At 64.6% G+C, this 56,080-nt stretch carries 53 protein-coding genes and 1 pseudogene (1 of these 54 cut by a window edge); 29 read left to right on the top strand and 25 right to left on the bottom strand.

The window, feature by feature from the left end; genetic code table 11:
- A pseudogene (locus F561_RS0109545) lies at window positions 1-290 on the top strand (IS4 family transposase); the annotation flags it as partial.
- Between the two features lie 43 nt (window positions 291-333).
- Here the strand turns inward: F561_RS0109545 and F561_RS0109550 are convergent.
- The gene (locus tag F561_RS0109550; protein ID WP_019009734.1) at window positions 334-1,518 is read right to left on the bottom strand and encodes an MFS transporter; all 1,185 of its coding nucleotides are present in this window, start codon (window positions 1,516-1,518) and stop codon (window positions 334-336) included.
- Between the two features lie 229 nt (window positions 1,519-1,747).
- Between F561_RS0109550 and F561_RS0109555 the strand changes: the two genes are divergently transcribed.
- From F561_RS0109555 to F561_RS0109565, 3 genes are all read left to right on the top strand, one after another.
- Complete coding sequence (locus F561_RS0109555; RefSeq protein ID WP_019009735.1) at window positions 1,748-2,125, top strand: hypothetical protein; 378 nt, start codon at window positions 1,748-1,750, stop codon at window positions 2,123-2,125.
- A 134-nt stretch (window positions 2,126-2,259) separates the two neighbouring features.
- Window positions 2,260-3,681, top strand: coding sequence for a 3' terminal RNA ribose 2'-O-methyltransferase Hen1 (locus tag F561_RS25210; protein ID WP_019009736.1), 1,422 nt, complete (start codon window positions 2,260-2,262; stop codon window positions 3,679-3,681).
- 2 nt (window positions 3,682-3,683) lie between these two features.
- On the top strand, window positions 3,684-4,751 hold the full coding sequence (locus F561_RS0109565; protein WP_019009737.1) for a type 2 periplasmic-binding domain-containing protein: 1,068 nt from the start codon (window positions 3,684-3,686) through the stop codon (window positions 4,749-4,751).
- Here the strand turns inward: F561_RS0109565 and F561_RS27850 are convergent.
- Both F561_RS27850 and F561_RS0109570 read right to left on the bottom strand, forming a co-directional pair.
- The gene (locus tag F561_RS27850) at window positions 4,694-5,020 is read right to left on the bottom strand and encodes a CxxCxxCC domain-containing protein (protein ID WP_083922395.1); all 327 of its coding nucleotides are present in this window, start codon (window positions 5,018-5,020) and stop codon (window positions 4,694-4,696) included. The two genes, F561_RS0109565 and F561_RS27850, sit on opposite strands and share 58 nt — an antisense overlap.
- An 87-nt stretch (window positions 5,021-5,107) precedes the next feature.
- Window positions 5,108-6,214 carry a pyridoxal phosphate-dependent aminotransferase gene (locus tag F561_RS0109570; protein ID WP_019009738.1) on the bottom strand — a complete coding sequence of 369 codons (1,107 nt, stop codon included), beginning with the start codon at window positions 6,212-6,214 and terminating at the stop codon, window positions 5,108-5,110.
- A 124-nt stretch (window positions 6,215-6,338) separates the two neighbouring features.
- On the opposite strand from F561_RS0109570, the gene F561_RS0109575 reads away from it, so the two are divergent.
- Window positions 6,339-6,992 (top strand): TetR/AcrR family transcriptional regulator, encoded by a 654-nt coding sequence (locus F561_RS0109575; RefSeq protein ID WP_019009739.1) that lies wholly within the window; start codon window positions 6,339-6,341, stop codon window positions 6,990-6,992.
- Window positions 6,989-7,303 (top strand): hypothetical protein, encoded by a 315-nt coding sequence (locus F561_RS0109580; RefSeq protein ID WP_019009740.1) that lies wholly within the window; start codon window positions 6,989-6,991, stop codon window positions 7,301-7,303. The genes F561_RS0109575 and F561_RS0109580 overlap by 4 nt, the downstream gene beginning before the upstream one ends.
- 262 nt (window positions 7,304-7,565) lie before the next feature.
- On the opposite strand, the gene F561_RS0109585 is transcribed toward F561_RS0109580, so the two are convergent.
- The 7 genes from F561_RS0109585 to F561_RS0109615 form a co-directional block, all read right to left on the bottom strand.
- On the bottom strand, window positions 7,566-8,213 hold the full coding sequence (locus F561_RS0109585) for an SRPBCC family protein (protein ID WP_019009741.1): 648 nt from the start codon (window positions 8,211-8,213) through the stop codon (window positions 7,566-7,568).
- Between the two features lie 127 nt (window positions 8,214-8,340).
- Window positions 8,341-9,201 carry a KPN_02809 family neutral zinc metallopeptidase gene (gene ypfJ / locus F561_RS0109590; protein ID WP_026298764.1) on the bottom strand — a complete coding sequence of 287 codons (861 nt, stop codon included), beginning with the start codon at window positions 9,199-9,201 and terminating at the stop codon, window positions 8,341-8,343.
- Window positions 9,202-9,466: 265 nt separating this feature from the next.
- Window positions 9,467-12,937, bottom strand: coding sequence for an efflux RND transporter permease subunit (locus tag F561_RS0109595; RefSeq protein WP_019009743.1), 3,471 nt, complete (start codon window positions 12,935-12,937; stop codon window positions 9,467-9,469).
- Window positions 12,934-14,265: an efflux RND transporter periplasmic adaptor subunit gene (locus tag F561_RS0109600; protein WP_019009744.1), complete on the bottom strand. Its 1,332-nt coding sequence runs from the start codon at window positions 14,263-14,265 to the stop codon at window positions 12,934-12,936. Before F561_RS0109600 ends, F561_RS0109595 begins: the two co-directional genes overlap by 4 nt.
- 5 nt (window positions 14,266-14,270) lie before the next feature.
- Complete coding sequence (locus F561_RS0109605; protein ID WP_019009745.1) at window positions 14,271-15,353, bottom strand: TolC family protein; 1,083 nt, start codon at window positions 15,351-15,353, stop codon at window positions 14,271-14,273.
- Window positions 15,350-16,795 carry a TolC family protein gene (locus F561_RS0109610; RefSeq protein ID WP_019009746.1) on the bottom strand — a complete coding sequence of 482 codons (1,446 nt, stop codon included), beginning with the start codon at window positions 16,793-16,795 and terminating at the stop codon, window positions 15,350-15,352. Before F561_RS0109610 ends, F561_RS0109605 begins: the two co-directional genes overlap by 4 nt.
- A 175-nt stretch (window positions 16,796-16,970) precedes the next feature.
- The gene (locus F561_RS0109615) at window positions 16,971-17,555 is read right to left on the bottom strand and encodes a TetR/AcrR family transcriptional regulator (protein WP_019009747.1); all 585 of its coding nucleotides are present in this window, start codon (window positions 17,553-17,555) and stop codon (window positions 16,971-16,973) included.
- Window positions 17,556-17,670: 115 nt separating this feature from the next.
- Between F561_RS0109615 and F561_RS0109620 the strand changes: the two genes are divergently transcribed.
- The gene (locus F561_RS0109620; protein WP_019009748.1) at window positions 17,671-17,850 is read left to right on the top strand and encodes a hypothetical protein; all 180 of its coding nucleotides are present in this window, start codon (window positions 17,671-17,673) and stop codon (window positions 17,848-17,850) included.
- 88 nt (window positions 17,851-17,938) lie between these two features.
- Here F561_RS0109620 and F561_RS0109625 read toward each other — a convergent pair whose 3' ends face one another.
- The 6 genes from F561_RS0109625 to F561_RS0109650 all read right to left on the bottom strand — a co-directional run bounded on the left by F561_RS0109625 (window position 17,939) and on the right by F561_RS0109650 (window position 22,799).
- Window positions 17,939-18,421 (bottom strand): hypothetical protein, encoded by a 483-nt coding sequence (locus F561_RS0109625; protein WP_019009749.1) that lies wholly within the window; start codon window positions 18,419-18,421, stop codon window positions 17,939-17,941.
- A complete protein-coding gene (locus F561_RS0109630) occupies window positions 18,409-19,584 on the bottom strand; it encodes a DUF1501 domain-containing protein (RefSeq protein WP_019009750.1) in 1,176 nt (391 codons plus the stop codon). Before F561_RS0109630 ends, F561_RS0109625 begins: the two co-directional genes overlap by 13 nt.
- A 207-nt stretch (window positions 19,585-19,791) precedes the next feature.
- Window positions 19,792-21,057, bottom strand: a complete 1,266-nt coding sequence (locus F561_RS0109635) for a DUF1800 domain-containing protein (protein WP_019009751.1) — start codon at window positions 21,055-21,057, stop codon at window positions 19,792-19,794.
- Window positions 21,058-21,103: 46 nt separating this feature from the next.
- The gene (locus tag F561_RS0109640; protein ID WP_019009752.1) at window positions 21,104-21,904 is read right to left on the bottom strand and encodes a hypothetical protein; all 801 of its coding nucleotides are present in this window, start codon (window positions 21,902-21,904) and stop codon (window positions 21,104-21,106) included.
- A complete protein-coding gene (locus F561_RS0109645; protein WP_019009753.1) occupies window positions 21,898-22,221 on the bottom strand; it encodes a hypothetical protein in 324 nt (107 codons plus the stop codon). The genes F561_RS0109640 and F561_RS0109645 overlap by 7 nt, the downstream gene beginning before the upstream one ends.
- On the bottom strand, window positions 22,218-22,799 hold the full coding sequence (locus tag F561_RS0109650) for an RNA polymerase sigma factor (RefSeq protein WP_019009754.1): 582 nt from the start codon (window positions 22,797-22,799) through the stop codon (window positions 22,218-22,220). Before F561_RS0109650 ends, F561_RS0109645 begins: the two co-directional genes overlap by 4 nt.
- Before the next feature lie 239 nt (window positions 22,800-23,038).
- On the opposite strand from F561_RS0109650, the gene F561_RS0109655 reads away from it, so the two are divergent.
- From F561_RS0109655 to F561_RS0109685, 7 genes are read left to right on the top strand one after another with little or no spacing between them, the layout of a single operon-like run.
- Window positions 23,039-23,755, top strand: a complete 717-nt coding sequence (locus tag F561_RS0109655) for a metal-dependent transcriptional regulator (RefSeq protein ID WP_019009755.1) — start codon at window positions 23,039-23,041, stop codon at window positions 23,753-23,755.
- A gap of 39 nt (window positions 23,756-23,794) precedes the next feature.
- Window positions 23,795-24,526, top strand: a complete 732-nt coding sequence (locus F561_RS0109660) for an adenosylcobinamide-GDP ribazoletransferase (RefSeq protein ID WP_019009756.1) — start codon at window positions 23,795-23,797, stop codon at window positions 24,524-24,526.
- A complete protein-coding gene (locus F561_RS0109665; protein WP_040380373.1) occupies window positions 24,523-25,155 on the top strand; it encodes a histidine phosphatase family protein in 633 nt (210 codons plus the stop codon). Before F561_RS0109660 ends, F561_RS0109665 begins: the two co-directional genes overlap by 4 nt.
- Window positions 25,152-25,664, top strand: coding sequence for a bifunctional adenosylcobinamide kinase/adenosylcobinamide-phosphate guanylyltransferase (gene cobU, locus F561_RS0109670; RefSeq protein ID WP_019009758.1), 513 nt, complete (start codon window positions 25,152-25,154; stop codon window positions 25,662-25,664). Before F561_RS0109665 ends, cobU begins: the two co-directional genes overlap by 4 nt.
- Window positions 25,665-25,720: 56 nt before the next feature.
- The gene (gene cobT, locus F561_RS0109675) at window positions 25,721-26,836 is read left to right on the top strand and encodes a nicotinate-nucleotide--dimethylbenzimidazole phosphoribosyltransferase (RefSeq protein ID WP_019009759.1); all 1,116 of its coding nucleotides are present in this window, start codon (window positions 25,721-25,723) and stop codon (window positions 26,834-26,836) included.
- A gap of 44 nt (window positions 26,837-26,880) precedes the next feature.
- Complete coding sequence (locus F561_RS0109680) at window positions 26,881-27,135, top strand: hypothetical protein (RefSeq protein ID WP_019009760.1); 255 nt, start codon at window positions 26,881-26,883, stop codon at window positions 27,133-27,135.
- Window positions 27,132-27,791, top strand: a complete 660-nt coding sequence (locus F561_RS0109685) for a phosphoribosylanthranilate isomerase (RefSeq protein ID WP_019009761.1) — start codon at window positions 27,132-27,134, stop codon at window positions 27,789-27,791. Before F561_RS0109680 ends, F561_RS0109685 begins: the two co-directional genes overlap by 4 nt.
- 178 nt (window positions 27,792-27,969) lie before the next feature.
- On the opposite strand, the gene F561_RS0109690 is transcribed toward F561_RS0109685, so the two are convergent.
- Window positions 27,970-28,851, bottom strand: a complete 882-nt coding sequence (locus tag F561_RS0109690; RefSeq protein WP_019009762.1) for a hypothetical protein — start codon at window positions 28,849-28,851, stop codon at window positions 27,970-27,972.
- A gap of 146 nt (window positions 28,852-28,997) precedes the next feature.
- Between F561_RS0109690 and F561_RS0109695 the strand changes: the two genes are divergently transcribed.
- The 3 genes from F561_RS0109695 (at window position 28,998) to F561_RS0109705 (ending at window position 31,899) form a co-directional block, all read left to right on the top strand.
- Window positions 28,998-29,900 (top strand): carbon-nitrogen hydrolase family protein, encoded by a 903-nt coding sequence (locus tag F561_RS0109695; RefSeq protein WP_019009763.1) that lies wholly within the window; start codon window positions 28,998-29,000, stop codon window positions 29,898-29,900.
- Entirely contained in the window at window positions 29,897-30,412 is a 516-nt protein-coding gene (locus tag F561_RS0109700) for a GNAT family N-acetyltransferase (protein ID WP_019009764.1), read from the top strand. Before F561_RS0109695 ends, F561_RS0109700 begins: the two co-directional genes overlap by 4 nt.
- 434 nt (window positions 30,413-30,846) lie before the next feature.
- Window positions 30,847-31,899 carry a S66 family peptidase gene (locus F561_RS0109705; protein ID WP_019009765.1) on the top strand — a complete coding sequence of 351 codons (1,053 nt, stop codon included), beginning with the start codon at window positions 30,847-30,849 and terminating at the stop codon, window positions 31,897-31,899.
- Between the two features lie 531 nt (window positions 31,900-32,430).
- Here the strand turns inward: F561_RS0109705 and F561_RS0109710 are convergent.
- The 5 genes from F561_RS0109710 to F561_RS0109730 all read right to left on the bottom strand — a co-directional run bounded on the left by F561_RS0109710 (window position 32,431) and on the right by F561_RS0109730 (window position 37,547).
- Window positions 32,431-33,807 carry a sensor histidine kinase gene (locus tag F561_RS0109710; RefSeq protein WP_051096874.1) on the bottom strand — a complete coding sequence of 459 codons (1,377 nt, stop codon included), beginning with the start codon at window positions 33,805-33,807 and terminating at the stop codon, window positions 32,431-32,433.
- A gap of 87 nt (window positions 33,808-33,894) precedes the next feature.
- Window positions 33,895-34,554 (bottom strand): response regulator transcription factor, encoded by a 660-nt coding sequence (locus F561_RS0109715; protein WP_019009767.1) that lies wholly within the window; start codon window positions 34,552-34,554, stop codon window positions 33,895-33,897.
- 111 nt (window positions 34,555-34,665) lie between these two features.
- A complete protein-coding gene (locus F561_RS0109720; protein WP_019009768.1) occupies window positions 34,666-35,106 on the bottom strand; it encodes a hypothetical protein in 441 nt (146 codons plus the stop codon).
- Window positions 35,107-35,298: 192 nt separating this feature from the next.
- A complete protein-coding gene (locus F561_RS0109725; protein ID WP_245556484.1) occupies window positions 35,299-36,945 on the bottom strand; it encodes a class I SAM-dependent methyltransferase in 1,647 nt (548 codons plus the stop codon).
- Window positions 36,942-37,547, bottom strand: a complete 606-nt coding sequence (locus tag F561_RS0109730; protein ID WP_019009770.1) for a GGDEF domain-containing protein — start codon at window positions 37,545-37,547, stop codon at window positions 36,942-36,944. The genes F561_RS0109725 and F561_RS0109730 overlap by 4 nt, the downstream gene beginning before the upstream one ends.
- A gap of 288 nt (window positions 37,548-37,835) precedes the next feature.
- Between F561_RS0109730 and groES the strand changes: the two genes are divergently transcribed.
- From groES to F561_RS0109755, 5 genes are all read left to right on the top strand, one after another.
- Window positions 37,836-38,123 carry a co-chaperone GroES gene (gene groES, locus F561_RS0109735; protein WP_019009771.1) on the top strand — a complete coding sequence of 96 codons (288 nt, stop codon included), beginning with the start codon at window positions 37,836-37,838 and terminating at the stop codon, window positions 38,121-38,123.
- Window positions 38,124-38,202: 79 nt separating this feature from the next.
- On the top strand, window positions 38,203-39,843 hold the full coding sequence (groL, locus tag F561_RS0109740; protein ID WP_019009772.1) for a chaperonin GroEL: 1,641 nt from the start codon (window positions 38,203-38,205) through the stop codon (window positions 39,841-39,843).
- Window positions 39,844-40,027: 184 nt separating this feature from the next.
- On the top strand, window positions 40,028-40,738 hold the full coding sequence (locus tag F561_RS0109745; protein ID WP_157451721.1) for a hypothetical protein: 711 nt from the start codon (window positions 40,028-40,030) through the stop codon (window positions 40,736-40,738).
- A gap of 4 nt (window positions 40,739-40,742) precedes the next feature.
- Window positions 40,743-41,267, top strand: coding sequence for a P-loop nucleotide/nucleoside kinase family protein (locus F561_RS0109750; protein WP_019009774.1), 525 nt, complete (start codon window positions 40,743-40,745; stop codon window positions 41,265-41,267).
- Window positions 41,264-41,809 carry a P-loop nucleotide/nucleoside kinase family protein gene (locus tag F561_RS0109755; RefSeq protein WP_019009775.1) on the top strand — a complete coding sequence of 182 codons (546 nt, stop codon included), beginning with the start codon at window positions 41,264-41,266 and terminating at the stop codon, window positions 41,807-41,809. The genes F561_RS0109750 and F561_RS0109755 overlap by 4 nt, the downstream gene beginning before the upstream one ends.
- Here the strand turns inward: F561_RS0109755 and F561_RS0109760 are convergent.
- Entirely contained in the window at window positions 41,778-43,049 is a 1,272-nt protein-coding gene (locus tag F561_RS0109760) for a benzoate/H(+) symporter BenE family transporter (protein WP_245556485.1), read from the bottom strand. The genes F561_RS0109755 and F561_RS0109760 overlap by 32 nt on opposite strands.
- A 130-nt stretch (window positions 43,050-43,179) precedes the next feature.
- Between F561_RS0109760 and F561_RS0109765 the strand changes: the two genes are divergently transcribed.
- From F561_RS0109765 to F561_RS0109795, 7 genes are all read left to right on the top strand, one after another.
- Window positions 43,180-44,640, top strand: a complete 1,461-nt coding sequence (locus tag F561_RS0109765; protein ID WP_019009777.1) for an aminotransferase-like domain-containing protein — start codon at window positions 43,180-43,182, stop codon at window positions 44,638-44,640.
- A gap of 133 nt (window positions 44,641-44,773) precedes the next feature.
- Window positions 44,774-45,565, top strand: a complete 792-nt coding sequence (gene pgeF, locus F561_RS0109770; RefSeq protein ID WP_019009778.1) for a peptidoglycan editing factor PgeF — start codon at window positions 44,774-44,776, stop codon at window positions 45,563-45,565.
- A complete protein-coding gene (locus tag F561_RS0109775; RefSeq protein ID WP_019009779.1) occupies window positions 45,553-46,104 on the top strand; it encodes a YqeG family HAD IIIA-type phosphatase in 552 nt (183 codons plus the stop codon). Before pgeF ends, F561_RS0109775 begins: the two co-directional genes overlap by 13 nt.
- A gap of 141 nt (window positions 46,105-46,245) precedes the next feature.
- On the top strand, window positions 46,246-48,915 hold the full coding sequence (locus F561_RS0109780; RefSeq protein WP_026298771.1) for an ATPase, T2SS/T4P/T4SS family: 2,670 nt from the start codon (window positions 46,246-46,248) through the stop codon (window positions 48,913-48,915).
- 46 nt (window positions 48,916-48,961) lie between these two features.
- Entirely contained in the window at window positions 48,962-50,245 is a 1,284-nt protein-coding gene (locus F561_RS0109785) for a type IV pilus twitching motility protein PilT (RefSeq protein WP_019009781.1), read from the top strand.
- 201 nt (window positions 50,246-50,446) lie between these two features.
- Entirely contained in the window at window positions 50,447-51,097 is a 651-nt protein-coding gene (locus F561_RS27180; protein ID WP_019009782.1) for an ABC transporter ATP-binding protein, read from the top strand.
- Window positions 51,094-52,383 carry a hypothetical protein gene (locus F561_RS0109795; protein ID WP_019009783.1) on the top strand — a complete coding sequence of 430 codons (1,290 nt, stop codon included), beginning with the start codon at window positions 51,094-51,096 and terminating at the stop codon, window positions 52,381-52,383. Before F561_RS27180 ends, F561_RS0109795 begins: the two co-directional genes overlap by 4 nt.
- A gap of 85 nt (window positions 52,384-52,468) precedes the next feature.
- On the opposite strand, the gene lon is transcribed toward F561_RS0109795, so the two are convergent.
- Together lon and clpX are read right to left on the bottom strand one after the other, a co-directional pair.
- On the bottom strand, window positions 52,469-54,898 hold the full coding sequence (gene lon / locus F561_RS0109800; protein WP_019009784.1) for an endopeptidase La: 2,430 nt from the start codon (window positions 54,896-54,898) through the stop codon (window positions 52,469-52,471).
- A gap of 188 nt (window positions 54,899-55,086) precedes the next feature.
- On the bottom strand, window positions 55,087-56,080 hold the 3' portion of the coding sequence (gene clpX / locus F561_RS0109805; protein WP_019009785.1) for an ATP-dependent Clp protease ATP-binding subunit ClpX. 239 nt of this gene lie beyond the right edge of the window; 994 of the gene's 1,233 nt are visible here — the last part of the coding sequence; its start codon lies beyond the right edge, outside the window — the gene reads right to left on this strand; its stop codon occupies window positions 55,087-55,089.

The following is a 56,080-nucleotide window of genomic DNA, read 5'->3' on the forward strand; positions in this document are numbered from 1 at the left end:
AAAGCAAGGGATTTAAGCTGGAAAGCACCCACATGACGCTCCACGATCACGTGGAGCGCCTACTCTGCCTATTGACCCTGGCGTACGTCTGGTGCGTGCTGGTGGGGGTTCTCCAAACCTGCACTGTGAAGGCGCACGGTCGGCGAGCCTGGAGTGTGGTGACGCTGGGCCTCCGGACCCTCGTGCGGACGTTCGTCTGCATCCACGAGCGTGGGGAGGCGGAAGCCCTGCAACTCATTGGGCTTTTGAAATCCAGCCAGACGCTCAATTCAGAAAGTGTCGGGTACTGAGGCATTAGAGGTTCATTTCACATCTGCACGATCCATGATCCTTTTACCCTTCCCACTCACCACTCACAGGTTTGATCCCCAGCTTGCGCCCCGGCCACAGGTAATACAGCTCGGTCAGCACGAACACCGCCGCGCCGAGGCCGAAGACTCCGGCGGGACCTGCCAGTTGCCACGCCGCGCCGCCCAGAATGGGGCCGATGGCGTTGCCCAGACTTTCTGTAGCCATCACGGTGCCCCACGCGGCGGCGCGGTGGGCGGTGGGCAGGGTGCGGGCCACCAATCCATTCCAACCCGCAATAAACGCGCCGTAGCCCAGACCCAGAATCAGCGTGACCAGCGCCACCCGCTCACGCAGATCGGGCAGCGCGGCCAGCAAAAAGGCCAGTGCCAGTAGCAGCAGTCCGGGGGCAAGGGCGCGGCGCGGGTGGGTGCGGTCTGCGAGGCGGCCAGCCAACCACAGGCTGAGGCCGAGGCTGACCCCAAACAGGATTCCCGGTAGGATCAGGGCCGACAGGGGCAACCCGAGCCGCGCCAGCAACGGGTAAATCAGCGTGATGACCAGCCCCGGTGCCAGCGTCTGGGCAAAGGCGGCAGGCAGCAGCACCCCCACCCGCGACCAGCCCGCCCACGGATTCCGCCCCGTTTCAGCGTTGTCTTTGTCTTGCCGGGGCAGATGAAGTGTCCACAGCGTGAGGGCCAGGACCAGTGCCACCACCTGAACGCCCAGCAGCACCGCCCACGCCGTATCGGGGCGCGTTTGCATCAGCGGGCCGATCAGCAGAATGCCCGCCAGAATCGCTGGGGTCGCCACCAGATTGCTGACCGACAGGGCACGCGCCGTGCGTTCTGGCCGCGCAAAAGCCTGCGAGGCATTCATGACCCCCGGCCACAATGCGGCATACGCCAAGCCCCACAAAGCGCCGCCCAGCACCAACCACAACGGCGAGGGAGCCACACGGGTTCCCACGATGACGGCCAGCCCCAGCGCCGCGCCCAGCGTCAGCAGCCGCCCCAGCCCCCAGCGTTCTGTGACCAGCCCCAGCGGGCCTTTGGCAAGCGCATCGGCCAGATAGTGCAGGCCCACCATCAGGCCGATCAGGGCCGTAGAAAAGCCGAGGCTGGGGCCTGCGACGGGCAACACCGACACCACGAACCCCGTGCGGACCAGTTCGGACGCCAGCAGCAGCGCCAACAGTCTCAGTACGGTCAGGGGGCGCGTCCAAAGCATCAGGGGCGATTGTATCCGCCTGGCCTCCGGTTCCGGCAACGCACGCAGGCAGAGGTCAGGCCGACCTTCAGTCAGCACCGTGCCGTAAGGGAATAGTAATGACCATCCCGTTAGACTGAATACAAGAAAGCTGCCAGTGCACTGAGCAGCCCCTTTTCATGCCTTTTATGCCTGCTGTCTCCCGCGCCCTTTCCCCCGTTGCCATGTCACGTCAAGGAGTTGCCCACTTATGAGTCTGTTTGATCCCATCGATTCCGATTTTCAATCATTTCTGTTCGTGGAATCTGTGGTGTTTCCGCAGGTCTTGGCACTCCCCACGCATGAATACGTGCCGGAAGGCGAACTTTATACCTTCTGTTTCGCCAACGGCTACGGGGCGCTCGTGGTGCGCCTGAGCGGGCACACGATGGCCGACGCCTTCGAGCTGTGCATGCTGGACTGCACGGTGCAGCCGCCGCAGCCCACCTTTCAGACATTCATCGCTGCCAGCATCCTGCCGGGCTTATCCCATGAGGCTGTCACGCAGTTGTTGGTGAGGGCCGAACACCTGCCCCGCCACCCCGCGCTGATCCAGGCGCAAACGTCGCTGCTGGACGAACTGTTTTAGGCAGACACTCTGGACTCTGGGCTGTCACAGGCTCCAACTTCCAACGCCTCTTTCCGGGAAGACTCAGCCGCTTGGCAGAGGCACGGGCCGAGGCGGACTGTTAGGCTGACCTGCAGAGGAGAACCGACCCTGCCGTGCTGCTCACCCTGACCCTGACCCAACCCAACGCTGCCCAACCCGGCGCGACCTCACCTGACAGATTCCAGCCTGCTTCCGACCTCGGATTCCTGCTGCACAAGCATCCCGAACGCCTGCAAACGCAGACGCTGTCGTTTGGCACGGCATCAGTGTTTTATCCGCAGGTCAGCGCCCAGCAAACCACGGTGGCCCTGCTGCTGGAAGTAGACCCGGTGGGGCTGTCGCGTACCTCTCGCCCAGGCGAGGGTGGTGCGCCGCTGGAACCGTACGTGAATGACCGCCCCTACGCCTCGGGCAGCTTTCTGGCCGTCGCCCTGCGGGACGCATTCGGCACGGCCTTGACCGGGCGCAGCAAGGCGCGGCAGGCTCTGGCGGATCAGGCTCTGGCTTTCTCGGTGTATCTGCCCTGCATCACGGCACGCGGGCCGGAAGATTTACCGGAGCGCCTGTTTGGGCCGCTGGGCTACGCAGTGCAGGCCACGCCGATTGCGCTTGATCCACTGTACCCCGAATGGGGCGAGCGGCCCTACGTGGAGTTGAAGCTATCCGGGCAGATGCGCCTGCGTGATCTGCTGGCCCACCTGTATGTGCTGCTGCCCGTGCTGGACGGAGGAAAACGCCACTACTACCTCAACGATGCCGAGGTGGACAAGCTGGCCCGGCACAGCGCAGGCTGGCTGGATACCCACCCCGAACGCGACCTGATTACCCGCCGTTATCTGCGTTTTGCAGCGCTGGTGCGCCAGGCCGAGGAAGGATTCTCTCAGAGCAACTCCAGTGAGTTGGAACAGACCGCCCCGAGCGCCTCTCTGCGGCCCCGGCTGCACGACGAGCGCCTGCGCTGGGTGGCCGATCAGGTGGCGGCCAGCGGCGCGGCGCAGGTACTCGACCTCGGCTGCGGCGAGGGCAAACTCCTGCGCCTGCTGCTGGAACTGGGGCAGATTCGGCAACTGGTGGGCATGGATGTCAGCGCCCGCGCCCTGGAGATCGCCGCCCGCCGCCTGAATCTGCGCGAACGCCCCGAACTGGCCGCCCGCGTGCAACTGCTTCACGGCAGCCTGTCCTATCCCGATTCGCGCCTGAAGGGGTTCGGGGTCGCCACGCTGGTGGAAGTCATCGAGCATCTGGAACCGCACCAGATCGGGCCGCTGACCCAGCATGTGTTTGGCGATGCTCAGCCCCGCACGGTGATCGTGACCACGCCCAACCGCGAATACAACGCCGTATTTGCAGACGGCGGGCAGGACATGCGCCACCCCGACCACCGTTTTGAATGGACGCGGGCCGAATTCGCAGCCTGGGCCGAGGCCGCCGCACAGACCCACGGCTACGCGCTGACGCTGCACGGCCTGGGCGACACCCATCCCGATTACGGCCCGATCACGCAGGCGGCTGTGTTTGTGCGACACAACGGGTAAAAATGCTGCGCCGCCTGAGCCTGCCGCGACTGCTTTTGCCCGCCCTGTTCCTGCTGGGGTGGTTGACGGCTGGCTCAGCTTTGGCCCAGGCGCCCGTGCCCCCGAACGTACCCCTGAAACTGGCGGGCAGCACACCGCCCTGGGTCGCGGCCAACTTCAGCGCCCTGCCGCCTGACGCGGCCTTCCGCGAGTTGTATGCCGGACGGATAGACGGCGTGCTGGGCACCTTGCCCGGTCCCCGGCCCCCAGCAGGAGTGGGAGAGGTGCTGAGCATTCCGGTGGGCCTGTTTCCGGTGTCGGTGGCGTACAGCCTGCCGGGAATAGAGCTACGGCTGGATGTGCCGACCCTGTGCCTGATGCTGTCGGGGCGGGTGCGGGTCTGGAACCATGCACGCCTGCGGGCGCTGAATCCAGAAGCCACCCTGCCCGAGTTGCCCGTGCTGGTCAGTGCGCGGGTGGCCCGCAACGGAGTCAGTTTGGCCGCTGCCGGAGCCTGCGTGAAGGCGGGCCTGTGGCCTGCGCGGTGGCTCAAATCCAACTGGGTGGCGGGAGCCAGCCTGACGCGGGCGGCCCTGGGATCGCAGCGGGCCGACCTGAACATTCCCGGCGTGCTGATGCTGCTGGGGCCGCGTGACGTGCCGCAGGGCGCACAGGTGGCCCAGTTACGCTCGCCGGGGGGCGAGTTTGTGGGGCCGCAGCAAGCCGCCAGCTCCGGCGCTGCGGCGTCAAGCTCTGTGCCGCTGTATCCGGGGGCCGATTCTAGGTTGCCTTCTGCTCCTTTCCGGCCCCTGCCCCCCGTAAACGAGGTGGGCGCATACCCCCTGCGCGGCGTGGTGTGGCTGAGTACCTTGCGCGAACAGGCCTACCGGGGCCGGAAGGAAGCACAGGCCCAGGCTCTGATCCAGTTGGCCGAAAGCTTGCAGGCCGGAGCATCGGCTACAGCAGCCGACACAGGGCCGGGGGGCGGCTTTGTGGGTCTGCCGCTCAATGCCCGCCCGCCCCTGCGCCTCACCTACCGGGGTGCTGATGTGGTTGGCTTACCTGCTTCGGCCTCGGCCACCAGCCCATAGATTTCCAGAAAACGGCGGGTCCGGGCGGCCAGCGTCGGCAGCGGCGCGACCTCCCCACACACCCAATCGGGCGCGTAGCTGCGGCACACTGCGGGCCGGGTGCTGTAGATGCCGCACAGACAGTCCGGCCCCAGGTTCACGCACGGCACGCCCAGCGGCTTGCCCAGTGCGTGAATATCCGGCGCGGCGCAGCAGGCCCCACACGCGGTACAGTCCCGCACCAGCACGGAGCGGGCGGGGTAGGCGGGGGGAGCGGCGAAGGGGTCCATGAAAACCGTGAGTGGTCAGTAGGGAGTGGAAAAAGAGGAGCAGCCCAAGCTTGAGCCTGATTGTTTTCCCTACTCACCACTCACCACTTACTGAATTTCTCCCACTGCTGCAATCAGCGCGTCATTCTCTGCCGGGGTGCCCACCGCCACACGCAGGCAGCCGTGCAGTCCGGGCAGGCGGTCCTGGCGGCGAACCACGATGCCGTGCTCCAGCAGATGACGGTAGGCGGCGTCGGCATCGGGGGTGCGGAGCAGGAAGAAGTTGGCCTGACTGGGAATCGGCTTGCAGGTGGGATGTCCAGCCAGAGCTGCCAGCATCCGCTCCCGCTCGCCGACCACCTCGGCGGCGCGGTGCTGCACGTATTCGGGGTTTTCCAGTGCCACTTCCAGTGCGGCCTGTGTGAGGGCATTCACGTTGAAAGCGGAGACCAGTTTTTGCAACTGGGTCGCCATTTGGGGGGAAGTCAGCGCGTAACCCAGCCGCACTCCAGCCAAACCCCACGCTTTGCTGAAGGTGCGGAGGCTCAGGCGGTTGCCGCCTTCTTGCACCAGCGAGCGGTAATCGGTGCCGCTGTATTGGTGGTAAGCCTCGTCCAGCACCACGACCCAGCCCTCTGCGGCCTCCACCACGGCCCGCACATCGGCCTCATTGTCGGCGTACCCGGTGGGCGCGTGCGGCTGCGTGACGTACAGCACGCCGGGAGGATTGGCTTTCAGGGCGACCTTTAAACCCTCTACAGGCAGAGAAAAATCGGGGTTCAGCGGCACCTGTACCAGCGTGGCCCCCAGAAGCTGAGCTTCCAGGGTATACACGCTAAAGGTGGGGCTGACGGTCAGTACGGTCTGGCCGATGCCCGCGAGTTCGGTCAAGAGTTTAATCAGGACGTTGCTGCCCGGTGTGACCACCACACCCGACGCGTCCCAACCCTCGTAGGCGGCAATCGCGGCTTGCAGCGTTTCGGCGTGCAGATCGGGATAGCGGTTCCAGGGACGGGCCAGCATGCGCTCCACGGCCTGCGCCTTCAGGTCGGCGGGAAAATCGTAGGCGCTTTCGTTCTGATCCAGCTTGATGGGCGCGTCGATGGGCGTAAACGGATAGGCGGGTACGTCGCGCACTGCTGCCCGTACGCCGCTGGTGGGCGTGGGCAGGACGGCTGCGGCCTGATCCTGAGACGAGAGAGGTGTAGAGGTCATATATGGGTTCTAGCATTCCACTGGCCTCCCGTGCCGTGAAGTGTCCACCCACACCAAACGCCCGTTAGGTGACGCGGCGGCGTGCTACCCTGACCGGGATGCGCCCGGCGCGTTCTCAGATGCCATGACGGATTCTTCCAGCCCCCCACCAGCCCCCACCGTGCCGCCTGCCGCGCCCAGCAAACCGCGCCGCGAGCAGATTCACGAGGTCGCCAGCCGCCTGTTCTCGGAGCGCGGCTATCACGCAACTTCTATGCGCGATCTGGCAGGCCAACTGGGAATGCAGGGCGGGAGCCTCTATGCCCATATCGCCTCCAAAGATGAACTGTTGATCGGGATTGTGGACCGCGCTGCCCGTCAGTTCGACGGCGCACTGTTTACCCTGCGCGGCGATTCTCTGCCCGCACCCGAAAAAATCCGTGAGGCCATGCACCGCCATATTCGCGTGGTGGCCGACAACATGGAGAGCGCCACCGTGTTTTTTCATGAGTGGAAGCACCTGTCGCCCGAGGCCTATACCCGCGTGACCAACTGGCGCGACACCATCGACGCCTTTTACCGCGATCTGGTCATTCAGGGCATCCGCGAGGGCAGCCTGCGCCCCGACCTCGACCCCAAGATGACGGCCAACCTGATCCTGTCGGCGGTGAACTGGGCCTACACGTGGTACCGCCCCGGCGGCAGCATGACCCCGCGTGACGTGGCCGAGAAATACGCCGATATGCTGCTGGGCGGCTTGCAGGCGGCCCCGAAGCTGGCCGCACCGGAGCAACCATGAGCAATCCTACCGTCACCGTCAAAATCCGCGACGCCCTGAAATTTGCACAGGGCCGCGCCGAGAAGTTCAGCCGCACCCAGCAACTGGAAATCGGCACCGATCTGTTTATCCGCATTGCTCCGGGCGGAAGGCGCTTTTTGCTGTTTTGCCTCGACGGTGAACCCGATCAGGCCAACGCCCGCGCCATAGCTGCCACACTGGGCCTGAAAGATCCGCAGTACGGGTGGCATCAGGGGGCTACCCTGCGCTCATTGACGGTGGTAGAGGCGGGATCGGAAGTGGTGGCAGAAGCGCCGGAAACGGGGGAATAATTGATTGGTCCCTGTTGGGCTGAGCTACGTTCAGGGGAGACATAACCCCCCAGTCGGCTTCGCCGCCAGCCCCCCTGAGAAGGGTGGTCCTCCCCTTAAGGGGGGCGTTGCGTCAGCAACGGGGGGTTGAGCCACCCAGCCTTCAAGAGCTTGCCCAGCTCGGCCAGAATCAAGAGCAGCACGCCCAGGCAACACCACCAAACAGTACGGCCAAAAAAACGAAACAGGCACCGAAATGCCTGCCCCGTCTTCCTGTCAACTCTCAGTTTTTCGGGTTGCTGCCCTCAAACGACGCCTTGAACTTCTGCAAGTCTTCGGCAATCTGCTGGCTGGGTTCCTCGCCAAACAGCTTGGCGACAGCTGCACCCAGCGGGCCAGCGGGCGGGCGGTAGCTGAGGGCCACGTGAATCCGGGTGCCGCCCGTGGGCATGCTCTCAAACTGCACGCTGCCCGCGTTGTCTACGGTGGCTCCGGGAAGGCTGTGCCAGCCGATGCGCTCGCCGGGCTTGTCGTTCACGATTTCGGCTTCCCATTCCACATGCGTGCCCAGAGGAGCCTTGGCAACCCAGCGGCTGCGCTTGTCGTCCAGCACCGTGACCGTTTCCAGATGGCTCATGATGTGGGGCAGATTGTCCAGCTTGCGCCAGTAGTCGTAGACCTGCTGGGCGGGGCGGTCGATGACCACGCTGTGCTCCACGAAAATAGGCTTGGCAGCGCTGGCATTGCCGCTCAGGCCAGCCACGGCCATGACAGGATCGTTGCCGGTGGCGGCGCGGTAGGCGAGGTATCCACCAATGGCGGCCATGCCGAGGCCCAGCACGCCACGTTTTCTGAGGCCCATCAGCAGGAGTGCCCCGCCCGCTGCGCCGCTGATCATGCGGCCCTGATCCATGCCTTCTGTTTTCGTCATATGTGAATCCTCCGTGATTTGCAGTGTATGTGCGCCGCCCTCACAGGCGGGTGAAGTCTTGCCCAACACAGATTAAGGCCAAGTGCGATTAGATGCAGTGTGGTCAGGTGGTCAGGTGGTCAGAGGCTCAACTTGCCTTGAAGGTGTCGCACTGACTGGGGTCGCCGCTGGTGAAACCGCGCTTGAACCAGGTGACGCGCTGCTGGCTGCTGCCGTGCGTAAAGCTGTCGGGCACCACGTAGCCCTGGCCCTGGCGCTGCAATGCGTCGTCACCGATGGCGGCGGCGGTGTTCAGCGCCTGCGTGATGTCGGCGTCGGTCAGGTTGGCGGCTTCGGTGCCGCGCACCTTGTTGCCCCACACGCCCGCAAAGCAGTCGGCCTGCAACTCCAGCGCCACGCTGTAGCGGTTGGATTCAGCCTCGCTGCGGGCCTGGCGCTGGGCACGCTCTACCTGATCGGCAATGCCGAGTTCGTTCTGGACGTGGTGGCCCACCTCATGCGCGATCACGTAGGCAAAGGCAAAGTCTCCGCCGCCGCCCAGACGCTTCTGCATGGTGGCAAAAAAGCTGGTATCCAGATACACCTTGTTGTCCAGTGGGCAATAGAACGGCCCCACGCTGCTGTCGGCGTTTCCGCATCCACTGGTCGTGCCGCCCGTGAACAGCACCAGCGTGGGCTTGGTATAGGTGCGGCCCGACTGCTTGAAAATGCCGGTCCAGACCTGATTGGTGCTGCCCAGAATCCGGTCTACGAATTGGTAGCTTTCGTCGCTGGCAGGCGTCTGGGCCTGCGTCTGAGATTGCTGGGTGGGCGCAGTCTGCGAGCCGCCGCCCAGAATCACGCTGGGGTCTACACCAAAGAACATGGCGATCAGGGCAATAACCAGGCCCCCGATACCGCCCACGGCAATGCCGCCCCCCGGCAGGCCACCGCCGCCCCGCCGATCCTGCACTCCACCCCCACTGCTCGGAAGATTTTTCCAGTCCATAACGGCGCTCTCCTTGATGTGGCTGCCGCACACCCAAAACCCCTGCACGCACGCTGACGGCAAGGCCGGGACACTGCGCGGCTCTATGAGAGGCATTCTAGGCCGGGCCGGGGAGCAACGGCTGACCGCGCCTTTAGGTTGGATTGTGGAGGCCAAGGGGCGGTCAGAGAAAAAAGTGAACCCCCTCTCCATGCAGGAGGGGGATTCAGATCAGCACGGTGGCAACGTTCATTCACAGCCTACGGCTCAGAGCCGTCGCCTGAACTCAGTCTCCTGCGGGCAACGCGCCTGCGCCGGAATCCGGCTTCCCGAGGTCTACTTTGGCGAGGCCCCCCTGAGACGAATCCGCCCTGGGTTGCGGCGGCTTGATCCGCTTGCGCTCGAAGGTCCAGAACACGGTGGGCACGACAAAAAAGGTGAGCAGGGTGGACGTGATCACGCCGCCCAGAATCACGATGCCCAGGCCCCGGCGGAACTCTGCGCCGTCGCCTTTGCCCAGAATCAGGGGAATACTGATGACCAGCACGGTCAGGGTGGTCATCAGAATCGGGCGGAAACGCAGTTCGGCGGCTTCCACGAGGGCGGCCCGCAGCGACATGGTTCGCACACGCTCGGTCACGAATTCGAGGTACAGAATGGAGTTTTTGGTGGACAGGCCCAGCAAGATCACCATGCCCAGCACCGTGATCACGTCCAGATTGACCTTGAACAGGCTGAGGGTCCAGAGGGCGCCCACGATGGCAATCGGCACGGGCAGCAGCAGGTAGATGGGGTAGCGGAACGAGTTGAACTGGCTGCCCAACACGAGGTAGGTGAGCAAAATCGCCAGCACCAGCACGATGGGGCCGTAGAACACCAGGTCTCCGGTGAGGCCCGCGCTACCAAAGGCGCTGGCGTTGCCCAGCGTGACGCCGCCCGTCAGCAGGCCCGCCTTAGTCACCTTGTCCACGATGGTCTGCTGATAGCCGAAGGGGTTGGGGCCGTCTTTGATCAGATTGATATCCAGCGTGGCGGTGTAGGCCTTGTTCAGTCGGCTGAGGGTGGCCGGGGCCTGTGCCAGCTGGAACGATCCAAGTTGCGACAGGGGCAGGTTGGCATTCAGCGCCTGCGAATACACGGTCTGAGACAGGAGGCTCTGTTCATCTTTCACGAGGGCCGGATCGAGGCGCACCACGATGTCGATGGAGCGGTCTCCGTCGCGCAGGCTTCCGGCGGTGCTGCCGTCGTTGTAGGTTCGCAGGGCCTGTGCCACGTCGTTGGCGCTCAGGCCGCTGCCCGCCAACCGCACCGGGTCAGGCGTGAAGGTGCGCTCCTGCCGGGTGGCGCTCAGACTGCTTTTGAGGGTGGCGATGTTGGAGTCCTGGGAGAGCAGGCGCACCACATCGCGGTTACGCTCGATCAGGAGGGCCTGCGTGGGGGCGGTGAGGGCCAGGGTGATGTCGGCGCTTCCGCCGGGGCCACCCTGCTGGGCCGCCACCCGCAGTTCTGATCCGGGCAGGGCGCGGGCCACCGGTTGCAGCGCCTGCAAATAGCGGGCGCTCAGCACTTCGATGCTGTCGCGTTCGGCCTTGGGAATCAGGGTCACGGTCAGGCTGGAAGTATTGGCATTGCTGCCGCCCAGCGCACCACCACTGCCCACACTGGTCTGGACGAGGCGCACTTCGGGGCGGGCCAGCAGGTTTTCTTCGATGCGGCGGGTCAGGCCGTTGGTGGTCGTCAGATCAGTGCCCACCGGCAGGTCGAGGTCTACGGTCAGAATGCCGCTGTCGCTGGCGGGCGTGAAGGCAAAGCCGATATTCCGCATGGCAAGCGGCACGCTGAACAGGAAAACGGCGGCCACCAGCATCACGATCCAGGAGCGATCCAGCACGCGTTCCACACTACGGGCGTAGGCACGGGCCACAGCAGTCACGGCGCGGTTGGTGATGCCGTGCAGCGTGCCCGTGAGGGCTTCCAGCAGGGCATACAGCACGGTCAGGAGGTACCGCACCACGGCCAGGACCACCGGGGCCAGCAGCACCGACAGCACCAGCGCGGCAGGAACTGGCAGTACGCGGGCCAGACCAGCGCCCACCGCCGCCCCAGCCAGCAGCAGCCCAATCCAGCCGCCCACACTGCGAATCCCCATGAGGGCACGCCGGAACAGTTCGGGCAGACGGGCCAGCACACGCGGCAGGTCTCGCCACGACACGGCCTCCGATTCCTGGGTGTAGGCCATCCGAACGGTCAGGAACAGCAGGCTTTCCAGCCAACTGAGCACGATGGCGGCGGCGATGCCCAGCGCAAACTGGCTGAAGAACTGGCCGATGATGCCCGGCATGAAGCTGAGCGGAATCAGCACGGCCAGCAGCGAGAAACTGGCGGCAGTGACGGCGCTGAAGACTTCCGAGCCGCCCAGCAGCACCGATTTCACGCGGTCGTAGCCCATGTCGCGGTAGCGCTGCACGTTCTCGGCCACCACGATGGAATCATCGACGACGATGCCGATGGCGACGATGATCGCCAAGAGCGAGATGATGTTGAAGGTAAAGCCCAGCAAACTGAACAGCAGCGGCGCGGCGCTGATGGAGATGGGAATCGCCAGAATCACGGCGAACGCGGCGTTCAGGCGGCCCAGGAACAGCAGGCAGATGACACCCACAGCAGCCACAGCAATCAGAAATTCCTTGAAGGTGTCCTTGATGCTGCCGCGAGTTTCGATGGTGGTGTCGTTGGCGAGGCTGAGGCTGTAGCCCGCAGGCAACGGCTGGGCTTTCATGGCGGCCCGCACGTTGTCGGTCACGGCCACAGAGTTGGTGCCACTGGCTTTCCGCACGTTCAGCAGCACGGCGGGCTGACCGTTGACGCGGGCAAAGCTGCTGCTGGCGGCGGCTCCGTCACGGATACTGGCAACGTCGGCCACCCGCAGGCCCGTCGCAGGATCGACGATGATTCGGCTCACGTCTCCGACGCTGGTGGGGGTATTGCGGGTGGAAAACTGAGTGGTGTTGCCCCCCTGCGTGACCGTTCCGGCGGGCAGATCGAGGGCCGAGGCGCTGATGGCCCCGGTGACTCGGGCGGGCGTGAGGTTATAGCTTTGCAGGCGGGCCGGGTCCAGCAGCACCTGAATCTGGCGTTCCGGGCCGCCCGACAGCCCCACGTCGGCCACGCCTTCCACGCGCTCCAGCCGGGGCACCAGCGTATCTTCGGCAAAAGTGGTCACGTCGGCGGGGCGGGCGCTGCCGCCCAACAGGGCCAGCGTCAGAATCGGCGTGGCGTTGGGGTCGAATTTTTGTACCACAGGTGCTTCGGTGCCGTCGGGCAGGGTGCCGCGAATGGCCGCCACCGCCTGAGACACGCTGTTGGCGGCGCTATCGATGTTGGTGCTGTCGGCAAAGGTAATGACCACTGCCGACTGGTTGCTGACGCTGGTGGTGTTGATGTCCACCACGCCCGCGATGGTACTGATGGCATCTTCGACCCGGCGGCTGACCTCGCGGTCGACCTGATCGGGATTGGCCCCCGGATAGGACGTACTGACCGCCAGAATCGGCACCTCGAAATTGGGCAGCAACTCCACGCCCAGCCGGAAGGTCGCCACCAGTCCGAACAGCACCAGCATCACGAAAATGCCGATAGAAAAGACGTAATTGCGAACGCTGAAACGGATAAAGGGATTGATGGTCGGTTCGGGCGTGCCGTCGGGCAGGGTGCCGCGTGAGGCAAGGTCTACGCTGTCGGGGTCATGGGTACTCATGGGGCCTCCCCTGTCTGACTCTCGGCAGAGCCAGCGCCAGCAGCCGTCTCCACGCGGATTCCTGCGCCGTCTTGCAAGCTGGGCGGCACCGGAGAAATCACCTGTGCGCCTGCCTCCAGCCCACGCACCGCCACCTGACCACCGGATTCGGCCACCACGGTCACCGCCTGACGCCGTGCCACATTGCCCGCCGCGAGGTACACCGAGTTTTCTCCATTATCGACCTGCACGGCTCCGCTGGGCACCAGAATGCCCTGCCCCAGGGTGGCGCGGTAACGGGCCTGAGCACTGGCCCCCACCGGCAATTTGCCGCCGCCCTGCACCCGCGCCGTGATGGGCACAAGTCGGTCGGTTCCGGCAATGCTGGGACTGTCCTGCACGGTGGCGACGTAATTTACGCCTCCGTAGCCGAGGTTCAGGGTGGTTCCGGCGGTCAGGGCGGCAGCGTCGGCGGGCGTGGCATTGAACTTCACCTTGATGGAGCCGGGATCGACCAGCCTGAAGACCGTGCTGCCCTGCCCCGCGAACTCTCCGACCTGCACGTTCAGGCTGGCGACCGTGCCCGCAAAGGGAGCGCGAACCGCAGTGCGGGCCAGATTTTCTTCGGCCTGCCGCACGCCTGCCTGGGCGCTGGCAAGCTGCGCCTGCTGAAGCGGCACGCTGCCCTGAGCGTTCTGGCCGTTCTGGGCCAGGGAATTGCGGGCCTGTGCCAACTGGCTCTGGGCGGTGGCAAGCTGCGCCCGCGCACTTTGCAGGTCGGCCAGACTGATGCCGCCCAGCCCGTACAGGCTCTCGCTGCTCTGGGCGTTCTGCTGCGCCTGAGACAGGGTGGCCTGAGCGGCCTGCACCGCCGCATTCAGTGAGGTGGTGGCCTGCCCAGTGGTGGTGCGGGTCTGGTTCAGGTTGATCTGGGCCTGCTGCACCTGAAGGCGGGCGTTCTCCAGCGCCTGACGCTGCTGAGAATCGTCGAGCTGCACCACAACCTGTCCGGCACGAACCTGCTCGCCCTCCGTGGCCAGCACGCGCACCACGTTGCCGCCGCTCTGGGCCGCCACATTGCTGTCCCGGTCGGCCTGAATGGTGGCGCTGGAGGTCCGCTGAACGGTGAGGGTTCCGGTTCTGGCCGCCACCACGCGCACCCCGAGGGTGGTGGTTTTGGCAGGTACAGCGTCCAGATCGTTGGTGGTGGTGGCCGCAGCGGGTTTGGCTTCACCGTCTGCCGCCGTCTTGCCGCCGGGGGGCGTGCAGGCCACCAACAGCGTCAGGGTCAGGAGCGTCAGGGCAAGCGGGGTTTTACGGATAGAAGTGGTCGGGGCGAGTAGACCCATTCCCCTCACCTCACCAGTCCGGTCACGTCGGTGCCCGACGCGCTGGACAGCGCTGCCAACGCCCGCCACAGGTTGTCCTGGGCCTGAATGACAGCGAAGGCGGCCTGGGCGCTCTGCACCTGCGCCTGCTGCACTTCCACGGCAGCGGCAGTTCCGGCCTTCAGACGGGCCTGCGCCTGCGTCAGACTGGTCTGGGCGTTGGCGCTGCTCTGGCGGGCTAGTTCCACCCGTTCCTGTGCGTCACCCAGGCTGCGGTAGGCGTCGCGCACCTGCGTATTGGCGGCGCGGGCGGCGTCGTCGAGGCTCCGCTGGGCATTGGCAAGAGAGGTGCGGGCGTCCTGCAGGGTGCGAACCGGGGTGTAGTCGTTGTCGGCGATGTTGACCTGCAGATTGGCAAAGCTCACGCCCTGCGCGGCCTTCACCAGAGAAGGCAAGCGTTTTTCCAGGCCCGATTGCAGGGTGGCCAGCGTCAGGGTGGGCCTGGGCGGGGCAGGTGGGGCGGTGAGGGTCAGGTCGGTGCCGGTGGGCAGGCCGAGGGTGCGGGCCAGTTGCGCCTCCAGCACGGGCTGCTGGGCGCGGGCGTCGGCCAGTTCCTGACGGTTCTGGTTCAGGCTGGTCTGGGCGCGGTTCACGTCCAGTTGGGTGGCAACGCGGGCCTGCAACCGGGCGCGGGCAATGGCCAGATTACGCTCGTCCAGCGACACCTGCGAGGCATTCAGGGTGACCCGGCCAGCGGCCTCAAATGCGCCGATGTACTGCCCCAGCACGGTCTGGGCAATGTTCAGCTTGGTGCCGTCCAGCGTCACGGTCTGCGCGGTCACGTCCTGCTGGGCCTGCGTCAGCGTGGTGATGATGGAGGTGGGGTCGGCCTGCACCGCCTTCAGATTGGCCTGGGCCTTTTGCAGGTTGGCGCGGGCAGTGGTGACATCGGGGCCACTGGCAAGGGCGCGGGTCACGGCACTTTCCAGCGTGAGGGCAACCGCCTGGGCCGATGCGGAGGAGGCCGCCAGCGAGAGGCCGAGGGTCAGCATCAGAGCGACGGAAGGGCTGATGCGGGTGGGGATGGTGCGGGTCAGGGTACGGGTCATGGGCGGCCTCCGGTGGGCAGAGCAAGGGGATTGGGCTGTGTTGGGCTGAGCAGGGTGGGATCGAGTTCGGCGCTGGCCTGTGACAGCAGCAGCGAAGCGACGTAGGCGTTAGAGGTGGCGGCGTTCAGGGAGTTCTGGGCCTGTGCAACGCTCAGTTCAGCCTGCGCGACGTCCAGTGGCGTGACCAGTCCAGCTTCCAGGCGGGCGCGGGTGGTGGTCAGGCTCGACTCAGCGCGGGCCAGCGCCGAGGTCGCTTCTTCGGCCCGGTCAAGAGCAGTCAGAAGGTCAGCGGCTTTCTGCCGTACGTCCAGATCCACGCTCTGGCGGGCCGAATCCAGTGCCAACGCTGCGGCCTGCTGGCCCACATCGGCGCTGGCGAGAGCGGTGCCTTTGCCGCTGCCGAAGACGGGCAGACTGGCATTCAGACTGAGGGCGAGGCCCGTTGGCAACGCGGTGGCAGACTCCCGAAGCGGAAAGCTGACCTGCGCGGCGGCCACACCCGATTTGACGTTCAGGCTGCCGCCCACCGTGCGCCCGGCACTGCCGGTGCTACTGGCCAGTTGGCCGTACTGCACGCCCGCGCTCAGCTCTGGAAGCGAGAGGTCAAGCTGTGCGGCGCGTTGCTGCGCTCCGGCGTCGGCCAGTTGTGCAGCGGCGCGAATAACCTCGGGGCGGGCCACCAGAGCGCGGGCCACCAAGGCGTCTATGTCGGCAGGGGCAGCGGGCAGGGGCGGTACAGCATCAAAGGCGGCAGCGGTGCCGGGCAGCGTGACACTCTGGCCCAGCAGGTTTGCCAGCGCACGCGCCGCCAGATTCACGGCAGTTCTGGCCTGTGCCGCCGAGTTCTGGGCGCTTTGCAGGGCAGCCTCGCGCTCCTGTAGGGCCAGTTCGGGAATCAGGTTGGCGGTGCGCTGGGCACGGGCCACGTCCAGTTGGCGGGCAGCCAGAGCGACCTGAGCTTCGGCCAACGCCGAGCCTGCGGTCGCTTCCCGCGCCGAGCCGTAGGCACGAACCGCCTGCACCAGCAGGGATACGCGGGCGTCACGCAATTCGGCTCCAGCACGGTTCAGGGCGCGTTCGGCAATCCGCACACCCTCGAAGGTGGCCGACCAGGGCAGCACGCTGGCCGAGACCTGCGCCGTCAGGGTGGCATTGCCCAGCCAGTCGCCGGAATCCAGCGGCACCTTGATCAGACTGGCGTCGGTGCCGACCGTCACGTTCAGGCCAGCACGGGCGCGGGCACTGTCCAGACTCAACTGGGCCGAGCGGTACTGCAAATCGGCGCTACGCCAGCCCGGAGCAGTCCGCACCAGCGTCAGTGTCTGAGCGAGAGTCAGGGGAGGAGTTACAGGAGTGGTGGCCGGAACTGGAGCGGGCGGGGCGGTCTGGGCGTGTGCGGCAGGCCATCCCACCAGCAGGGCCGCAGATAACAGCGCAGACATCGGTACAGACAAAGAAAATCGCATAGGAACAGGCAACCTCAGGGGGGCAAGGCGGGGCAGAGAGGGCGGGAAACAGAGGAGTGGAGATACAGTTAACGAGTAAAGACTCACTTACACGCAGAGTTTACGGGAAAGGTGGTCAAAAGGTTCCCATCTCACGGCCAGAGAAGAGAGGTCACGGCTCCAGCCCCGGCCACAGCACATCCATCACGCCGCGCACCAACCGGCCCGGATCCATCGGCGGGCGGTGAGGGTCGGGCATGAGGTGTTCGAGGTGCAGGTACTGGGTCATGGCGCCCATCCATAGCAGCGCCGCAATATCTGCATCTACGGGCCGAATGCGTCCCAGCGCTCCTTCTGCTCGCAAATAGGAGGCCACCGCCTGCGTATCTTTACGCATCGGGTGTTCCAGTTTCATCAGCATCGGGTTGGCCTGCCCGCGTGAAAGCATCAGCATCAGGTTGGGTAATAAACGGGCGGCGACTTCCAGGAGTTCCAGCGCGGCGCGTTCCAGATTACGCCGCACATCGCCCTGGCCGACCTGCGCGTTCAGGTGTTCGCACCAACGTGAGGCTTCCCGTAGCCCCACCACCTCCTCAAAAATGTCCTCCTTGGTGGGAAACCGCTTAAAGAGCGTGCCTTCAGAAATCCCGGCACGCCGCGCAATTTCGGCAGTGGTGGCGGAAAAACCGTGTTCCAGAAACACTTCACGGGCCGCCGCCGTGATTTGTTCGTCAGTGATGATGCGGGGGCGGGCCATAAGTGAGTGTTTACTCGCTAATAGGCACGGTCAACCGTAGGGTCAATGACAATTCCAGTAAAACCTTGAGCCACAACACACCCAATACCCCCAGTGGGGACCTAAACTGCGTGCCATGACACAACCCAGCGGCGGCAAGCAGTCTGGCGAACTCCAGCAGGGCGAGGTTGTTATCAGCGGTGTGGATACCGGCCCCGCCGATGCCGAGCGCGAGAACCGCACGCCCACCGAGGATCATGCCCGCTTTCAGCCACTGGCCCACCCGGTAGAGGAACCGGAGGACGAGGACGGCTAGAGGGGCTGTGGGGTGTGGGAGAGCAGAACGTGGATCGTAGATCGTGGTTTGGCTGTTCCCACGATCTACGATCCACTCTCCACTTGCGTTATTTTTTCTGAGCTTGCTGCGGCTCGAACTGCCTTACCCCGCCCGCCGCCTCAAACCTGGCCTGCACCACTTCCAGCGCCTCTGACGGTTTGCTGGCCGCGTTTCCGGGCAGGGTTTTGGCCCAGACTTCCAGCGCGTCGGGGTAGGAGTCGCCGTCGGCATCGGCTCCCGATTCCAGCAGGATGTACAGCACCTCGGGGAATTTGGCCTTGCCGCCCGCTTCGGCGTTGGCCTTGAAGGTGGCGCGGATGGCCTCGCCAAAGGGGTTCCACGGTGCGCCGCCCGTTTCTTTGACGTGGCAATAGCTGCACGCCATCACGCGGCGGTCCAGGGCCGCCAGGCCGCTGCCGTCGTCCAGATGAAACTGGGTGATGGCCTGCATACGGTATTTGGGCAGGGCCAGAGCAGCGGGGGCAGCCAGCACCAGCAGGGCAAGAATGCCGCCTAGAACGTGCTTCTCTGAGAACTTCAGGCCAACCACTGCGGCCCTTTAAAGTCTCCGCCCAGAATCTCGCGGGCATTCAGACCCAGCCAGTTGGTCAGTGCGCCCGCGTACACGCCCCGGAAATCCTGCTTGTATTTGATGTCGCCCAGCGAGAGGTCTTCGAGGTCGGGGCTGTCGCCGTGAATGCCGCCCTTCACGCCCTTGCCCAGCGCAAACATCACGCTGCCCTGCCCGTGGTCGGTTCCGGCAGAGTCGTTCTCGGCCACACGCCGCCCAAACTCCGAAAAGCCCATGACCACGACCCGTTCGGCCACGCCCTGCCGCTCCAGATCGGTCTGGAAGGCGGCGAGGCCCGACGCCAGTTGCGCCAGCAGGTCATCCTGCTCGCCGCGCTGCCCCGCGTGGGTATCAAAGCCGCCCAGACTGACATACAGGATGCGCTGGCCCGTGCCCGACGCGATCAGGCGGGCCGCGTCCTTGAGTTGGGCCGCAAATTTGCCCTCTGGATAGGTGGCCCCGGCCCTGTATTTGCCCACGTTGGCCTGCACCTTCTGGGTGTTGCTCAGCATCTGGCGGGTGGCCCGCACCAGATAATCGGCCTCTCCGCCGCGCTGGGCGTCCAGCATGGCCCCGAATGCGCCCTCCAGTCCAGCGGGCAGCTTGACCTGAAAATTGTCCACGGCCTCGATACTGGGCAGGCTGAACTCGGCGGCGCGGAGGGCCAGCGGCGTGCTGGAGCCGATATTGCTGGCACAGAAGGGATCACCGATTTTCTCGGCAATGCGCCCAATCCAGCCCTCGGCCTGCGCCTGCGTGGGGTCGGCGGTATGCCAGATCGCCATGCTGGCAAAGTGTGAGCGGTTTGGGTTCGGGTAGCCGATATTTTCCATCCAGGCCAGTTGGCCCGCGTCCCACAGGCCCATCAGCGGCTTGAGACTGGGGTGCATGCCCAGATCGGAGCCGAGGGTCAGCACGTCTTTTTTGGGAATGGCGATGGTGGGGCGGGCCGCGTAATACGCGCCGTTGCTGTAGGGAATCAGGGTATTCAGGCCGTCGTTGCCGCCCGTGAGCTGAATGACGACCAGGGTTTTTTGTCCGGTGGCCTGAGTGGCTGCCCGTGCCAGAAAGCCGGGCATTCCACTGGTGGCGGCGACGGCGAGGGCCGAATATTTCAGAAAATCGCGGCGGTGAAGGGGCATAGGGAACCTCTGTAAGTGGTGAGTGGTCAGTGGTGAGTGGGAAAAGATGGGGAGCGTGGGGGGTGGATCGTGGGAAGGGCGAAACCCCCCCGTTGCTTTGCAACGCCCCCCTTTGAGGGGAGGACAACTGCGCTTTTGCGCTCCCCTCAAGGGGGGCTGGCGGCGAAGCCGACTGGGGGTTGACACGCGGCGTAGAACTCCCTGCTTTTAAGCCAACTGAAATTCCGGGCTGATCAGCATCAGATACGTCTGCTGCTTGGCGCTCAGGCCCCGGAGGGCGGTAACGGTGGCGGCGCGTTCGGTACCCAGCAGGGCCAGTGGGGTGGGCGGCTTTTCCAGCTTGGGGGCATTCCCGCCGAGGCTCAGGGCGGCGGCCAGTTGCATCCGCTGAAGCAGGGTGGTGTCGTTGATCCATTCGCGGCCACCGTCCCAGCCCTTCACGGTGTCGGGTTGCAGCAGGATCTGGCCCATTTTTCCGGCGGTCTGCGCCAGATTCAGCAGTTGCTTGGGTTCCATCCTGGGGCTGCCAAAGCTCCGCACGGCGGCGGCGATAAATTCCACCGGGCCACGAATCACGGCGGCGCGGCTGGCATAGAAGGCTTCGCTGGACAGCAGTTCTTCCAGGACAGCGCGGATATTGCCGCCCGTGCGGGCAAAGGTTTCGGCGCTGCCCTTCACGGCGGCATCGGAAGGCACGTCGGACACGAAGGCGCGGTGCAGTTTGCGGGCCACAAACAGGGCGGTGGCCGGATGCCCCGCCGCCAGCGCGATCACGTCTTCACCGGTCAGGTTGCCGGTTTTGCCGAGGTACGTTTTGCGCCCCGTATCGTGCTGCTTGGGATTGAACACGAATTTGGGCACTTCCAGATACTTCTGGTTGCCGCGCCCACCAGTAAACGTCCAACCGCTCAGCGCCCGCGCTCCCTCCTTCACGTCCTCTTCGGTGTAGTGGCCGATTCCGGTGGTAAACAGTTCCAGCAACTCGCGGCTGAAGTTCTCGTTGGGTTTGCCGTTGCGGTTCTGATCGTTGTCGAGGTAGCGCAGCATGGCGGGCGTGCGGGCCACATCCAGCGCAAAGGCCGCAAAACTGGGCGTGGCCGCGTGTCGCCGCAGCAGCGCGAGGTACTCCGTGATGGAGGGCATGTTGCGTACCTTGTCGGTGCCGATCACAAAATGATTGCTCCAGAGCAGGGTCAGGCGTTCGCGCAGGGGGTGGGGGCCGTACATCAGCTCGAAGAGCCAGCCCGCGCGGATCAGTTGCAGGCCCGCGCCGGGAGTGGCTGCCTGCATGGGGTCGAAGGGATTGCCGGGAGCCGTGGCCCCATCAAAGTTGAGCAGGTCGCGGGCCACGGTGCGGGCCTCGCTGCCGACCAGAGCACGGATCTGGGCGTCGGTGGCTCCGAAGGCCGTGCGCCGCAAGAGATGCGCGGCGTCATCCAAGGTCAGGGGGCGGGAATGCGGGGCAAGGGTCATAGGGGCAACTCCTGAGGGGCAGAGAGGAGGAAAAGACGAACGGTGCTTATCTGTTAGAGTCAGCCGCCGCCGTAAAAGTTCCGAGGCCCGATTCATCGACCTGCCGCACGCCTTGCAGCGCGGATTTCAGGGCCGCGTCGGGCAGGTTGCCCACCAGCCACACGAAGCGCACGCCCCCCGCACCCGCCACCCGCACCGAGGCCACGCCCACCGCAGGGCGCACATTGCGCGGAGCCACGATCAGGGCCAGCACATTCACGCCGTCCGAGAGGGTAATTTCGGTGCCTCCCTGTGCTTCTTCTTGGGCGGCGGCGCGTGCTCTGGCCGCCACAGGCGTAAAGCCAGCGGGCAGGCGCAGCCCCGGCAGAGCGGTTTTCAGGGCAGCGCTCAGGCCTGTGCTGGGGGGCAGAGCCTGACCAGAAACGCGGCTCAGCGCTCCATTCACCTTCACGAAGGCGGCGCGGCGGGCCAGCGTGCCCCCCGGCATCCGTTCCTCAAAGGCCAGCGGCACGTTCCACACCCGGTCTATCCACAGGCTCCAGCGGGCCGCCGCGCCCTGTTTGGGGATCAGGTCGAAGCGGAGGCTGGGGCGGCCTGCCACCGCTTCCCCCTCGCTGCGCGTGACCGTAAAATTGCGGGCCAACAGCGCGGGCCGAAACGGAACGGCGGGCAGGGCGGCAGCGGTGCGGGTGGGCAGCGTGCGCGGCGGAAAAAATACGCTGACCTCCACCTGCCCACGTGCTGTCCACTGGCGGGCTTTTTTCAGGGCGACGGCGAGGTCGTCGGCGTCGCTGGCATGGGCGGTGCCGCACAGGAGCAGGGCCAAGACTGAAAAACGTCTCACCATCCCTCCCCCAGAGCGTCCTGATACGCGGCATACGCGGCGCTGGCGGGCAGGTCGCCGGGAGCAAGGCTGGGCCGCAGCACACCCACCCCGGCAATCACAGCAGCCGAGGCGAGGGCGGCAGCCAACCATTTCGCGGGTATACGGGGCCTGACCCACAGTGGGCGGGTCTGTATCTGAGCTTGAGTCCGCGCCACCCTGACCCGGTGGCCTGCCAGAAACCGCTCTGCCGCGCCTGCATCGGCCTCGTTCGGCTCTCTAGCCTGTGCGAACAGGGCGTCCAATTCGGCGTCGCCAACTTCGGATTCAAACTGACTCATGGGGTCACTCCTGTGCGGGTCAGCAGCACGCGCAAGGCCGCCCGCGCCCGGTTGATTCGGCTCTTGACGGTGCCCAGTTCCGCGCCCGTGATCTCGGCAATTTCGGCGTAGTCCAGTCCCGACAGTTCCCGCAGGGCCAACGCTTCACGCTGATCGGGCGGCAGCGTGTGCAGGGCGCGGGCCAGACGTTCACGCAGGTCGGTATTTTCGCCGGAGAGGGCCAGATCGTGCGGCGCGGCAGGCTCGGCCACCGATTCCCACGGCACCGAGGAACGCAGCTTCAGCGCCCGTGTGCAGGCGTTCAGAGCAATGCGGTGCAGCCAGGTGGTCAAGGCCGCCTCTGCCCGAAAATTCTGGAGGCCGCTGTGTACGGCAATAAACACGTCCTGCACCACATCGTCTGCCGAACCGGGGCCGACCATGCTGGCGGCAAGGCGGTGAATGCGCGGCGCGTGACGGGTCACCAGCACCTCGAACGCCCCCTCGCTGTGCGGCCCCCGTTGCTGGAACACCTGCACCAGCGCCTCGTCGGGCCAGCCGCGCAGATCGGGAGAGTGGGAAGAGTCATTCAAAGTCACCTCATAGGTTAGAGGCGGCGGGTGGGGGAAAAGTTCCAGCGGGACAGTTGGAAGGTGAACCCCCCCGTTGCGTTGCAACGCCCCCCCTTGAGGGGAGGACAACTGCTCTTGCGCTCCCCTCAAGGGGGGCTGGCTGCGAAGCAGGCTGGGGGGTTTGCACGCAGCTCAAACCTAACTTTGCGGGTGAACCCTCCCATTCCTCCCATACCCCACAACCCTTCCCCAGCTACACTCAGGTCATGACCGCCCGGACCCTCTCCCCCTCTGCCGAGGATTACGTCAAACAGTTGTATGCCCTTGGCCTCAGCGGGCAAAAGGGCGGCGGCAAAGTCAGCACGCAGGCGTTGGCCGACGCGCTGGGAGTGGCTCCGGCCAGCGTGACAGGCATGCTCCGCAAGCTCAACGAGCAGGGGCTGGTGTCTCACGCGCCGTATCAGGGCGCACGCCTGACCGCCGAGGGCGAGCGGGTGGCGCTGGAAGTGCTGCGGCATCACCGCCTGCTGGAACTGTTTTTGCACCGGGCGCTGGGCGTGCCGCTGGACGAGGTACACGAGGAAGCCGAGCGGCTGGAACATGCCCTCTCGGAGCGGCTGGAAGCCCGCATTGCCGCCTGGCTGGGCGACCCCACCCACGACCCGCACGGCGACCCGATTCCCACGCTGGCAGGCGAGGTGCCTGCGCGGGCCGAGCGGCGGCTGTCTCAGTTGGCGGTGGGCGACGGCGGTCTGGTGGCCCGCGTACCCGACGGTGACGCCGAGCAGTTGCGGGCGCTGGTGGCGGCGGGCCTGACTCCGGGCGCGGCCCTGCGGGTGCGGGTGGTAGACGCGGCGCTGGGCACCCTGACCGTAGACATTGGGGCCAGAACCAACCACGCCCTGACGCTAGCCCTCGCTGTGGCCGCGCAGGTTCATGTGCATGCTGGAAACCCTCTCGCCGGAGATGAGGCCACCGGTTGAGAATGCATCCGTTGAGAATCCTGTGCTGAGAACACTGTGTTGAGAACCCTGTGGAGGCAACAACTGGGGGCCGCACATCTGGCCCTGACCTTTCTGACCACGCTGCCGCTGCCGCATGTGCAGCAGGTCCAGGACGGCGATTTTGCGCGGGCCAGTGCCTACTATCCGCTGGCCGGGTACGCAGTGGGCGGCGCGGTGGCGCTGACGCTGTGGCTGCCGCTGCCCCTGCCGGACGGCGTGCGGGCCGCCCTGGCGGTGGGCGCGTGGCTGCTGGTCACGGGGATGCTGCACTTCGACGGCCTTGTAGACAGCGCCGACGCCCTGTTTGCCATGAAAAGCCCCCAGCGCCGCCTGGAAATCATTCAGGACGTGCACGTAGGCGCGTTTGGGTTGGCAACGGGTGCCCTGAGCCTGCTGACGCTGTGGAGCCTGCTGGCCGCCGACATTCCGGCTTATGCGGCGGTGGTGGCGGCGGTGGCGGCGCGGCTGGTCCTGCTGGCTCCCATGAACCTGTTTCCGGCGGCGCGGCCCGAATCGCTGGGCGCACGCTCCCGCGAGGGGCGCTGGGGGCTGGCACTGCTGCTGGCCGTACCCGCGCTGCTGCTGCCGGGGGCGGGCGTGGCGTTCCTCGCAGCATTCATCGCGGCGCTGCTGGTGGCCCGGTTTGCGGCGGGGCGGTTGGGCGGCGGCATCAGCGGCGATATTTACGGCCTGATCGTGGTGGTGGCCGAACTGGTGGCGCTGGGCGCTTTTGCGTGGGGGCGGGCATGAATTCCGGTTCAGAACTTCTTACCCTGCACCTGATCCGGCACGCGCCCACGCTGCCCAATGCCCAGCGGCGCTACCCCCACGCGGGCGAGGATGCCCCCCTGTCGGAGTCTGGGCGGGCGCTGGCGGCAGAGTTGCGGCGCAGTCTTCCCGCGTCGGCGCTGGCCTATGCCTCTCCGGCACAGCGGGCACGCCAGACGGCAGCGCTGGCAGGCTTTCCGCACGCCCAGCCCACGCCCGCCCTTCAGGAAGCCAGTTTTGGCGTGATGGCGGGCCACACCTGGGCCGAACTGGAAGCCCTCTCCCCAGCAACACCGGACGGCGCGGTTCCACGCGACTGGATAGACGCCCTCTCTGATCCCTCTTCCGACCTCGGGCCACCGGGCGGCGAAACGGGCCGCGCCTTCCACGCCCGCCTTCAGGTTTGGCTGGATGCCCTGCCACACGCAGAAACGGTGCTGGCCTTTACCCATGCTGGCCCGCTGCTGGCCCTGCTGCGCCTGACCGTGGGCCTCCGCGCCGCCGAAATTGCGCCGGGGGGAAGAGCCGTACTGAAGCGCAGCGGGCAGGCGTGGTGGCTGTCTCATCTCTCCAACCCAGCCTTATCCAACCCAGCTCAGGAGAATCCATGACCCTGATTTTTGTCACCGGCGGCGCACGCAGCGGCAAAAGCGGCTTTGCAGAGCGGCTGGCGCACGAGCGGGCCGGAAAGAGCGTCACGTACCTCGCCACCGCGCAGGCTTTCGACGATGAAATGAAGGAACGAATTGGCCGCCACCGCACAGACCGCCCTGCCGAGTGGGCCACCGTAGAAGAACCGCTGGACGTGCTGGCCGCCCTGCACGCCGCCCCCACGCCCGCCGTGTTGCTGGACTGCCTGAGCCTGTGGGTCAGCAACCTGCTGCTCTCGGGGCTGGATGAGGGCGCGATTCTGGCGCGGGCGCGGGAGGTGCTGCACGCCCAGACCGGGCGCGGCGGCCTGTTGATCGCCGTGACCAACGAGGTCGGCAGCGGCATCGTGCCGGACAATGCGCTGGCGCGGCAATACCGTGACATTCTGGGCCGCGTCAACCAGCAGTTTGCCGCCGCCTCCGCCGAAGCGTATCTGCTGGCAAGCGGGCTGCCGCTGCGCCTGAAATAGCGCCTGAACTAAGAGAGAGGGCACCTTTCGTCCCGGCTCTGCCCTAAGCTCTCGCCATGTCCACCCCTCCCCTGCCCGCCGAACTGGCCGCCCTGATTTCCGCCGTACAGCCCGCCGACGCCGGGGCGATGGCCGCCGCCCGCATCCGGCAAGCCCACCTGACCAAACCACTGGGGGCGCTGGGTGATCTGGAAGGCGTCAGCGTGCGGCTGGCGGGCGTGTTCGGGTCTGACCGTCCTCACCCACGCGGCGTCGCGGTACTCGTCGCGGCAGCAGATCACGGCGTGGCGGCTGGCCCGCACTCGGTCAGCGCCTACCCGCCCGCAGTCACGCCCGCGATGGTCGCCAACTTTCTGGCCGATACCCCTGCCGGACCCGGTGGAGCCGCCGTGAACGCCATCGCCCGCAGCATCGGGGCGCGGGTGTATGTGATGGATGCGGGCGTGAATGCCGACCTGCCGCCGCATCCGGCGCTGGTGCAGGCCGCCGATCTGGGGGCCGGGGGGCGGCGCGGCACCTCTGACCTCAGAACCGGGGCCGCCATGAGCCGGGATGAGGCGGCGGCCCTGATTCTGGCGGGTGCGGCACTGGCCCGCCGAGCCGTGCAGGACGGCGCAGACCTGATCGTGCCCGGAGAAATGGGCATCGGCAACACCACGCCCGCCGCCGCCCTGACCGCCCGCCTGCTGGGGCAGGACGCCGCTGCCGTGACCGGGCGAGGCACAGGAATAGACGACGCCACGCTGGAACGCAAGGTGGCCGCCGTGCGGGAGGCGCTGGCACGCGGCGGCAGCGACCCCGCCGACCCACTGGGCGTGCTGGCCGACCTCGGCGGCTTCGAGATCGCGGCAATGCTGGGCATGATGCTTCAGGCGGCGGCGCTGGGCAAGGCCGTGATTCTGGACGGCTTTGTCGAGGGCAGCGCGGCCCTGCTGGGGGTGGCACTGGCCCCCGCTCTGGCCGACTTTCTGTTTGCCGCAGGCGAATGCGCCGAGGTGGGGCACGCAGCGCAGTTGGCCCACCTGAACCTGAAACCGATGTTCCGGCTGGGCCTGCGTCTGGGCGAGGGCACCGGGGGCGTGCTGGCCGCGCCGATGCTATTGGCGGCCGCAGCCACCCTCCGCGAGATGCGAACCTTTGCAGAAGCCGGGGTTCCGGGCGGCGCAGAGTAGGAGGAAGTAGGAATGTCCGGCCCGCTATCCCGCAAAATGGCCCCATGCCCGACCACGAACTGAACTTTGCCCGCGAAATTCTGGGTTCGCGCAATTACCGCGATGTGCCCGACGATGAGGTGTTGGCGCAGGCCGAGCGGCTGCTGGGAGACTGGATGTCGGGCGAGGCGCGGATGGAACGGCCCAAACTGTACGACCATTACGCGCTGCTCCTGCTGGCCCTGATCCGCCGCACGCGCACGCTGGAAGACCGGGTGGCGGTTTTGGAATCCCAACTGAAGGCCGCCCAAACCGAATGACCCCCCACATCCCACACCCCACATCCCACATCCACGTTAAGGTGTGCGGCACCACTTCTGTCACCGACGCCGTACAAGCCGCCGAGGCCGGGGCCGATGCCCTCGGATTCATTTTCGCGCCGATCAGCAAACGGCTGGTGTCGGTGGAGGTGGCGCGGGCCGCCAGCCTGAGCGTGGGGCCTGTGGTGGCGCGGGTCGGCGTGTTCCTGAATCAAGGTCTAGACGAGGTACTCAGGACCGCTGAGCGGGCGCGAATGAGTACCGTGCAGCTTCACGGCCAGTTGTCAAGCCTTTACGTAACCGAGGTTGCCCGCTATCATCCCGTTCTGCGTGTGTTGCGCCCTGCCGATTTGCTGGCCGGAGCAGACGCGCTAGAGCAGTTGAAGTTGCCCGGCGTGACCTTGATGCTGGACGCCCCGGAGCCGGGAGGCGGCGTGCCGCTGGACTGGGAAGCGTTGCGCCCAGTTTTTCCGGCTGGAGCGTGGCTGGCGGGTGGATTGGGGCCGCAGAACGTAGCGGCAGCAGTTCGGGCGCTGAACCCGGCAGGAGTGGATGCTGTCAGCCGTCTGGAAAGCTCTGCGGGCATCAAAAACCATGATTTGGTGCGGTCTTTCGTCCAGGCCGCACGTTCTGCCCTCTCTGCGGATGGGGTCTAGTTATCCACAGGCACGCGTTTCACTGTGGATAACTTTCGGACCACGCGGACACTGCCAAAAAAACGGCTTTAAGTACGTTCCAGACAGCTAAAACCCCCTCTTTTCGGAGGGTGTTTGACCAGGGTATCCACAGGTTGTCCACAAGGCCTGTGGATAAAATTGTGGATAACTTTTGCTCTCAACAGAGCTGAGATTCGGATGATGGCGTCTGTATGGGGAGGCCGAACCAGTCGGCCAGGGCGCGGCCTCCCTCCACCACATTGCTCGCGCTGCCGAGGCTCAGGCCCGCCGCCGCAAAGGGCACGCGGGCCAGGGTATGGGCCTTCACGGTCAGGTTTTCGGCGTTGCCGTGATCGGACGTGAGCAGCACCCGCGCTCCGCCCTGCAAAGCTCCGGCCAGCAGTGCATCCACCCGTGCCAGATACGCCCGCGCCGCCGCCGCCACGGTGGGGCGGGTGGGCACGCTGCCCAGATGTCCCAAAGAATCGCTGAACCACAGGTCGGCCACCAACAGATCATGCTGCTGGGCACTGACGGCCAAGCTCTCCCCGAGGCGCAAAATTTCGTCGGGTGGGCGCACGGGTTGCCAGGGTTCGGCGTAACTGAGGCCCAGTGTGGCGGGCACGGAGGGCACACCGGGCGGGTTCAGGACGCTTCCGGCAGCCAGAAACGAAAACGGAAAACAGCCCATGCGAGGCCGCCGCGCCTGCGCCTCGAAATAGGGCGGCGGATAGTGGTTGGCGAGTGCCACCCGCGCCCCGGCCTGTGCCAGCCGCACCGGAAGGGCCGATTCTTGCAGCAACCTCTTGAGCGTCGGCCCCGGATGTGGCCCAAAATGCTCGCCCATCACGCGCACGGCGTCCCTTCCGGTCAGCCAGCACGCCTGCCCCGTGCCCGATTGCGGCAGCCCCGGCACGCCCAGAGTGGAATCGAGCGCCTGCCCCGCATCGATCAGGGGCCGCAGCACAGGCAGAGGCTGATCCCAGATGGAATCCGCCCCCACCGCGTCAAGGGGATGGCCCACGCCGTCAAGGGCGAGCCAGAGAAGGGCGGAGGGCATGGGCTGAGTGTAGAGGGTGGATCGTGGAACGTGGTGACAGCGCAGGTGGGCAGAGGCGCTCAGAGTTTTTGGTTTTGAATTTTGACAACAGACCTAAAGATTCATTTCACATCCCCCACGATCCACGATCCCTCTACACTTTTCCCATGACCTCCCTGCGCCTCGCCGCCGCCGCCTACCCCATCGACTTTCTGCCCGACTGGGCGGCGTATCAGGCCAAGCTTTCGGGGTGGGTCGCAGACGCGGCGGCGCAGGGGGCCAGCCTGTTGGTCTTTCCAGAATATGCAGCGCTGGAATTGGTGGCGCTGTTGCCGCCCGAACTTCACCATGACGTGGTGGAAATGCGGCCCGCGCTGCAAGCTTTCCTGCCGGAATTTCTGGCGCTGCATTCCCGGCTGGCGCAGCAATACGGCGTGGGCATCGTGGCGGGCAGCCTGCCCGTGGCGCACGGCGACGGCTTTGTCAACCGGGCCTACATATTCGGGCCAGACGGCCTTCACAGCCATCAGGACAAGCTGATGATGACCCGCTTCGAGGCCGAGGAATGGCACATCTCGCCGGGGTCGGGCCTGCGCGTGTTCGAGTTGGGCGGCGTGCGCTACGGCATCGTCATCTGTTACGACTCCGAATTCCCCTTGATGGCTCGTCAACTGGCTGAGGCGGGGGCAGAGGTGCTGCTGGTGCCCTCGTTTACCGGGGCGCGGCGCGGCTATACGCGGGTGCGGGTGGGCAGCATGGCGCGAGCGCTAGAAAATCAGGTGTACGCCGTTCATGCACCCCTGATTGCCAACGCCGCGTGGACCTACGCCGTGGAGGACGCGGTGGGCATGGCAGGCGTCTACACCCCCGCCGACGATGGCCTGCCCGAAGACGGCGTGCTGGCGCAGGGCGGCTGGAACGAACCCGGCTGGCTGGTGGCCGACCTCGACCTGAGCCTGACCCGGCATGTGCGGGCAGACGGCCATGTGCTGAACTGGCGTGACCGCGTGGCCGGGGCAGAGCGCGTAACCCCCGCCGAAGTGGTGAATCTGGAGGGAGTCAGGGCATGACCTCCCCGCTGACCGTCCGTGCCCTGACTGCCGCCGACGCCCCCGCCTACCGTGCCGTGCGCTTGACAAGCCTGCAAAACGACCCCGCCGCCTTCATCTCCACCGCCGCCGAATTTGCCGCCCGAACTCTGCCCGACGTGGCCGAACGCCTCGCGCCCACCGATCTGGCCGTGACTTTCGGTGCGTTCGCAGAGGCCGAATTGGTGGGCCTGCTGACGGTGGCTCGCGAATCCAGACCCAGCCTGACCCACCGGGCCAATGTGTTTGGAGTCTCGGTGCTGCCCGCCGCACGGGGCCGGGGCGCAGGCGGGGCGCTACTGGAGGCGGGCCTGGCCCAGATTCGCACCTGGGCAGGCGTGACAGTTGTTCTGCTGGGCGTCACCGAAACCCAGCACGCCGCCCGAAGGTTGTACGAGCGGTACGGCTTTACGGTGTGGGGGACACAGCCGGACGCCGTGCAGGATGCGAGCGGGGCAACATTGGCCGAGCATCACATGTGGCTGCGGTTGTAGGAGGTGTGAGGGTAAACCCCCCCGTTGCTGGGCAACGCCCCCCCTCAAGGGGAGGACAAGGGCATTGGTGCTCCCCTTTAAGAGGGGCTGGCTGCGAAGCAGACTGGGGGGTCATCCCACCCACCCCACACCGTCCCCGCCCAAATGCATGTGAGGCCGTCGTGCGTGCAACGCGCGGGCCAATTCCAGTATCAAGACGACTGGCAATTCCGCTTCAGAGGAACGATCTAGCCGAACCAAAATACGACAAGATCACTCCTGCCGAGCGCAGCGAACACTCCCCTGACCCCTCTGGGGGCGGGGGCTGGGGGGTGGGGGTAAACCGTAGGAGAAGGCCCAAAACCCCGCCGCCATACAAAAGCCAAAGCTAAAGCAACAAACCCCTCCGCCACTTTGCCCATGCCTCTCCCCCGCCCCGCCCGCTACTCTGACGCATGTCCAGCCCGACTGCCCCCACCACACCGCCCGTCTTTGTTCGCCCACCCCGCCTCGTGCCGGGTTCGCGGGTGGCAGCCCTGAGCCTGTCCAGCGGCTTCGTGACTGAAGTGATGGGCCGCTACCGCGCTGGCGTGCAGCAGGTGGCCGACAGCCTCGGCTGGGAGATCGTGCCCGCTCCCAATGCCCTGCGCGGCCCCGACTATCTGGACGCGCACCCCGAAGCCCGCGCCGACGACCTGCACTGGGCGCTTCAGAATCCCGAGATTCACGGCATGGTCAGCATTATTGGCGGCGACGACAGCATTCGCCTGCTGCCGTACCTGAAACCCGAACTGATCCGCGCCTATCCCAAAGCGTTTCTGGGCTACAGCGATTCCACCTTTACTCTGTTGCAGTTTGCGCGGGCGGGCGTGATGGCCTACCACGGCCCCGCCCTGCTGACCGATCTGGCCGAGAACGGCGGCATTCATCCCTTCACGTTGAAGGGAGTGCGGCGGGCACTGGTGCTGGATGAACCCTTCGACCTGACGCCCGCGCCAGAGTGGACGCAGGCCGGACAGGACTGGGAAGACGAGGCCGCCCAGCACGTTCGCCGCCCCTTCCTGCCCGGTGATGGCTGGGAATGGCTTCAGGGTCACGCGCCCGCCGAGGGACACCTGCTGGGAGGCTGCATAGAAATTCTGGACATGCTGAACGGCACTCCCGGCTGGCCCAGCCCCGACCTGTGGCGCGGCGCGGTCTTGGCCCTGGAAACCAGTGAGGATGTCCCCTCGCCCGCCCAGGTCGGCTACTGGCTGCGGAACTTTGCCGCGCAGGGCATCCTGGCCGGGGCCGCTGGCCTGATCCTCGCCCGCCCTCGTAAATACACTCCAGACATGACCGCCAGCCTCTACGGTTGGGTACGCCGCGTGCTGAACGAGGCAGGCCGCGCCGATCTACCCGTGGTTGCCAACGTAGATTTTGGGCATACCAGCCCCCAACTGACGCTTCCTATCGGGGCAAGGGTCAGGCTCGATCCGGCGGCGGGGCGAGTCACGGTTTGGGGATAGAGAAAAATTCCAAGGCCCAGACCGTCCCAGCCGTGCAAGGCTGTCGTCCACGCAGTAGGAGGGTCAATTCCACTTCAGATGAACGCTCCTGCCAAGCTCGAACGCGACAAGATCACCTCCCTGATTTCCTTGGAGACGGGCGGCAAGGATAAACCCCCCCGTTGCTGCCGCAACGCCCCCCCTCAAGGGGAGGAACAAACCTCTTTTGTGCTCCCCTCAAGGGGGGCTGGCTGCGAAGCAGCCTGGGGGGTCATCCCACCCCACGTCGTCCCCTCCCAAATGCGTGTGAGGCCGTCGTCCACGAAGTGGGCGGGCCAATTCCATTATCAATACGACTGGCAATTCCGCTTCAAACGAGCAATTTAGCCAAGCTAGAACGCGACAAGCTCAATCCTGCCGAGCGCAGCGACCACTCCCCTGACCCCTCTGCTTCGCAGCTTTTCAAGTCTGGGGGCGGGGGCTGGGGGGTGGGGGAATCCAACGTGGGGGAAGATCCAAAACCCCGCCTGCATTCGGCAAAAAAGCCGGAGCCTACCCCGCCCCCACCTCATCCTCATCGTCGCCCAGCGCCGCGCCCGGAATGGTCAGCACAAATTCTGCGCCGCTGGTGGGCTGCGTGCTGGCCGTCAGGGTACCGCCGTGCATCAGCGCAATCTGACGGCTGACGCTGAGGCCAAGGCCGCTGCTGCCGCTGCCGCTGATAAACGGCTCGAAGATCCGGTCTCCCAAGTCGGCAGGCAGGCCGGGGCCGGTGTCGCACACACGGAAGGTGATGACTTCGGGCGTTTCGGTGAGGGTAATGACCACGCGCCCATCGGGGCCAGCGGCGCGGCGGCCATTGGCAAGCAGATTGCGAATGGCCTGCGTCAGGCGGTCAGGGTCGCACAGCAGATTGCCCGTCCAGTCTCCATCGAACACGGTGCCGGGAACCAGACGGTCCAGGCGGCCCTGCAACGTGCGTGAGGGAATGAAGTGCCAGGCCAGTTTCAGTTCCAGTTGACCGCGTGCCAACTGCATCAAATCTTGCGTGGTAAAGGTGAGTTCATCGGCCACCAGCGCGGCTCGCTGCACTTCGGCGTCTCCGGTGCGCTCGCCTGCGCGGGCGAGGCTGGCCCGCAGCACGGTCAGGGGTGCGCCCAACTCATGCACGATCTGGCCCAGCAACTGCTTTTCGCGGGCCTGACCCGCATCGATTCTGACCAACAGGCGGTTGATGGCCGTCAGCAGGCGGTGAACCTCATCTTCGCGGGCAGGCAGCGGGAGGGTGGCGACCGAATGGGTGGGGTCGATCTGATCGGCCAAGGTGGCGGCGCGGCCCAGGCCAGTCAGGGCGCGGCGGCCCACCCACAGCCCGATCAGGAGCATCAATACAGGCGTGACCAACAGTGCCAGAGCCAGTGCCCGGCCCGCACTCACTCGGGCGTCCACCAGCGCGTCGGTCGGCAGGCCCACCCACAGCGTGCCGAAATCGCCCACCTTGCGGGTCACGGCCCTGACCGGAGTTTCCTGAATATTGACCTGCGCCTGCTCAGCAAACGGGAAGGGTGACTTTTCGTAATCGCGCAGGCTGGGGCTGGCAACGATCACCTGTCCGTCCTGCCCGATCAGCATGGTGTAGCCGCCCGCTGGCCCCGACGCCTTGCCCAGCGTCTGGCGGCCCCCCACATAGGCTTCGGCCAGGGTGTCGGCCCGCTCGTTCAGACGGGCATCGAACTGGGCGTCCATCTGGCGCAGCAGCAGCGTAATCACGCCCAGCCCGATCACGCTGATCAGGGCCAGCGAGACCAGTGTATAAACCAGCGCCAGCCGGAAGCGCAGGCTGTGCCGCCATGCCACCCGCGCCGTATACAGGCCCGCACCGGGGGTAATCGGTACGCCCAGCCCACCCACCTGCACTACACCCGCCATCGGAGGAGTGCGGGAGAGATCAGCATCGGCGGGAGAGACCGGGCGCGGCGTCATAGGCGGTTCAATTGCGGCTCAGACCCGAAGCACTCAGACCTGAAGTACATAGCCGACATTACGAATCGTGCGAATCCGCAGATCGCTGGCCGACTGTTCCAACTTTTTGCGAAGCTGCGAAATCCGTACCTCCACCGAATTGGAGTTGGGAGTTTCCCAGCCGTACAGGTGAGATTCGATGTCGGCGCGGCTGAAGACACGCTCGGGCGTCCGCATCATCAGTTCCAGAATGCGGGCCTCGTGTTCGGTCAGGTTGATGTTCTTGTCGTTGACAGTCAGCAGCAGGCTGGAGGTGCTGAGGCTGGTATTGCCCAGATTCACGCCCGTGCCCGCAGCAGTGCGGCGCAGCAGCGCGGTGATACGGGCATCAAGTTCCGGCATCGCAAAAGGTTTGGTCAGGTAATCGTCGGCCCCGGCATTCAGGCCCGCGACCCGCTCCTGTACACCGCTGCGGGCCGAGAGCACCAGCACGGGCGTACTGGAATATTGCCGCAGAGCCTGCACCAGATCGAGGCCGTCGCCGTCGGGCAGGTTCAGGTCCAGCAAGATCAGCTGGGCGCTGTGGGTACCCAGCCAGGCCTGCGCGTCTTTGAGGGTCGCCGCATGGTGCACCTGATAATCGGCGGACAGATATTCCTTGAGCAGCGGCCCCAAATGGGGATCGTCCTCCACAACCAGAATCTGGGCAAGCATGGGTCAGTCTCCTTGGGGAAAAGATGAGAGTTCTGGGCTGATCTTACTGCGCTCCCCCGGTAGCGTGCGCTCCATTTCCTGCAAAAATGGCCGCCTTCCGGTGGGATGCCTCTATTTGGTGTCTGTCCCCGCCGCCTTAAGGCCCGGCAGACTCAGGGTCTGACCACTGGGCTGTCCGCTCACGCTGAGCTTGAAGGCCGACAGAAAACGGGCCAGAGTCAGCGTCGTGTTGGGCGCAGCAGCATTCAGACTCTGGGCACTGAGCCTCTGCTCGGGCGCTTGCAGGGTCAGTTGCCCGGCCTTCAGGGTTCCATCGTAACGGCTCTGTAGACCGGGAAAAGCGTTTCTGGCCTTCTCTTCATCCGTCTGGGAAAACAGCACCACGACCGGGCCGCTGTAATTGGGCACCGTCTGCACACTGAACTTGCTGCCGCTGCTCTCGCCGTACCCCAATTTGGTCTGCAGTTCCCGGTCCCACACGATCAGTTTCAGCCCCTGTGCCGGAGCAGCCAGAGCCAACAGACAGATCAGAGAGAGGGTACGGCGTTTCATTAGGGTCAGTGTATCCAATGGGGGGCAACAGGCTGAGTAGCAGGGAGAAAAACGTTGAATAATTCACAATTATTGAAGGTTTACTTTTTGCTCAGGACGCCAGAAATCCTTTGACTCCTGATCTTATCTATTCAAGCTGACGCGCCCTTGACCGGAACTTAAAGGAGTGCCTGCCCTCGGTACGCGGAATGCTCACAGCACCCGGACGGCCAGAATGACGCGCTCCTGGGTACTGACCGCCACCTCGGTACAGCTCAGGCGAGGGTGCGCCCACAGGCGTTCGCGCTCCGGGTCGCCGCCGTGCAGGGCAGGGGGCAACAGCGCAGGCGGACTGAAGTTGTCCAGCACCAGCATTCCGCCGGGAGTCAGGGCGTCGATCAGACTCTCCAGATGCTCTGTCTCGCGTTTGGCCGGAGCCGCATCACTGAAGATCAGGTCAAAGGGGCCGTCTTTCAGGGCGTCTTGCCAGTCACCATACAGAGCGGTCACGCGGGCCTCTCCCTTCAGGACTTCACGGGTTATGGCGGCCCGCTCGGGGTGAACTTCTACCGTCAGCAGATGTGCGCCTGCGCTGAGGCCCGCCAACAACCACGCCGCGCCCACACCCACGCCGCTGCCCAATTCCAAGAAGCGTGCGCCGGGGCGACTGGCCGCCAGGGTTCGCAGCAAGCGCCCGGTTTCCAGGCTGCAAGAGCGGTCAAAGTTCAGGCGTTCGGCCTCGGCCAGAACGTGGGCCACACGGGGCGGCAGGGCCAAAGCCGGGTGTGTTTGCTTGCGGGCGGCCAGCACCTCGCGCACCTGAGGGTCGTCGGCCCACGGCAGCGCACGCGGGTTGATCCAGGCCCGCCCCCGCCGCTCGGGGCTGGGGTGCAATTCGGGATGATCGGGGTGCAGGCGGGCCGGAAAACACAGCGCTCCTTCCGTCAAGGGCACAGGATCGCCCGCCAGTTCCACCACCGCGCCGCACTCTTCCCACGCCTCCCGCACCGCCGCCGCGCCCGCTTCCTCGCCGGGGTGAATGCCGCCGCCGGGAAGTGTCCAGCCACCCCACTCCAGCTCGGTCATCAGGATTTGGTCCTGGTGCTCTATCCAGACGCAGGCGCGGCCCGTTCGGTCGTCTGTGAGTGGGACGTGGTCAGTGGTGAGTGGGTCGGTTGCCGTAGGTTCCCAGCTTGCGAGCAGGAGGGACAGGACTTCATCCAGTTCGGCATTGCGGGCACGCAACGCGGTCAATGCGCCGGAAGCGTGGAGGGCCTGGGCGGCGGTCAGGTCGGCTGAGTACGGTTTAAAGGTCTGCATGAGCGGGGCAAAGAGGCTATGTCCGGCTTCCAGCCAACCAGCCAACACCAACCGCAGGGCCGCCACCTGCACCGCGCCCGGCGCTCGGCCCACCGAGATACCCTTTTTGGCAACATAAGGATCATCGGTGAGCAGGCGTGTGCAGCCCGCCCAGGGGTCAGGCGCGGCGTACTGCACGGCGCGGATACCGCTCATGGCAATGGCTCCGGCACACTGCGGGCAGGGCTGCACGGTGGTCAGCAGCGTCCAGCCGTACACCTCCGGGCGCGGCGTTTCGGCCAGATTCAGCAGCGCGTTGATTTCGGCGTGGGCCAGATCATGCCCGCCGATCTGCCCGCCCTCCGCGCCCCGCGCCTCGCCCAAGCGGTTGCGCCCCCGTGCGATGACCCGGCCCGCGCCGTCCACGATCACGGCCCCGATGGGATAGGAGCCGGAACCATACGCGGCCCACGCCTCGGCCAAAGCCGCGTGCCAACCGGCAGGAAGTGGGGTTGGGTTTTGCCCACGTTCCACGATCCACCCCCCACGCTCCAGATTCACAGTGCCCCCCGGTTCCGCTCGATCAGCTCATCCAACGCCTCCCGCAGCAGGCTGGCTTCGGTGCGGCCCAGCGCGTTGCTGAGCTTTGCCAGCCGTTCCAGTTGGCTTTTGGGGTAATAGTTGCTCTTCAGCACCATCTTGGATTCCACGAAGATGCAGGCGCGGCTGCGGCCCTCGCGCTTGGCCCGCAGCAGGGCTTCATCGGCGGCGCGGTACAGGTCGGGGTAGGTGGTGGCGTGCGCGGGGCGGGAAGCAATGCCCACGCTGAGGCCGAGGGTGCGCGGCCAGTGCGGGTCGCGGTGAATCTGAAAATGCCGGATCACTTCATCGAAGAGAATCAGGGCGGTTTCGGCAGCGGTTTCGGGCAGGATCGCCGCGTACTCATCGCCGCCGATGCGCCCGATGATGCTGCCGCTGGGCAGGGAGCCGCTCAGCAGGCGCTCTATTCCGCGCAACACCCGGTCGCCTTCGGTGTGGCCCAGGGTATCGTTCAGGGTCTTGAAATGATCCAGATCCAGCACGGCCAACGTCAGCGGAGCGCCGCCCAGTCGGTCAAAAGCGTCCTCGAATGGATTGCGGGAAAGAATATCGGGTCGGGCCATCAGCAGTCCTCCAGACAGGGGAAATACGGCGGGGCGATCAACCGGGCATCAGGTCAATCTATGCATATGTCTACGTTACATATATATGTTACACGTAAGAGACCAAAAGGCAATATATGATTTGAGCGTGCTAGACGCACTTGAGCGCACCACACTCAGATTCTCAGCTTCCGCTATTTGACATTTCTGTAGAAGAGCGACTAGCATGCCGTCTGGAACGGCAAAAACTCGCCGGGTTGTCTGGTGGGTGTTGCCCTTGATCCCAATTCACATTACGGAGGACTACCCATGCTTAAACCTTTGGGCGATCGTGTGCTGGTTGAAATTGTCGAAGAGACTGAAACGAAGACTGCGGGCGGACTGTACGTGCCTGACAGCGCCAAAGAAAAGAGCCAGCGCGGACGCGTCGTGGCTGTCGGCAACGGCAAAGTGCTGGAAAACGGAACCCGTATGGCCGTCGAAGTGAACGTGGGCGACGTGGTGTATTTCGCCAAGTACGGCGGCACCGAAGTCACGCTGGAAGGCAAGAACTACAGCCTGCTGGCCGAACGCGACATCCTCGCCATCGTTGAGTAAAGGCAAAGCTGGGCTGCCGTCACTGGCCGTCTGCTCTTGACCTCTCCCATCACCACTCACTCTTTAAGGAGCAATCCACATGGCTAAACAGCTTGTATTTGATGAAACTGCCCGTCGTAGCCTTGAGCGTGGCGTCAACGCCGTCGCCAACGCCGTTAAAGTGACCCTTGGCCCCCGTGGCCGCAACGTGGTCATCGAGAAGAAATTCGGTAGCCCCACGATCACCAAAGACGGCGTGACCGTTGCCAAGGAAATCGAGCTGGAAGACAAGCTCGAGAACATCGGCGCTCAGCTGCTCAAAGAAGTGGCGAGCAAGACCAACGACATCACGGGCGACGGCACCACCACCGCCACCGTGCTGGGTCAGGCCGTTGTGAAAGAAGGCCTGCGCAACGTGGCTGCCGGAGCCAACCCTCTGGCCCTCAAGCGCGGCATCGAGAAGGCCGTTCTGGCCGCCATCGAAGAGATCAAGAAGCTGGCCGTGCCGGTTGAAGACTCCGACGCCATCAAGAAAGTCGCGGGCATCAGCGCCAACGACGAGCAGGTCGGCGAAGAAATCGCTTCCGCGATGGACAAGGTGGGCAAAGAAGGCGTCATCACCATCGAAGAGAGCAAGGGCTTTGACACCGAAGTGGACGTGGTGGAAGGCATGCAGTTCGACAAGGGCTTTATCAACCCTTACTTCGTGACCAACGCCGAGAAGATGGAAGCCGTCCTCGAAGACGCCTACATCCTGATCAACGAGAAGAAGATCAGCAACCTCAAAGACCTGCTGCCCGTGCTGGAAAAAGTGGCGCAGACGGGCCGTCCCCTCCTGATCATCGCCGAAGACGTGGAAGGCGAAGCCCTCGCCACCCTCGTGGTGAACAAGCTGCGCGGCACCCTGAACATCGCCGCCGTGAAAGCCCCCGGCTTCGGTGATCGCCGCAAGGAAATGCTGCGCGACATCGCTGCCGTGACCGGCGGCCAAGTGGTCAGCGAAGACCTCGGCCACAAGCTGGAAAACACCGGCATGGACATGCTGGGCCGCGCTGCCCGCATCCGCATCACCAAAGACGAAACCACGATTGTGGACGGCAAGGGTGAGCAGACCGAGATCGACGCCCGCGTGAACGCCATCAAGGCCGAACTGGACACCACCGACAGCGACTACGCCAAAGAGAAGCTGCAGGAACGCCTCGCCAAGCTGGCTGGCGGCGTGGCCGTCATCCGTGTGGGCGCTGCCACCGAAACCGAACTGAAGGAAAAGAAGCACCGCTACGAGGACGCCCTCAGCACCGCCCGCAGCGCTGTTGAAGAAGGCATCGTATCGGGCGGCGGCACCACGCTGCTGCGTATTATTCCTGCTGTTCGCAAGGCTGCCGAAGCCCTCAGCGGCGACGAAGCCACCGGCGCACGCATCCTGATTCGTGCTCTGGAAGAACCCGCCCGCCAGATCGCCATGAACGCCGGATTCGAGGGCAGCGTTGTTGTGAACGCCGTCATCAACTCCGACAAGCCCCGCTACGGCTTCAACGCCGCTACCGGTGAGTACGTGGACGACATGATCGCCGCTGGCATCGTGGACCCCGCCAAAGTGACCCGCACGGCGCTGCAAAACGCCGCCAGCATCGGCGCACTCATCCTGACCACCGAAGCCATCGTCTCCGACAAGCCCGAGAAGCCTCAGGCTCAGGGCAACGGCGGCGGCGCTCCCGACATGGGCGGAATGGACTTCTAAAGCAGGTAGATTCAAATAAAAGAGCCGGGGCGTTTGCCTCGGCTTTTTTTGTTAGGTGTGAGTAGCACACCTTTTGCCCTATGCTGCGCTCAAGTTGAGTGTTCCAGTCAAGCCCGATTTGCCGCCCACACCCATCTCTTCATTGCCATCGACATTGCATTGGGCAGCGGCCTGGGCATTTCCAGTGTCTTCAGCGCAGGCACGGGCGGGAGTGATGCGCGGGGCGCTGGCACTCCTGACGCTGCTTCCAGGGTGGGTGCTGAATCTGGGCTACCGGTGGGACGTGGCAACCCGGCTGTATCTAGGCACTCTGCCCACTTTCCCGCCTCTGCGCTGGTCACGGCGCGTATTGCGGCAAGGCTTGGTGGTCTGGGGCGTGATTGCCCTCAGCCTCACTCCCGGCGCAGTCGTGACCCTTTTGGGTGGCGGCGCGTGGTTGGCAGGAGCGCCAACTTTAGCGCAAGGATTGTGGATACTGGCCGGACTCTTGCTGCTGGCGGCCTTTTTATTGGTGCCTGCAGGCATGACCCGGCTGGGCTGCGAGGGAGACCAAACCGTATTTACCGCGCCTTGGCGGTTATGGCATCCTGTGCGGCTGCGTCTGCGTGCGTATCTCTACGCATGGTGCATCGCGGGCAGCGCCATCGCCGTGTCGTTGGCAGTTCCGGCACTGCTGGGCGCGGCGGGGTGGCTGTCCGTATGGAGATGGGCGCACACCGCCTCCGCACTCTGGCCCCCACCAGCAATCCACAGCTTCACGGCGTTGCAAGGCTTGGCCTTTTTGCTCGATACCGTACTTTTTTTTCTGTTGAGTGTCTGGGCTTGGCAAGTGGCGGGCTACGCCTTTACGGTGGCGCTTTACGGGGGTCAAGCTCAAGGTAACTCTCTAGATTGAGACCATGACTCCCACCCTTATCGTCTTTTCTGGCCTGCCCGGTTCGGGTAAATCTACGCTGGCGCTGGGACTGGCAGCCCACCTGAACGCTGCGTACCTACGCCTGGACACGATCGAAGCGGCGCTGCTGAATGCGGGTCTGCCGTCGGTAGGAATTGAAGGCTACGCGGTGGCCTACGCTCTGGCTGCCGATGCGTTGCGGCTGGGGCAAACGGTGGTGGCCGACTGCGTAAATCCCCTGACCGTGACGCGGGAAGCATGGCAGGCGGTGGCGCGAAATATGTCCAGCCGAATGCTGGACCTGGAGGTGATCTGTTCGGACAGACAGGAGCATCGGCGGCGGGTGGAAACGCGGCAGGCCGATGAGAGCAACTGGGCCGGACGCTGGACACCGCCCACCTGGGAAACGGTGACGCGGCACGACTACGAACCGTGGGCCTCGGCCCGCACGGTTATTGATACAGCCCGCGGCGAACAGGCAGAACTTCTGGCAAGCGTGCTGGCGTTGGTGCAAAATCCTGCCAGATGACCCCCACCCTACTTGTTGTTTCTGGCCTCCCCGCTTCCGGCAAAACGCAGTTGGGCACGCAATTGGCCGCCCACCTGCACTGGCCCAACGTGACCAAGGACGACTACAAGCAAATTCTTTACGAGGGTTTGCCTGACCTCACCAACGCACAATCCGGCCCCCTCAGCTTCCGGCTGATGTACCACGTGGCAGGCGTAACGCTGGCAGCGGGAATAAATACAGTGCTGGAAACGCATTTTTATCTGGGCCTCGGTGAAAAGAATATTCAGGCGTTGGCACAGGCACACGGAGCACGGCTGGTACAGATTTTTTGCCATGCACCGCTAGACGAACTGGCGCGGCGGCATGCGGCGCGGGTGGCGTCCGGCCTGCGCCCACACATCGACCATGCTTCTCTGGATCATTACAATCTGCCCGCCCATTGCTGCCATACCCCGCTGGACCTGGCCGCGCCGCTGCTGCGGGTGGACACGACCCAGCCGGTAGAGGTGGCAGCCATTGCGGATTGGGTCAGGTCGGCTGCTTGGTCGCCTGTGGACTGACTGGAGTTGCCGCCTCCGCCCTGGCCCGCGCCATCCGCCCCTCTGCCGCATGTAGCGCCAGCCCCGCCAGAATGCCCCAAAAGGCCGCGCCGATGCCCAGCAAAGACACGCCGCTGAGGGTCACGACCAGCACGGCGGGGGCGGCCAGCGTCCCCGGAGCCTCGCGCAGTCCGGCCTGCAACGAGGTGCCAATGGCCGCCAGCAACGCCAAACCTGCCAGTGCCGAAATCGCCTCGGCGGGCAGCAGCGCCATCAGGCTCAGGAAGGTTCCGGCACACAGCCCCAGCAGGATATAAAACACGCCTGCCCACACCGCCGCCGTGTAACGCCGCGCCGGGTCGGGGTGCGCTTCGGGGCCGCTGACGATGTTGGCAAGCAGCGCCGCCAGGGTCAGGTTGTGGCAGCCCACCAGCGCCGCACCCACCGACGCCACCCCGCAGGCCCGGATGATGGGCGCGGGGGCGGGGGAATATCCGGCCACCTTGAGGGTAGAAAATCCCGGCACGAACTGTCCGGTAAAGGCCAGCAGGGTCAGCGGCAGGGCCAGATTCAGCGTGGCCTGCCACGAAAACTGCGGGGCCACCACCTGCGGCACGGTCAGGGCGAGGTGAACCGGAGCGGAATGCAGCAGCCCCAGCGCGGCGCTGGCCGCCACACCCACCACCAGCACGCCCGCCACCGCCCAGCGCGGCGAAAAGTGGCGCAGCAAAAAGTAGGTGACGATCATCAGCCCCACCAGCGCGGGTTCTTTGCCAAATGCCTGCACCGCCCGGAAGCCGAACGGCAGCAAAATCGCGGCGTTCAGCGCGGCAGCGAGGTGCATCGGAATGCGCTCGATCAGGTGGGTCAGGGGGCGAAACGTGCCCAGCAAGATGACCAGCACGGCAGAAATCAGGAACGCGCCCACAGCCTGCGGAAAGGGAATGCCGGGAAGGGCCGTGGCTAGGAACGCGATACCGGGAGTGGACCATGTACTGAGAATGGGCATCCGCGTTCGCAGGCTCAGGTAAATGCTGACCACACCGCACAGCACCGTCGATCCCCAGACCCACGACATCACGGTGCCGGAACCGAGGTGGGCACTGTCGGCCACGGCGTACACCAGCACGGTGGGGCCAGCGAAGCCGATCAGAATGGCGATCAGGCCAGTCAGGGCGGCCTGAGGGCTGGAATCTTGCCAGAATTGGCGCAGGCTGGCAGGACGGGGCAAAACGGGAGCGCTGTGCATAGAGTTGGGCATAGAAAAGCCTCCAAGTGGTCTGAGTGTGGCAGGCCAATGGACTGAACGGCAGAGCAACTTGGGCCAGAATTGGACTGAAGTAAGCAGGCCAGTTAGACAACCACCACAATTGGACTGCTACACTTCCGGGATGCCGCCCACCCCCCGTCTTTCCGCCGACGCACCGAATTGGGCGACCCTGCTGGCCCACTGGCGCACGGGGCAGGGGCCGCTGCACATGCGCCTGAGTGCTGCGCTGCGGGCCTGTATCCACGCGGGCGACCTCGGCCCCGGCGACGCGCTGCCCGCCGAACGCACACTGGCCGAACTGCTGCTGGTCAGCCGAAGTACGGTGGTTACGGCGATAGGGGCGCTGGAGGAAGAGGGCTGGGTCACGCGGCGGCAGGGCAGCGGAACGCATGTGGCCGCCACCGCCCCGCGCCGTGCCGAGGTGCTGACGCTCCGTACGCCCGTCACGCCCGCACGTCCGGCCCACCTGACCGCCAGCGCCCTGCCCGCCGAACTTGACCTGACCATCGCCGTGCCCAGCCTCACCGAAGCTCAGCGCCAGCAGTTGCAGGCCGCCAGCGCCGACGCCTTCCGCGATTCTCTGTACTACCCGCTGGGTTTGCCGGAACTCCGGGCACATCTGGCCGCCGGGTACACCCATCAGGGCCTGCCCACCACGCCCGAGCAGGTGATCATCACCAACGGCGCACAGCAGGCCATTTCGGTCATTGCGGGTGCCCTGTTGCGCCGGGGCGACGCGGCCCTGCTGGAAACGCCCACCTATTTCGGGGCCATCGACGTGTTCCGGGCAGCGGGGGCAACGCTGCTGGGAGTTCCTGTAACACCCCACGGCGTGGAGCCGGAAGCCGTGGCCGCCGCCATTCGCACGGGGTCGCCCCGGCTGGCCTTCCTGACACCTACCTTTCAGAATCCGACTGGAACGGTGTTGCCTGCCCACGCCCGCGAACTTCTGGCGGCGCAGATCATGGACGCGGGCCTGCCCACCATAGAAGACGACACGCTGATCGATCTGGGATTCGGCCCGGACCGCCTGCCGCCGCGCCTCTCGGCCTACGCGCCGGAGGGCCAGATCATCAATGTGGGATCGCTGAGCAAGCTGTACTGGGCGGGCCTGCGGGTGGGCTGGATGCGGGTGCCCCGGCCCCTGCTGGCGCAACTGGCTCAGGCCAAAACCCTGGCCGATTTCGGGTCGTCGCTGCCCGCACAGGCCATTGCCCTGAAGCTGCTGGCCGATCTGCCGGGGCTGCGCCAAACCCGCCGCGCCACCGTGACTCCGGCCCGTGACCTGCTGGTGCGCCTGCTGCGCGAACACCTTCCCGACTGGAGCTTCACGGTTCCGGCAGGCGGGCAGTTCCTGTGGGTCGAATTGCCCACACCGCACGTCACGGCCTTTACCCTGTTTGCTCAGAGCTACGGCCTGCGCCTCTTTCCGGGGGCGTCTATGGGCATCCAGCCCCTGCCCGATACCTTTTTACGCATTCCCTTTACCCTGCCCACCGAACACCTGCCCGAAGCCGTACGGCGGCTGGCGCAGGCATGGCAGGCGTACCGGGCGCGGGGGGGCGCGGCGCGGCTGGCCTAGGGGCGGTGAGCAGATCGTAGAACAGTGGACCGTGGTTCTGTCTTTCTCCACGTTCTACGATCCACCCTCCTTCTCACCCCCAACCTTCACCCCCAACGGGGGTAAACCCGTCAGAATTCCGTGAGAGGTGGTCATGAATACTACGGGTCTGATGTTGTTGCGTTCTCCGGTGCTGGGCGTTCCACACGCGTTTACCACGCGGCGGGGGGGCGTATCGGCAGGAGTATTTGCCGCCCAGGATGGTGCGGGTCTTAATCTGGATGACCGCGAAGACAGTCCGGCAGACGTGGCCGAGAACCGCCGCCGTGTCACCGAGGCGCTGGGGTTTGGGGCAGAACAGGTGGCCCGCCTGAACCAGATTCACGGGCTAGACGTACTGGAAGCCCGGAGCGCAGGCGTGCAAACTGCCGATGCGCTGGTGTCGCGCACGCCGGGGCTGCTGCTGGCGATTGGCACGGCGGATTGCTACCCCCTCCTCCTGGCCGATGAAGATGCCGGAGTGATCGGCGCGGCCCACGCGGGCTGGAAGGGCACACTGGGCCAGATCGGGGCACGCACCGTAGAGGCCATGATCCGGCTGGGCGCGGCGGCGGGCAACATTAAGGCCGCCATTGGCCCCGGCATCTGCGGCGCACGGTATGAGGTGAGCGGGGATGTGGCCCAACAGTTCCGGGCGGCGGGCATGGCAGAAGCCGTGTTGCCTGTCGCCCCCGGCAGCGTTCATCTGGATCTGGCACAGGCCAACCGCGCCGGACTGCTGGCGGCGGGCCTGGACCCCGAACACATCTGGGTCAGCGGGCGGTGCAGCACCGAAGACGACTTCTATTCTTACCGGCGAGACTCGGGGCGCACCGGGCGGATGTGGGCCGTGATTGGCCTGCCCGCAGAGTTGGCCTCTTCTTCCGCGCAGGGATGGCCCGCATGAGCGGCTCACCTCGCCCCTCCTTCTTGCGGCGCAGTCTGCTGCGGCCCCGCGACGTGTTGCCGCACATCCACGACATCACCCCCGAATTTCTGGCCGAACGCGGGCTACACGGCCTGCTGCTGGACCTCGACAACACCATGATTCCCTACGGCAGCTACGAGGAACGTGCCGACGTGATGGCGTGGGCAGCGAGCCTGCGGCGCAGCGGCATTCGGCTGTACATGCTGAGCAATGCCACGGGCAAACGCGCCCGCTTCTGGATGGAAAAACTGGGATTTGAGGGCGCAGAGGGCGTGGGCATGGCCGGAAAACCCCACCCCCGCGCCTACCGTGTGGCCCTGGCCCAGATGCAGTTGCCCGCGCATCAGGTGGGCATGGTGGGCGACCAGCTGTTTACCGATGTGCTGGGCGGCAACCTCAACGGGATGCACACCATTCTGGTTCATCCGTTGGCGGGCAACTCCTTGCCTCATACCCGCATGGCCCGCACCCTGGAACGGGCGGTACTCAAACGCTACGGGCACGACTGGAAGGCCTGACCATGCCCCCACCCCGGTCTCCCCTGTTCCGACCCTACTTTGCTCCGCCTGTGCATTGCTGCCCAACCCATTTCCCGACACCCTGCCGATCTGGGCCTCTGCTTCTCAATTCGACCTTTATCCCTCACTGGAGGATTAATTGTGGCTCTTTCTATTGGTGACCGGCGCTTAGGCGCAATCTTGCTCGAACAGGGGTATGTCAACGACTCCGACCTGCAACGCGCTCTGGTGCGGCATGCCGAAATCGGGGGCCGTCTGGCCGATATTCTGATCGACACCGGACTGGTGGGCGAAAAACGCATTGCGCGGGCCATCGAAGAAGCCCTAGGTATTCCGCTGGTGAATCTGTTGGTGGTCACGCCAGAAGATGCGGCCCTGAAATCGGTGCGGGCGCAAACCGCGCTGACCTCTCAGGCATTCCCGTTTGCCATCGACGGCAGCACCCTGCGTGTGGCTCTGGTCGATCCATTGTCCAGCATGGCCCTAGAAGCCCTGGAAGACGACAGCGGCCTGATGATCGAGCCGTATCAGGCCCTGCGCGACCAGATCATGTGGGCCATGGCGACCCATTATCCCGAACTGGGTATCACGCCCGCCGAGCCTCTGGAGGTCAGCGACAGCAGCGGCGGCATGTTGGGCCAACGCCTGATGGGACGCGGCCTGATCAACGACGCGCAGTTACAGGTGGCGCTGGACGTGCAGCAACAGACGGGTGAGGCGTTGGGGGGCACCCTGATTGCCCAGCAGATCATTACTGAAGACCAGCTGTACGAATCGCTGGCCGAGCAGACTGGCACGGTATACCTGCAAAATCCCCGTGATTTTCAGCCCACCGAGGACGTGTTGGGCAGTATGCTCCGGGCCGATGCACTGCGCCTGAACGCCGTACCAGTGGATGAATCTGAGCAGAGCGTGACGGTGGTCACCAGCGATCCGCGCAAGCGTGAAGATATCGAGGCGCTGGTGGGCCGCACCGTTCAGCTGATTTTGGCCAAGCCCAAAGACGTGGAAACGCTGATCGAGAGGTTCTATCCACAGCGGGGCCGTCTGGGCGAACAGATGGTGCAGCAGGGCACCCTGTCGCGGGCACAGTTGCGTGAGGCGCTGCATGTGCAGGCCCGCGAGGGCAAGGTCAAGCCGCTGGGCGAAGTGATTATGGAACTGGGCTTTGCCGGAGCCGACGAGATCGACACTGCCCTGCAAAAGCAAAACGCGGGGGGCGGCAGGCTCGAAGACACGCTGGTGCAGTCGGGCAAGCTATCGCCGGAAATGCTGGCCCGCTCGCTGGCCGCGCAGCTCGGCTACGAATTCCTTGATCCGGTTCAGAATCCGCCCGATTCCAAGGTGGCCCTGATGATCCCCGAAGGCACGGCCCGCCGCTACGGTGTGGTGCCGGTACGCCTCCAGAGCGAGTCGCTGGTCGTCGCCATGAAAGACCCCCGCAACGTGTTCGCCCTCGACGATCTGAAACTGATCACCGGGCGCGACATCATTCCGGCGGTCATGGCCGAAAAAGACATCATTCGTCTGATCGAGCGCTATTTCGGCAACAAGGACATGGCGAACCTGAATCAGGAACTGGCGAACCTGTCCAGCAAGCGCGACAGCAAAAAACAAGAGGAAATGGATCTGTCGGTGGGTCTGGACGACAACGCCGTGGTACGCGTGGTGGACAACCTGATCCGCGAGGCGGCCCTGCAGGAAGCCAGCGATATCCACATCGAACCCACTGAAACGGCACTCCGTATCCGTTACCGCGTGGACGGCGTGTTGCGCGAGCAAAACGAGCTTCCCAAAGGCAGTGCCCAGAGCATCCTGGCCCGAATCAAGATCATGGGCAACCTCGATATTTCCGAGCGCCGCATTCCGCAAGACGGACGTGTTCGGTTCAAGAAGGGCAGCATCGACATCGACTTGCGACTGTCCACTCTGCCCACCGTGTACGGCGAGAAAGCCGTGATGCGCCTCCTGCAGAAGGCCGCCAACATTCCCGAAGTCGAAAATCTGGGCTTTTCGGACTACAACTTCCCGCGCTTTCTGGATCTGATCGAAAAACCTTACGGCATCTTTCTGGTGACCGGGCCGACGGGTTCGGGCAAATCGTTCACCAGCTTTTCTACTCTGAAGCGCATCGCCCGTCCCGAAAAGAACACGACCACCATTGAAGACCCGGTGGAATACGAAATTCCGGGCATCGTGCAGTCTCAGGTGAACCCGGTGGCGGGCATGACCTTTGCGCGGGCGCTGCGGGCCTTCCTTCGCCAGGATCCCGACATTATTTTCGTGGGGGAAATCCGGGACAGCGAGACCGCCAAAATTGCCGTAGAAGCTGCCCTCACGGGCCATATGGTGCTGGCGACCCTGCACACCAACGACGCGCCCGGAGCCGTGACCCGTCTGGACGAGATGGGCGTGGAAGGCTTCAACATCGGTGCGTCGCTGATTGGAGTACTGGGGCAACGGCTGGTCCGCAAGGTGTGCCCCGACTGCAAAGCCCCCACCAACGCCGACCCGGAAGTTCTGCGCCGCCTCGGAATTGCCGAACGCGATGTTCGCGGCGGCTCGCTGGTGCGCGGTGCGGGTTGCCCACGCTGCGGCGGCACTGGTTACAAGGGCCGAACTGGATTGCACGAATTGATGGTGCTGGACGACGCCCTCAGAACCGCCATCGGAAGCGGCAAACCCGCCGTGGAACTGCGCGAAGTGGCGATGAACGAAAGCGGTATGCGAACCATGCGTCAAGACGGAATCGAAAAAGCCCTGAGGGGCATCACCACCCTGGAAGAAGTGCTGGCCGTCACGAGCAACTGAACCGACCTCCCCTCTCCCCTTCCTGCTTTCTCCACGAGGTTTCCCCATGACTCAGGCTCCTGTAGACATTACCGATATTCTGCGCCTCGCCACCGAGAAGGGCGCGTCCGACGTGATTCTGACGGTGGGATTGCCGCCGCAACTGAAGATGCACGGCGTGTACGACAGTCACGGCATGCCCGAACTGGCACCCACCGACACCCGCAAACTGATGTATTCGATGATGAACGAACGCCAGCAGCGCACCTTTGAAGAACGGCGCGAACTGGATTTCAGCTTTGCGCTGGGCGACAAGGCCCGCTTCCGCGTGAACGCCTTTATGCAGCGCGGCAACGTGGGCGGCGTGCTGCGACTGATTCCGACCCAGATCAAGAGCGCACAGGAAATGGGATTGCCCCAGAACATCGTGGACATCGCCACTGCGCCGCGTGGACTGGTACTGATCACAGGGCCGACCGGATCGGGCAAAAGCACCACGCTGGCCGCCATGATCGACTACATCAACACGACCCGCAAGCTGCATATCGTGACCATCGAAGACCCGATCGAGTTCATGCATACGCACAAGCAGAGCATCATCAATCAGCGCGAGGTTGGCTCGGACACCATGAGCTTTAACGATGCCCTCCGCGCCGCCCTGCGTCAGGCCCCCGACGTGATTCTGGTGGGCGAAATGCGAGACTACGAAACCATCAAGGCCGCCGTCACCGCCGCCGAAACCGGACACCTGGTGATGGGAACCCTGCACACCAACTCTGCACCGGAATCCATCGACCGAATCGTGGACGTGTTCCCCGAAGAGCAGCAGGCACAGATTCGGGTACAGCTCGCCAACAACCTCGTGGCCGTGATGACCCAACAGCTTCTGCCCCGCGCAGACGGCGGGGGCCGCGTACTGGCCTACGAACTCCTGCTGGCAAACCCCGCTGTGCGTTCGCTGATCCGTGAGGGCAAAACCTTCCAGATCGTGTCGACCATGCAAACCGGGGCGCGGGAAGGCATGGTCACGATGGACGCTTACCTTGCCAACCTGTACCGCCGCCGCATCATCTCGTACGACATCGGCCTGGAGCGTTCCATTGATCCCAAGGAGTTTGCCCGCCTTGCCAACGACACCACCACCAGTCTCGGCGCGGCAGCCAATCTTGGCCCCCCAGCCAGCAGCGGCGGCTCAGCCGGGGCAGCGAGCGGCTACGGCAAACCCGCAGGTGGCGCGGCACAGGGCGGTTACGGCGCTGGCCGGGAAGATGCGGGACGCGGCGGCACCGACACCCGCACGACCAGTACCACCCTGCCCAATACCGGGCGCTCTCCATTTGGCCGGGGGTAGGACAGCAAGCTAACTTCACCCCTCCCACTCCTTCAAATCTGTTACTGTGCCTTCGGTCAGAAATTGTCTCTGACGACGAAGGCACTTTATTGTTATGAATCTAAATGACCTGCAAAAAATTGACTCTGCCAAACATATTCAGCCTGACAGGACATCCCTCGATGAATAAAGTTCGAATCGTCAGCCCAACATTCAACTCAGATGAAAAGCCAGCCTGTTTCTATTGAAATGAAGGATTGTGCGGTTAATCTGCAAAACGTTCGCCTCTTGCAGCGTCTGAATCTGTCCCTTGGCGGCTCGCAGATCGTTCATTTACAGGGCGCGAACGGGTCAGGCAAAACGACGTTCCTCCGCGCTCTGGTGGGCGAATTGCCAATCACGGGTAAGCTTACTGTAGGCGGTGGCGTGCCCAGCTCTATTCAGGCCCGCCAAGCGTGCGTGTACGTACCTACCGATGTCTATTTACCCGAAGACTTGCAGGTGCATGAATACCTGCGGTTCATGGCTGCCGCGTGGGAAATGCCCGCCGAACCGCTGATGAATTTAGCTGTTCAATTTGCCCTGACGCCTTGGTTGAACGCTTGGCCCAGTGTGCTGTCTCGCGGCACCCGGCAAAAGGTGGCGTTGGTGGCAGCGTTTGGCCTTGCCCGCCCAATTACGCTGCTGGACGAACCGTTTGGCACGCTAGACCGGACTTCGAAGGCCGTGCTGCTGAGGGCCATAGAAGGCCGCCGCGATGCTGGGGGGCTGGTGCTTGCCACCGCACACGGCGACGAATTGGCCGCACTTCGGCCCACCGTGCTGGAATTGGGCGACGGCGGGACACTGACACTGCACCCAGCGCAAGCATGACCATCAATCCGTTGCACTCTCTGCGCCAACAGACTTTTTCGCGTGGAGCCGCCCGCCTGTGGCAGGACTGGAAGGCGGCGGGGTTGCCTTTGCTGCTGCTGTACTGGCTCGGCATTGGCGCAATTGCTTTGGCTGGGTTGCGAGAAGCGTATTTCTCTGCGTCGTTCACCCTGCCCGGTTGGAGTCTGGGAGTGAGCGTCAGTGCGCTGTGGCTGGCTGCGGCTTTGGTACGTCGCCAACCCGTGTGGCTACACACCACCGATAATCTGCTGCTGCAAACGCCATTGCCGCAAATTCAAGCAGTACAGTGGCCGCTGCTCAGAAGCATGCTGGGGCCGCTGGCTTGGGGCATTTGCTCTGGCTTGTTGATCGCGTTGCTGTTTCCACTTTTGATTTGGCAGGCGCTCACGCTTCCAGCTGCTTTCGCCGCCGCAGCAATGATTCGGGCGTTGAGTACAAACGCACGGCTGGCGCACGATGCACCGGCCCGTGCCCTTGCGTTGTGGCTGGCTGTTTTGCCCTTACTCGGTACGTTTTTTGCCCCCTTGGTTTTGCCGTTGGCAATTGCAGGAATCTGGGCCGCCTACCGCCCTTGGCTGAGGCTCTGGCAAGTGGCGATTCATCCCCGCCCTCGCCTGCACATGCAATTCGAGGGATTGTACCGGGGCGCAAAAAAACTGGGATTGCCCGCGCCCACGCAGCATCCAGACTTGCCCCCCACCCATGCCCGCTTTCGGCCTGTCCTGCGCGGTTCCGGCGTGTTTGCGGCTTCCACTTGGCGTTCCACTCTGCATGTCTTCACCCATGCCCGCTTGCTTCTGCCCGCCCTCCTGCTTGGCCCCGCGCTGTTGCCGCTGCTTTCCCCTGTCTCCTTTCCGGGTGGCCCGGTCTTCAGCGGCTTTCTGCTGATGCTGATGCTGCCGCTACTTGGCCCCAACCCGCCCGCAGGATTGCCCATCACTGCCGTTGCCCAACGGTGGGCGCGAATCCTGCCCGCCGCCGTGCCGCTCAGTGTTCTGGCGTTGGTCAGCGGTGGGGCAAATGCCCTGCTGATGCAGACTTCGCCGCTGCTGACAGTGGTGGCTGCGCTGGCCCCGTGGGTAGTGCTGGCCGTCTCCGAGTGGCTGGAAACCAGTGGATTTATGCTGCCCGATCAGGTGGCACAAGCTCGGCTGGGCGCGGCCATGTTGCCCGGCATCGTCACTTATCTGTGCATCTCTTTTGGGGTGGCGTGGCTGACCTTACCTGTGCTGCTGCTGGCCGTACTCATCGTGTTTCGGAAGTAGCTAATCAATAAAAGAAATGCCCCACCCATCTTTCGGGCAGGACACTTCTTTGTACTGAGTTTTACTGCTCTCTTCCAGCCTCAGCTTATGCGCCGGGTTGGGTCGCGCTCTGGCCCTGCGTGGGGGGAATGGTGGGCTGCACAGGCGCAGGCAGCAGCAACAGCTCCAGCACCTCGCCTACGCGCTCCACGGTATGAATCCGCAGGTCGGCGCGGATGCTGTCGGGCACATCCTGAAGGTTCGGCTCGTTGTCCTTGGGCACGATCACTTCACGGATTCCGCTCTGGTGGGCGGCCAGCAGTTTTTCCTTCAGGCCGCCGATGGGCAGCACCCGCCCGCGCAAGCTGATTTCTCCGGTCATGGCGACATCTAGGCGCACGGGGCGGCCCGTGATGGCACTGATGACGGCGGTAGAAATCGTGATCCCGGCACTGGGGCCATCTTTGGGGGTGGCTCCGTCGGGGAAATGCACGTGCAAGTCCATCTTCTTGTGGAATTCGGGGTCTGCGCCGTAGTCGGTGGCATGGGCACGCAGGTAGGCCACTGCCGCGCTCACGCTTTCCTTCATCACGTCGCCCAGAGAACCGGTCATGGTGATCTTGCCGCTGCCGGGGGTCGCCAGCGCTTCAACAACCAACATCGTGCCGCCCACGCTCGTCCACGCGAGACCCTGCGCCACGCCCACCTGCGGCTCTTTTTCCATCTTGTCGGGGCGGTGCAGGGGCACACCCAGGTAGTCGGGAATGTCGGCAGCGTCTATCACGCGCAGGCCTTCCCACGGCTGCTCCAGCAGGGTGCGGGCCGCTTTACGGGCCAACTTGCTGATCTGACGGTCGAGGTTTCGCACGCCGCTTTCGGCGGTGTATTCCTCCACGATCCGGTTCAGGGCCGCGTCAGTGATTTCCAGATGGTCTGTGAGGCCGTGCGATTTGATCTGACGGGGCACGCGGTAGCGCTTGGCAATCTGCACCTTCTCGGGCTGGGTGTAGCCGGGAATCTGAATGACTTCCATGCGGTCCAGCAGCGGGCGCGGAATGGTCTGCAGGCTGTTGGCCGTGGTGATGAACATCACCTGCGACAGGTCGTAGGGCACTTCGAGGTAGTGATCCTGGAAGGTGTGGTTCTGCTCGGGGTCGAGCACTTCCAGCATCGCGCTGCTGGGATCGCCGCGCCAGTCGCTGCTCATCTTGTCAATTTCGTCGAGCAGGATCACGGGGTTTGCCACGCCCGCCGTCTTCATGCCCTGAATGATGCGTCCGGGCATGGAGCCGATGTAGGTGCGGCGGTGGCCGCGAATCTCGGCTTCATCGCGCACGCCGCCGAGGGCCATCCGCACAAATTTACGGTTCAGGCTGCGGGCCACGCTTTTGCCGAGGCTGGTTTTGCCCACGCCGGGAGGCCCCACGAGGCACAGGATGGGTGCACGCAGTTCGGCGTCGTCGATACGCTCCTCAGCGGTGCGCTCCTGCTGCTGCTCGACGGTTTCTCCGGGCTTGTGCGTCAGCTGGCGCACAGCGAGGAATTCCAGAATGCGGTCTTTCACGTCGCCCAGTGCGTAGTGATCGGCGTCCAGGATGTCGCGGGTGCGGGCGATGTCCAGAATTTCTTCGTCGCGCTTGCTCCACGGCACATCGATCAGCCAGTCGATGTAGTTGCGAACCACGGTGCTTTCGGGGCTGCCACCGGGCGTGCGCTCCAGCCTCAGCAGTTCCTTCAAAGCCTTGTCTTTCACCGATTCGGGCATGCCCGCCGCTTCGATCTTCTCGCGCAGAGCTTCGACCTCAGCGGGGCTGTCCTCGCCGCCGCCCAGTTCCTTGCCGATGGCCTTCATCTGCTCGCGCAGGTAGTACTCGCGCTGATTGGCGTCCATCTGCTCTTTTACGCGGCCCGCGATCTTCTTGTCCATGTTGAAGCGCTCGGTGTCGCGTCCGAGGAACTTCAGAACGGCCTCCAGGCGCGGGCGAACGGCGGTGGCTCCCAGGACTTCCTGCTTCTCTTCGGGCGTCCAGGTGGCGTGGTGGGCCACCTGATCGGCCAAGGCTCCGGCGTCGGTCAGGGCCTTCAGACCTTCAAGCTGGTAGTTGTCCAGGCGCAGGTTCTTGTTCTGGCGCTGATATTCCTCAAACGCCGACTTGACCTCGCTCATGATGACCTGCACTTCACGGCTGTCATCGGCGGCCACCACCTGGGTTTCGGCCCGCACGCGCATATAGGCGGAAGACACTTCACCCGTTACCAGGGCGCGTTCCTGCGCCTCGACCAGAACCTGATAGGTATTGTCGGGCATCCGCACGACTTGTTTGACCACGGCCAGCACGCCCATGTCATACAGCTCGGCGCGGGTGGGGTCGTCGGTGCGGGCTTCGCGCTGGGTCAGCAGCAGCACGCGGCGGTCAGAAGCCTGAGCCTCGTCTACGGCACGCTTGCTCTTGGGACGGCCCACATCCACGTTCATGGTGACGCCAGGCAGGATCACGATGTTTCTCAGTGCAACGACGGGAAGTTCCCAGATCATACTTACTCCTTGAAAACCGGCCTCTTTGGAAACCAGTCCGGATGTTGGGCCGGGGGTCGAGAGGGGAAGAGTCTAACGCGGGGAGTCTGACCGGAACCATACCAGTGCCGGAGAACACAGAACACCCCGCCCACGATGTCCCGAAGAATACGGGCATGGGCGAGGCGGCGCTGTAATCTCTATTGCGTTTAGGCAGACTTCTTGAGTCCCTTAGACTCAAGCAAAGTCATGGGGTCGTCAATGTGTGTGGCATCGAACCGCAGATCGGTCAGGCCGTCGGTGGGTAACTCGAACAGCAGGTCGGTCATGGCTTTTTCCAGCACGGCACGCAGTCCACGCGCTCCGGTCTTGCGCTCCTTGGCACGGTGGGCCACTTCGCGCAGGGCGGCTTCGGTAAAGCTCAGGTCCACGTCCTGAAAACCGAACAGGGCCTGATACTGCTGCACGATGGCGCCCTGAGGCTCGGTCAGAATGCGGATCAGCGCTTCCTCGTCGAGGTCCTGAAGCTGCACCACCAGCGGCAGGCGGCCCACGAATTCGGGAATGAGGCCGAACTTCACCAAATCTTCGGGCAGGAAGCGCAGTTCCTGGGTTTCTTCGCCCTTGTGCTCTGCGCCGAAGCCCACGGCCCGCACGTTGGTTCGGCTGCGGGCGATGTCGGCCATGCTCTCGAAGGCTCCGCCCACGATAAACAGGATGTTTTTGGTGTTGACCTGCACAAGTTCCTGCTGCGGGTGCTTGCGGCCACCCTGCGGCGGCACCTGCGCGATGGTGCCCTCGATGATCTTGAGGAGGGCCTGTTGCACGCCCTCGCCCGACACGTCGCGGGTGATGCTGGTGCCCTCGCTCTTGCGGGCAATCTTGTCGATTTCATCGATATAGATGATGCCGCGCTCGGCAGAAGCCACATCGTATTCGGCGGCCTGAAGCAGGCGCACGATCACGTTTTCCACATCGTCGCCCACGTATCCGGCTTCGGTGAGGGTGGTGGCGTCGGCAATGGCAAAGGGCACTTCCAGCATCTCGGCCAGGCTCTGGGCCAGCAGCGTTTTACCCGTCCCAGTGGGGCCGATCAGCAAAATGTTGCTTTTTTGCAGGTTCACGTCGGGGTGTGCGAGGCGCTGATAATGGCTGACCACGGCCACCGCAAGGGCTTTTTTGGCCTCTTCCTGCCCGATCACG

The organism is Deinococcus aquatilis DSM 23025, from assembly GCF_000378445.1.
GTDB lineage: Bacteria > Deinococcota > Deinococci > Deinococcales > Deinococcaceae > Deinococcus > Deinococcus aquatilis.

Excerpts from the sequence above, each read along its gene's own strand:
- cobU (WP_019009758.1), top strand. The coding sequence starts at position 25,152 with ATGACCCTGATTTTTGTCACCGGCGGCGCACGCAGCGGCAAAAGCGGC.
- F561_RS0109645 (WP_019009753.1), bottom strand. The coding sequence starts at position 22,221 with ATGAGTCAGTTTGAATCCGAAGTTGGCGACGCCGAATTGGACGCCCTG.
- F561_RS0109750 (WP_019009774.1), top strand. The coding sequence starts at position 40,743 with ATGACTCCCACCCTTATCGTCTTTTCTGGCCTGCCCGGTTCGGGTAAA.
- F561_RS0109775 (WP_019009779.1), top strand. The coding sequence starts at position 45,553 with ATGGCCCGCATGAGCGGCTCACCTCGCCCCTCCTTCTTGCGGCGCAGT.
- F561_RS0109720 (WP_019009768.1), bottom strand. The coding sequence starts at position 35,106 with ATGAAACGCCGTACCCTCTCTCTGATCTGTCTGTTGGCTCTGGCTGCT.
- F561_RS0109635 (WP_019009751.1), bottom strand. The coding sequence starts at position 21,057 with ATGACCCTTGCCCCGCATTCCCGCCCCCTGACCTTGGATGACGCCGCG.
- pgeF (WP_019009778.1), top strand. The coding sequence starts at position 44,774 with ATGAATACTACGGGTCTGATGTTGTTGCGTTCTCCGGTGCTGGGCGTT.
- F561_RS0109565 (WP_019009737.1), top strand. The coding sequence starts at position 3,684 with ATGCTGCGCCGCCTGAGCCTGCCGCGACTGCTTTTGCCCGCCCTGTTC.
- groL (WP_019009772.1), top strand. The coding sequence starts at position 38,203 with ATGGCTAAACAGCTTGTATTTGATGAAACTGCCCGTCGTAGCCTTGAG.
- F561_RS0109690 (WP_019009762.1), bottom strand. The coding sequence starts at position 28,851 with ATGCCCTCCGCCCTTCTCTGGCTCGCCCTTGACGGCGTGGGCCATCCC.
- F561_RS0109710 (WP_051096874.1), bottom strand. The coding sequence starts at position 33,807 with ATGGCGGGTGTAGTGCAGGTGGGTGGGCTGGGCGTACCGATTACCCCC.
- ypfJ (WP_026298764.1), bottom strand. The coding sequence starts at position 9,201 with ATGGACTGGAAAAATCTTCCGAGCAGTGGGGGTGGAGTGCAGGATCGG.
- F561_RS0109730 (WP_019009770.1), bottom strand. The coding sequence starts at position 37,547 with ATGGCCCGACCCGATATTCTTTCCCGCAATCCATTCGAGGACGCTTTT.
- F561_RS27180 (WP_019009782.1), top strand. The coding sequence starts at position 50,447 with ATGAAAAGCCAGCCTGTTTCTATTGAAATGAAGGATTGTGCGGTTAAT.
- F561_RS0109705 (WP_019009765.1), top strand. The coding sequence starts at position 30,847 with ATGTCCAGCCCGACTGCCCCCACCACACCGCCCGTCTTTGTTCGCCCA.
- F561_RS0109755 (WP_019009775.1), top strand. The coding sequence starts at position 41,264 with ATGACCCCCACCCTACTTGTTGTTTCTGGCCTCCCCGCTTCCGGCAAA.
- F561_RS0109555 (WP_019009735.1), top strand. The coding sequence starts at position 1,748 with ATGAGTCTGTTTGATCCCATCGATTCCGATTTTCAATCATTTCTGTTC.
- F561_RS0109615 (WP_019009747.1), bottom strand. The coding sequence starts at position 17,555 with ATGGCCCGCCCCCGCATCATCACTGACGAACAAATCACGGCGGCGGCC.
- F561_RS0109575 (WP_019009739.1), top strand. The coding sequence starts at position 6,339 with ATGACGGATTCTTCCAGCCCCCCACCAGCCCCCACCGTGCCGCCTGCC.
- F561_RS0109610 (WP_019009746.1), bottom strand. The coding sequence starts at position 16,795 with ATGTCTGCGCTGTTATCTGCGGCCCTGCTGGTGGGATGGCCTGCCGCA.
- groES (WP_019009771.1), top strand. The coding sequence starts at position 37,836 with ATGCTTAAACCTTTGGGCGATCGTGTGCTGGTTGAAATTGTCGAAGAG.
- F561_RS0109785 (WP_019009781.1), top strand. The coding sequence starts at position 48,962 with ATGACTCAGGCTCCTGTAGACATTACCGATATTCTGCGCCTCGCCACC.
- F561_RS0109765 (WP_019009777.1), top strand. The coding sequence starts at position 43,180 with ATGCCGCCCACCCCCCGTCTTTCCGCCGACGCACCGAATTGGGCGACC.
- F561_RS27850 (WP_083922395.1), bottom strand. The coding sequence starts at position 5,020 with ATGGACCCCTTCGCCGCTCCCCCCGCCTACCCCGCCCGCTCCGTGCTG.
- F561_RS0109680 (WP_019009760.1), top strand. The coding sequence starts at position 26,881 with ATGCCCGACCACGAACTGAACTTTGCCCGCGAAATTCTGGGTTCGCGC.
- F561_RS0109665 (WP_040380373.1), top strand. The coding sequence starts at position 24,523 with ATGAATTCCGGTTCAGAACTTCTTACCCTGCACCTGATCCGGCACGCG.
- F561_RS0109685 (WP_019009761.1), top strand. The coding sequence starts at position 27,132 with ATGACCCCCCACATCCCACACCCCACATCCCACATCCACGTTAAGGTG.
- F561_RS0109585 (WP_019009741.1), bottom strand. The coding sequence starts at position 8,213 with ATGACGAAAACAGAAGGCATGGATCAGGGCCGCATGATCAGCGGCGCA.
- F561_RS0109580 (WP_019009740.1), top strand. The coding sequence starts at position 6,989 with ATGAGCAATCCTACCGTCACCGTCAAAATCCGCGACGCCCTGAAATTT.
- F561_RS0109595 (WP_019009743.1), bottom strand. The coding sequence starts at position 12,937 with ATGAGTACCCATGACCCCGACAGCGTAGACCTTGCCTCACGCGGCACC.
- F561_RS0109655 (WP_019009755.1), top strand. The coding sequence starts at position 23,039 with ATGACCGCCCGGACCCTCTCCCCCTCTGCCGAGGATTACGTCAAACAG.
- F561_RS0109630 (WP_019009750.1), bottom strand. The coding sequence starts at position 19,584 with ATGCCCCTTCACCGCCGCGATTTTCTGAAATATTCGGCCCTCGCCGTC.
- F561_RS0109550 (WP_019009734.1), bottom strand. The coding sequence starts at position 1,518 with ATGCTTTGGACGCGCCCCCTGACCGTACTGAGACTGTTGGCGCTGCTG.
- cobT (WP_019009759.1), top strand. The coding sequence starts at position 25,721 with ATGTCCACCCCTCCCCTGCCCGCCGAACTGGCCGCCCTGATTTCCGCC.
- F561_RS0109620 (WP_019009748.1), top strand. The coding sequence starts at position 17,671 with ATGACACAACCCAGCGGCGGCAAGCAGTCTGGCGAACTCCAGCAGGGC.
- F561_RS0109760 (WP_245556485.1), bottom strand. The coding sequence starts at position 43,049 with ATGCCCAACTCTATGCACAGCGCTCCCGTTTTGCCCCGTCCTGCCAGC.
- F561_RS0109715 (WP_019009767.1), bottom strand. The coding sequence starts at position 34,554 with ATGCTTGCCCAGATTCTGGTTGTGGAGGACGATCCCCATTTGGGGCCG.
- lon (WP_019009784.1), bottom strand. The coding sequence starts at position 54,898 with ATGATCTGGGAACTTCCCGTCGTTGCACTGAGAAACATCGTGATCCTG.
- F561_RS0109695 (WP_019009763.1), top strand. The coding sequence starts at position 28,998 with ATGACCTCCCTGCGCCTCGCCGCCGCCGCCTACCCCATCGACTTTCTG.
- F561_RS0109795 (WP_019009783.1), top strand. The coding sequence starts at position 51,094 with ATGACCATCAATCCGTTGCACTCTCTGCGCCAACAGACTTTTTCGCGT.
- F561_RS0109700 (WP_019009764.1), top strand. The coding sequence starts at position 29,897 with ATGACCTCCCCGCTGACCGTCCGTGCCCTGACTGCCGCCGACGCCCCC.
- F561_RS0109600 (WP_019009744.1), bottom strand. The coding sequence starts at position 14,265 with ATGGGTCTACTCGCCCCGACCACTTCTATCCGTAAAACCCCGCTTGCC.
- F561_RS0109640 (WP_019009752.1), bottom strand. The coding sequence starts at position 21,904 with ATGGTGAGACGTTTTTCAGTCTTGGCCCTGCTCCTGTGCGGCACCGCC.
- F561_RS0109570 (WP_019009738.1), bottom strand. The coding sequence starts at position 6,214 with ATGACCTCTACACCTCTCTCGTCTCAGGATCAGGCCGCAGCCGTCCTG.
- F561_RS0109605 (WP_019009745.1), bottom strand. The coding sequence starts at position 15,353 with ATGACCCGTACCCTGACCCGCACCATCCCCACCCGCATCAGCCCTTCC.